The 57,671-nt window shown below is 44.8% G+C and carries 34 protein-coding genes (2 of these 34 only partly in view); 18 read left to right on the top strand and 16 right to left on the bottom strand.

Features of this window, described 5'->3' with window-relative positions:
* On the bottom strand, window positions 1–124 hold the 5' portion of the coding sequence (locus COR50_RS15380; RefSeq protein ID WP_098194806.1) for a YeiH family protein. Its footprint begins 1,130 nt before the window's first position; the window shows 124 of its 1,254 coding nt (coding positions 1–124); the start codon lies at window positions 122–124; its stop codon lies off the left edge, out of view.
* A gap of 54 nt (window positions 125–178) precedes the next feature.
* Window positions 179–1,417 (bottom strand): nucleoside recognition domain-containing protein, encoded by a 1,239-nt coding sequence (locus COR50_RS22690; protein WP_098194805.1) that lies wholly within the window; start codon window positions 1,415–1,417, stop codon window positions 179–181.
* A 594-nt stretch (window positions 1,418–2,011) separates the two neighbouring features.
* Here COR50_RS22690 and ychF point away from each other — a divergent pair.
* Window positions 2,012–3,115, top strand: coding sequence for a redox-regulated ATPase YchF (ychF, locus tag COR50_RS15365; RefSeq protein WP_098194803.1), 1,104 nt, complete (start codon window positions 2,012–2,014; stop codon window positions 3,113–3,115).
* A 111-nt stretch (window positions 3,116–3,226) separates the two neighbouring features.
* Here ychF and COR50_RS15360 read toward each other — a convergent pair whose 3' ends face one another.
* Entirely contained in the window at window positions 3,227–6,088 is a 2,862-nt protein-coding gene (locus tag COR50_RS15360; RefSeq protein WP_198405667.1) for a TonB-dependent receptor, read from the bottom strand.
* Between the two features lie 595 nt (window positions 6,089–6,683).
* On the bottom strand, window positions 6,684–7,712 hold the full coding sequence (metX, locus tag COR50_RS15355; RefSeq protein ID WP_098194801.1) for a homoserine O-acetyltransferase MetX: 1,029 nt from the start codon (window positions 7,710–7,712) through the stop codon (window positions 6,684–6,686).
* On the opposite strand from metX, the gene COR50_RS15350 reads away from it, so the two are divergent.
* The 5 genes from COR50_RS15350 to COR50_RS15330 all read left to right on the top strand — a co-directional run bounded on the left by COR50_RS15350 (window position 7,712) and on the right by COR50_RS15330 (window position 12,933).
* On the top strand, window positions 7,712–7,906 hold the full coding sequence (locus tag COR50_RS15350; protein ID WP_098194800.1) for a hypothetical protein: 195 nt from the start codon (window positions 7,712–7,714) through the stop codon (window positions 7,904–7,906). The two genes, metX and COR50_RS15350, sit on opposite strands and share 1 nt — an antisense overlap.
* 151 nt (window positions 7,907–8,057) lie before the next feature.
* Complete coding sequence (locus tag COR50_RS15345; protein ID WP_098194799.1) at window positions 8,058–8,486, top strand: OsmC family protein; 429 nt, start codon at window positions 8,058–8,060, stop codon at window positions 8,484–8,486.
* Between the two features lie 16 nt (window positions 8,487–8,502).
* Window positions 8,503–9,684, top strand: a complete 1,182-nt coding sequence (locus COR50_RS15340; RefSeq protein ID WP_098194798.1) for an O-succinylhomoserine sulfhydrylase — start codon at window positions 8,503–8,505, stop codon at window positions 9,682–9,684.
* 220 nt (window positions 9,685–9,904) lie between these two features.
* Window positions 9,905–10,279 carry a hypothetical protein gene (locus tag COR50_RS15335; RefSeq protein WP_098194797.1) on the top strand — a complete coding sequence of 125 codons (375 nt, stop codon included), beginning with the start codon at window positions 9,905–9,907 and terminating at the stop codon, window positions 10,277–10,279.
* A 134-nt stretch (window positions 10,280–10,413) separates the two neighbouring features.
* On the top strand, window positions 10,414–12,933 hold the full coding sequence (locus tag COR50_RS15330) for a DUF5686 and carboxypeptidase regulatory-like domain-containing protein (RefSeq protein ID WP_098194796.1): 2,520 nt from the start codon (window positions 10,414–10,416) through the stop codon (window positions 12,931–12,933).
* A gap of 120 nt (window positions 12,934–13,053) precedes the next feature.
* Here the strand turns inward: COR50_RS15330 and COR50_RS22670 are convergent, their stop codons facing one another.
* The gene (locus COR50_RS22670; protein WP_262496272.1) at window positions 13,054–13,176 is read right to left on the bottom strand and encodes a hypothetical protein; all 123 of its coding nucleotides are present in this window, start codon (window positions 13,174–13,176) and stop codon (window positions 13,054–13,056) included.
* A gap of 264 nt (window positions 13,177–13,440) precedes the next feature.
* On the opposite strand from COR50_RS22670, the gene trhO reads away from it, so the two are divergent.
* Window positions 13,441–14,490 (top strand): oxygen-dependent tRNA uridine(34) hydroxylase TrhO, encoded by a 1,050-nt coding sequence (gene trhO / locus COR50_RS15325; RefSeq protein ID WP_098194795.1) that lies wholly within the window; start codon window positions 13,441–13,443, stop codon window positions 14,488–14,490.
* 284 nt (window positions 14,491–14,774) lie between these two features.
* On the opposite strand, the gene COR50_RS15320 is transcribed toward trhO, so the two are convergent.
* The 4 genes from COR50_RS15320 to abc-f all read right to left on the bottom strand — a co-directional run bounded on the left by COR50_RS15320 (window position 14,775) and on the right by abc-f (window position 19,722).
* Complete coding sequence (locus COR50_RS15320; RefSeq protein WP_098194794.1) at window positions 14,775–15,239, bottom strand: hypothetical protein; 465 nt, start codon at window positions 15,237–15,239, stop codon at window positions 14,775–14,777.
* A 180-nt stretch (window positions 15,240–15,419) separates the two neighbouring features.
* A complete protein-coding gene (locus COR50_RS15315; protein WP_157760902.1) occupies window positions 15,420–16,829 on the bottom strand; it encodes a sensor histidine kinase in 1,410 nt (469 codons plus the stop codon).
* Window positions 16,830–16,837: 8 nt separating this feature from the next.
* Window positions 16,838–17,527 (bottom strand): response regulator transcription factor, encoded by a 690-nt coding sequence (locus COR50_RS15310; protein ID WP_098194792.1) that lies wholly within the window; start codon window positions 17,525–17,527, stop codon window positions 16,838–16,840.
* A gap of 203 nt (window positions 17,528–17,730) precedes the next feature.
* A complete protein-coding gene (abc-f, locus tag COR50_RS15305; protein ID WP_098194791.1) occupies window positions 17,731–19,722 on the bottom strand; it encodes a ribosomal protection-like ABC-F family protein in 1,992 nt (663 codons plus the stop codon).
* 157 nt (window positions 19,723–19,879) lie between these two features.
* Between abc-f and COR50_RS15300 the strand changes: the two genes are divergently transcribed.
* The 6 genes from COR50_RS15300 to COR50_RS15275 all read left to right on the top strand — a co-directional run bounded on the left by COR50_RS15300 (window position 19,880) and on the right by COR50_RS15275 (window position 25,927).
* Window positions 19,880–20,464 carry a DUF3347 domain-containing protein gene (locus COR50_RS15300; protein WP_098194790.1) on the top strand — a complete coding sequence of 195 codons (585 nt, stop codon included), beginning with the start codon at window positions 19,880–19,882 and terminating at the stop codon, window positions 20,462–20,464.
* Window positions 20,465–20,679: 215 nt separating this feature from the next.
* Window positions 20,680–22,620, top strand: a complete 1,941-nt coding sequence (gene thrS, locus COR50_RS15295) for a threonine--tRNA ligase (protein ID WP_098194789.1) — start codon at window positions 20,680–20,682, stop codon at window positions 22,618–22,620.
* 102 nt (window positions 22,621–22,722) lie between these two features.
* Window positions 22,723–23,379: a translation initiation factor IF-3 gene (gene infC / locus COR50_RS15290; protein ID WP_098194788.1), complete on the top strand. Its 657-nt coding sequence runs from the start codon at window positions 22,723–22,725 to the stop codon at window positions 23,377–23,379.
* 29 nt (window positions 23,380–23,408) lie between these two features.
* Window positions 23,409–23,693, top strand: a complete 285-nt coding sequence (locus COR50_RS15285) for a DUF2905 domain-containing protein (RefSeq protein ID WP_198405666.1) — start codon at window positions 23,409–23,411, stop codon at window positions 23,691–23,693.
* 155 nt (window positions 23,694–23,848) lie between these two features.
* Window positions 23,849–24,844, top strand: coding sequence for a cation diffusion facilitator family transporter (locus tag COR50_RS15280; RefSeq protein WP_098194787.1), 996 nt, complete (start codon window positions 23,849–23,851; stop codon window positions 24,842–24,844).
* A 537-nt stretch (window positions 24,845–25,381) separates the two neighbouring features.
* Complete coding sequence (locus COR50_RS15275) at window positions 25,382–25,927, top strand: YciE/YciF ferroxidase family protein (RefSeq protein ID WP_098194786.1); 546 nt, start codon at window positions 25,382–25,384, stop codon at window positions 25,925–25,927.
* Between the two features lie 107 nt (window positions 25,928–26,034).
* Here COR50_RS15275 and COR50_RS15270 read toward each other — a convergent pair whose 3' ends face one another.
* On the bottom strand, window positions 26,035–27,243 hold the full coding sequence (locus COR50_RS15270; RefSeq protein ID WP_232516181.1) for a serine hydrolase domain-containing protein: 1,209 nt from the start codon (window positions 27,241–27,243) through the stop codon (window positions 26,035–26,037).
* A 307-nt stretch (window positions 27,244–27,550) separates the two neighbouring features.
* Between COR50_RS15270 and serA the strand changes: the two genes are divergently transcribed.
* A complete protein-coding gene (gene serA, locus COR50_RS15265; RefSeq protein ID WP_098194785.1) occupies window positions 27,551–28,789 on the top strand; it encodes a phosphoglycerate dehydrogenase in 1,239 nt (412 codons plus the stop codon).
* 338 nt (window positions 28,790–29,127) lie between these two features.
* Here serA and COR50_RS15260 read toward each other — a convergent pair whose 3' ends face one another.
* Window positions 29,128–49,791, bottom strand: a complete 20,664-nt coding sequence (locus COR50_RS15260) for a gliding motility-associated C-terminal domain-containing protein (protein WP_098194784.1) — start codon at window positions 49,789–49,791, stop codon at window positions 29,128–29,130.
* Window positions 49,792–50,223: 432 nt separating this feature from the next.
* Between COR50_RS15260 and rpmI the strand changes: the two genes are divergently transcribed.
* Window positions 50,224–50,421 (top strand): 50S ribosomal protein L35, encoded by a 198-nt coding sequence (gene rpmI, locus COR50_RS15255; protein ID WP_098194783.1) that lies wholly within the window; start codon window positions 50,224–50,226, stop codon window positions 50,419–50,421.
* A 32-nt stretch (window positions 50,422–50,453) separates the two neighbouring features.
* Window positions 50,454–50,798 (top strand): 50S ribosomal protein L20, encoded by a 345-nt coding sequence (rplT, locus tag COR50_RS15250; protein ID WP_098194782.1) that lies wholly within the window; start codon window positions 50,454–50,456, stop codon window positions 50,796–50,798.
* Window positions 50,799–50,809: 11 nt separating this feature from the next.
* Here rplT and ispE read toward each other — a convergent pair whose 3' ends face one another.
* From ispE to COR50_RS15230, 4 genes are all read right to left on the bottom strand, one after another.
* Window positions 50,810–51,622, bottom strand: a complete 813-nt coding sequence (gene ispE, locus COR50_RS15245; RefSeq protein WP_098194781.1) for a 4-(cytidine 5'-diphospho)-2-C-methyl-D-erythritol kinase — start codon at window positions 51,620–51,622, stop codon at window positions 50,810–50,812.
* 99 nt (window positions 51,623–51,721) lie between these two features.
* Window positions 51,722–52,330: a bifunctional nuclease family protein gene (locus COR50_RS15240; RefSeq protein ID WP_098194780.1), complete on the bottom strand. Its 609-nt coding sequence runs from the start codon at window positions 52,328–52,330 to the stop codon at window positions 51,722–51,724.
* Window positions 52,331–52,501: 171 nt separating this feature from the next.
* The gene (locus COR50_RS15235; RefSeq protein ID WP_098194779.1) at window positions 52,502–53,476 is read right to left on the bottom strand and encodes an electron transfer flavoprotein subunit alpha/FixB family protein; all 975 of its coding nucleotides are present in this window, start codon (window positions 53,474–53,476) and stop codon (window positions 52,502–52,504) included.
* Between the two features lie 59 nt (window positions 53,477–53,535).
* Window positions 53,536–54,393 carry an electron transfer flavoprotein subunit beta/FixA family protein gene (locus COR50_RS15230; protein ID WP_232516180.1) on the bottom strand — a complete coding sequence of 286 codons (858 nt, stop codon included), beginning with the start codon at window positions 54,391–54,393 and terminating at the stop codon, window positions 53,536–53,538.
* 19 nt (window positions 54,394–54,412) lie between these two features.
* On the opposite strand from COR50_RS15230, the gene COR50_RS15225 reads away from it, so the two are divergent.
* Together COR50_RS15225 and tilS are read left to right on the top strand one after the other, a co-directional pair.
* Window positions 54,413–54,724, top strand: a complete 312-nt coding sequence (locus COR50_RS15225; protein WP_098196262.1) for a tetratricopeptide repeat protein — start codon at window positions 54,413–54,415, stop codon at window positions 54,722–54,724.
* A 64-nt stretch (window positions 54,725–54,788) separates the two neighbouring features.
* Window positions 54,789–56,114 (top strand): tRNA lysidine(34) synthetase TilS, encoded by a 1,326-nt coding sequence (tilS, locus tag COR50_RS15220; RefSeq protein WP_232516179.1) that lies wholly within the window; start codon window positions 54,789–54,791, stop codon window positions 56,112–56,114.
* Window positions 56,115–57,619: 1,505 nt separating this feature from the next.
* On the opposite strand, the gene COR50_RS15205 is transcribed toward tilS, so the two are convergent.
* On the bottom strand, window positions 57,620–57,671 hold the final stretch of the coding sequence (locus COR50_RS15205) for a rhomboid family intramembrane serine protease (RefSeq protein WP_098194776.1). 542 nt of this gene lie beyond the right edge of the window; only the last 52 of its 594 coding nucleotides appear in the window; its start codon lies beyond the right edge, outside the window; it ends in the stop codon at window positions 57,620–57,622.

Genomic DNA, 57,671 nt, shown 5'->3' with positions numbered 1-57,671 from the left:
TTTGGGTGTCGTACCATGAATACCTCGGCATCTGTGGACCATAAAACGTAATGATAATAAACATACTGAGGAATGCGACAATAACCGCAATCCAATCTTCATGCAAAGCTTTCTTTACTAGCATAGGACAGAATATAGATAACGCGTGAATAGATAGATAGTTCGTATAGATATTTAACTAATGATAAAACGCATACGCGATCAGGATGGCCGCGATAATACCGATAAAATCGGCAATCAAACCACAGGCCAGGGCGTGCCTGGTTTTCTTGATCCCAACGGAACCGAAATATACGGCCAATACGTAGAAAGTTGTTTCGGTAGAACCCTGCATGATACTCGCTAATCGTCCCACGAAAGAATCCGGGCCATACAAGGGGTTATTGAAGATGTCTACCATTAAACCCCGCGCACCACTACCGCTTACAATTTTCATCAACCCAACCGGCAACGCGGGCACAAAATCGGTATTGAAGCCCATAGCAGCAAATAAACTGCCGATACTGTTGTTGATAAAGTCCATGCAACCCGTAGTGCGGAATGCGCTGATACCGACAAGGATCGCCACCAGGTAAGGTATAATCATAACGGATACTTGGAAGCCTTCTTTTGCACCCTCGATAAAAACTTCGTAAACGGAAATTTTCTTTATAAATCCTTGTACCAGGAACATCACGATAATAGCGAAAATGATTCCACCACCGATCAGCCCTGTATAGGTAGCCATCTGTTGCGGCGGCATATCTTTCATCCAGTAAAACAAGCCTGAAGTTAAACCGCCGAAGCCCAATAGGAAAACAAGGATTGCAGGTTTGAAAAGGTTAATTTTTTGATACATGGCAACAGCAATCATCCCGGAAACGAAAGAGATAAAGGTACCCAAAAGGGTAGGTACGAATATTTCCGCCGGTTGGCTCGAACCGCTTGCCAAACGTAACGCGATAACAGAAGTAGGTATAATAGACAAACCCGCGGTATTCAACACCAAGAACATGATCTGTGCATTGGATGCCGTATCGCTCGATGGATTGAGATCTTGCAATTCTTTCATAGCCTTTAAGCCCAAGGGAGTCGCGGCATTATCCAAACCCAAGGCATTAGCACTAAAGTTCATAAAAACGGAACCTAGCGCCGGGTGATTTTTAGGAACACCGGGAAATAATTTTGAGAAAAACGGGTTGACTAACCTCGAAAATAAGGAAATCGCACCGGCCTTTTCACCCACCTTCATAATACCCAACCAAAAAGTCATGATGCCAACTAAACCGATGGATATCTCCGCCCCGGCCTTCGCACTTTCAAACATCCCGTTGGTAACCTGGCTAAATACTTCCAAGTCATTTAAGAAGATCAGTTTATATAGTCCAACTATAAAAGCAATGACGAAAAACGCTAGCCAAACAATATTTAATGCCATACAAGTTGATTGTTCTAATAAGTGTTAAGGTTTGCTTGGCCGACAAAATAAGAAAATATCCAGTATGATGTAAAGAATTGATCTAAATGGAAATATGAATGGATAAAAGAATTACGGCGCAATAAAAAACTCCTGGTGCGGATGCATGTCTTTGAACCTTCATTTTCCGGGAATACCTTGGGCTGGCGCGAGCTTCCTAGCCCGTGCCTTTCGCACCGTTCTACTGCATGGGAATCAAACGGGAATTGGAGAATACCCAAGCCGAATACCTGCCCTTTGAACCTTCGTTTACCAACAAATCGCAAGTTCATTGTTGATACGAACATGGAAGCTCACGCCAGCGGAGGTTAAGACGAATGCTCTAAGGTTATTGCATGCAAGTATTATAAAACATATAATTTAATAATATAATAACCCGTAATTGTAAGTTTACCAAATGCGCGGAAGTGGGGATTCTGAATGTTCAGAAAACAGTTTCTATTCTTGGTTGAAACACTTGTTCAATTAAAATAGCTTATATATAACATTTGAATTTAACAAGATAAACTGGTCATTTTGGATTAAAAGGCTATCTTTGCGCAAATTTTTGAAAACATGGCGTTACAAGCAGGTATCGTTGGTTTGCCGAATGTAGGTAAATCAACTTTATTCAATGCAGTAAGTAATAGTGCGAAAGCGCAAGCAAGCAACTACCGCTTCTGTACGATAGAACCAAATGTAGGATTAGTAGACGTTCCCGATGAACGATTAGATAAATTGGCCGAATTGGTGCAACCTAATAGGGTAGTACCGACTACCATAGAGTTTGTGGATATAGCAGGCTTAGTAAAGGGTGCAAGCAAGGGAGAAGGCCTCGGTAATAAGTTTTTGGCTAATATCCGCGAAGTAGATGCCATCGTGCATGTAATCCGTTGCTTCGAAGATGAAAATATCCTCCGTGAAGAAGGGGAGATTAATCCCGTTGGAGATAAAGAAATTATCGATACTGAATTGCAGTTGAAGGATTTGGAAAGCGTGGAAAAGAAATTAGCCCGTATTGAGAAGATGGCGCGCACCGGTGGCGATCCTAAAGCTAAAAGGGAGCTGGAAGTTTTATTAGAATGTAAAGATCACCTCGAAAAGGGTTTGAATATCCGTGCACTCGATATTGCCAAGGAAGATCGTGGCGCGATAGCCGATTTATTCCTGCTTACCGAGAAGCCTGTTTTGTATGTAGCCAATGTTGATGAGGCTTCAATCTTAACTGGCAACAAATACTCTGAAATACTAAAGGCTGCCGTTCAATCCGAAGGCGCAGAAGTAATTGTAATGAACAATTCCATCGAAGCGCAGATCTCAGAAATGGAAGATCCCGATGATAAGGAGCTGTTCCTTTCTGAATACAGTTTGACTGAACCGGGTTTGAACAGGTTGATCCGCTCTACTTACAAATTGTTACAACTCATCACTTACTTCACCGCTGGCGTACAGGAAGTTCGGGCTTGGACGATCCAAAACGGATGGAAAGCGCCGCAAGCTGCCAGTGTGATTCATACCGACTTTGAAAAAGGATTCATTAAGGCCGAAGTAATTTCTTACGATGATTACGTGAAATTCGGTTCTGAAACCGCCGCCCGCGAAAACGGTCGCTTCAGGATAGAAGGAAAGGAATACGTGGTGAGCGATGGCGACGTGATGCACTTCCGTTTCAACGTATAATCTATCATTTAGATAAAAGATACTTCACTAGTTGAAGGTTACAACAAATCGAAGGCCCGGGTGTAAAGCCGGGCCTTCACTATATATGGCAAGATCTGTTTTGGATGATTATTATTTTGCCAACAAGCCTTCAAACGTAATCGATGCATAGTAAACCGCACCAATAGAAGGATTACCGAATGAAGTAATATACTGGTGATTCAACACATTCGATCCGCCGATCTTAACCATCGCTTTCGCGGATGGAATTTTGTAGTTGACCTGTGCATCCAATGTACTGAATGCCGGCACATCTCCAACAGCGAAAGTGGAAGTCCAGCGGTAAGTGTCCTGCCAACGGAAATTAATGTTGAAGCCGATGTTTTTATAAACGTTCCGGTTACCTACGCCGAGATTAAAACGCCATTTGGGGGTGTTGAAATCGTTATACAACTCCGTGGATTTATCTACGATCGTATTAAAGGAGGTATTGGTAGAGAAAGTCCAGGTATTGACAACATAATCCAAACCGATAGCGCCACCATGTGTTTTCACTTCGTTCGTGCTATTAACTACGGTTGAGAAGATCTTGGCATCGGAACTCGCTAAGCCCATCGGGGTTCCATCGGGAGATTGAATGATGTTTAGTGTAGAAACAAAATTTTTGTACCTGTTATAATAGTAATAAGCATCGATTAAAAGTCTCTTGTTAATCAAGCCGCGGTAACCGATCTCGTAAGCGCTAACACTTTCGGGCTTGAACTTGGCAAAGGTATGTTGCTTCAGCACGCTAGGATCCCCTGTAAGTTGGAACTGTTGAACACTTGCTTGTGTATAGCCCTTGTTATTATAAAGGTCATATTTCTCCAACATACTTTGTAAACCGCCGATTAAACGGGTATTGGCCCGAACGAGTAAATCGATATATTGATTTTGCGTGGTTGGATTGCGGAAACCTGTTTGATAAGATAAGCGGATATTATTTTCAGGCGCTACCGTAAATACTGCTGCTAAACGCGGGGTAAAACGCCCTGTAAAATTTTCATTTTTATCATAGCGAACAGAGCCGGTTAAACTGATCTTATCTTGTGCCAATTTCTTATGTACTTGCAAGAACCCGCCGTATTCATCAATTTTAATATCCTGGTTGGCATCATCGAAGATCGTACCATCGGAATTTAAATCGTACCTCCTGTAAGAAGCGCCTACTTGTAAATCGAATATCTTGATAGCATCGCTGAAATTATACATCCCCTCATAATGGTACATATTTGTTTTATCGTTGAATTTTGCCCCTCCACGGCCAGCACCAACACCGATATAGCGATTCGTTAGGTCTTTCTTCGCCGCTTCAAATTCAGGAGTTCCCGGTAAATAGCGGTTTGCATCCGCTTGGCTCCTAGCGTATAATAATGCCGTGCTTAAATCTTGACCTTGCGCCCTTGCACCCACCAGGTTACCGATAAATGTGGGGTACCATTCAGAAGCGCTGGGCGACCAAGTTTCGTTCATCAAGCTGGAGAGGGCAGTAGCATTATAAGAATCGCCGGAACGTTCCTGCGTCGTGTAACCGCGAACATAGAAGTTTTTACCGCGCAGTTCGACTTTATATTGACCCATATTGAAATCACTGAGAGAATAACGATCGGCGCCTGTGTAAACACTGGTACCGCGCCCCCAGTTTCCTTGTAGAATTAATTCCAAAGTATTCGTAAACCTGTAATGCAAAGCAAGGTTAGCTCTTAAAATCCGGGTATCATAATCTACCACATCAGATTCATTGTAACCGGTACGGGATACAACGGTATCAGGAATCAGCCCATTTTGCAAACCCAGTAAAAAAGGTTGCGCCTGCGGTAATGTTTGTAAAGCGGCATCTACATATCCCGGTGGGGGATTAGCGCCGCCGTTGGCTTGTTGGTATTGAGCTATAATCTGCTGACGCATGGCGTTCAAGATCCCGTTAGCGGCATCTTGCAAATTCGCATTGATCTCATCGCCATACACGTTGATACCGTCATAATTAGGATCGTCTTTATGGGAATAGCCGGGAATATTTTTCAGGAATAAGCGGTTGATATTAGAAGAATCTTGAGCCCTCCAATCATTGGCTTGCATATAAGAAACGCCTACTTTGAACGCGAATTTCCCGAATGCCTTGGCATACCGGGCGCTCAGATCGGGAATGAAACTGGTGCCGACCCCTTGTTTCTTACCGACATGGTTGATCCCGCCTTTTAATTGAAGGCTTAATCCCTGGTAATCGTAAGGATTTTTACTCGTCATAATCAAGGTACCATTTGTACCACCTGCGCCATATAAAGCGGAAGAGGCGCCGGGTAACAATTCAACGCTTTCAACATCCAGGTCGCTCATGCCCAGGATATTACCCACGGAGAAGTTCAGGCCGGGCGCCTGGTTATCCATTCCATCAACAAACTGGTTGAAACGGGTATTACCATTTGAATTAAAACCGCGGGTAGTTACCGAGTTAAACGTTAAACTCTGTGTACTAAACTCCACGCCTTTAATATTTTGTAAAGAGTTATAAAAGCTCATCGCGGGGGTTTCACGGATCGCTTGCGTATTGATTTTCTCTATGGATACAGGCGATTCCATGATGCTTTGGGAAACGCGGCTAGCCGAAACCACGACTTCCTGCCCGAGTATTTGCGTGGAAACAAGCGCCACTTCTATTGTTTGCCCCGCATTGGTAACGACCAGGTCCTGCGTTTTAAAGCCTACATAACTAAAGGTTAATGTGATAGGGAAAGGTTGGCTTACCGTTAATTTAAATTGTCCTTCACCATCTGTAACTGTTCCCGTATTAGTTCCTTTCACGGCAACAGAAACACCTACCAGTTTTTCACCTGTAGTTTTGTTGGTAACCGTTCCTTGCAGGGTTGAATTTTGTTGCGCCGAGGCATACTGAAGCATTACCGTGGTACACAGCATTGTTAGTAGCAGGCAGAATTTGTGTAAACTGCTCTTCATAAATGATGGAATTTAGGGTGTCTCTGAAATATTACTCTATAATTATTGTTCTATAAGTCTCCGAAAGGAGCTGTGGATTAAAAAAGTATCATCTTTTATCAGCATATGCTTTTCAATTGGATTGAATCAGCCTAGCTAGGGAATCATTGTTGCGACCCTGGAATTTTTGGTTAAAGGTTAATAAATCTACAGGCACTACATTTCAACAACAGCTTTTCCTACCTGGATTAAAGCACGGTCAGTTACTAAGGTTACTAAGAAATATGTTTAATTAATCTAAATATAAGAAATTTAGGAATACAAAATCACTGGCCGAATGCTAAATTTTGCATTGCTTTTTTCAGAATGCTTTCGGCAAATAATTAAATACTCAAAATTCTTTGCAGGTTCGAGCTTCCAAGCTCAGACTTCCGCGTGGTATAATGTTCTACTGATAGGATATCGTGCACCTGTTTTAGGAATTCTAAATTGAATGTTTATGTGCGGGGAGGGCGCGCTTTTTCGTTTCCGATAAAATTGTCAATGTTCCAAATTGTTCGTCGGTCCGAGCTTGGAAGCTCGAACCAGCAAGGCTTTCCGAACGTTTGAAACGCTACTAAATCTCTTTTTTATCCAAGAAGTCCAATAATATTGCGCCGATCGTTTCAAATTCAATCAGGAAACCATCATGACCATACGGGGAATCGATTTCATGGTAAATCGTGTGCGGCATATTTTCCGCGATTAAACGCTGTTCTTCCGGAGGACATAATATATCGCTGGTAATGCCGATGAGTAAGGTTGGTTGAAGAATTTTTTTCAGCATGTCATCCGTATCGCCATCTCTGCCGCGTGCAATGTTATGGCTATCCATTGCCTTGGTCAAGATCCAATAACTTTGGGCATTGAAGCGCTTAACCAACTTGTCGCCTTGATAATTGATATATGAAGATGCCCTGAAATGATCTACTTTTTCTTTATCGGGATCAGATTGTGTGCGTACAAAAGTTTGATAGTTCCGGTACGAGATCATACCGATGCCACGGGCAGCTTTTAAACCATTTCTACCTGCATCCGGCTGAGGCAAATTCCATGTAGGATCCGCTTCGATAGCCAGGCGTTGCGAGGTGTGAACGGCAATTCCCCAGGCACTTTCCGCAGCGCCTGTACACAAGATGAACAACCGGTCGATGACAGCGGGTTCTAAAATCGACCATTCTAATACTTGGTAACCGCCCATTGAACCGCCAACGAGAAGATGAATTTTGCGGATGTCCAAGTGTTTTCTCAACAACTGGTGTGCCTTCACGATATCGCGGATCGTGATTTGTGGGAAAGATGCGAAATAAGGCTCTCCCGTAGCCGGGTTTATGCTATGCGGCCCGGTGGTGCCGTAGCAAGAACCCAGGATGTTGGCACAGATAACAAAATACTTCGACGTATCAATCGGCTTACCATCACCTACCAGTCCCGACCACCAATCGGCCACCTGCGAGTTAGCCGTCAGGGCGTGACAAATCCAGATCACGTTATCGCCGCCGGCATTGAGTGTACCGTAGGTGCTGTACGCGATATCCAAAGCAGGAAGCGCTTCGCCGGATTCCAATTCAAATGTTTGATCGATATGATAAATTGCCTGTGCCAATGATTCAATTTTGCGCAAAATTAATCGAACAGCGGCATTGTAACAAGGAATTAACCGAATTTATACGCCCCGGGGCTTTACTTAGCAGCATCATGTTACGGGCATTGACATCCCGGGAGCGCCGGATACTACAGGGAAAAAAGCTTGGCAGGATTCATACGGATGCAGTGAGTGACACAACCGGCGCCGGGTAGAGAACTGGTGCTGACTAACAAATCTAACTTGCAACTTACCGGCCGCATCCCGGGGAAGGGTATTATCAACAAACTGCCAGGATCGGCAGCAAGGGGGTAGCTATGCTGGTTGATATTGATTATCTTTGAAGCCAAATAAGCATGTAATACGATGAAAATAGCTTTGAAAAGAATCGATGACAGCTTCAATATGGAAGCTGTAGATGAATTGGGTCATTCTGTTTTGATGGATTCATCCGTCGAAAACGGGGGTAAGAACAACGGTATCCGTCCCATGCAAATGTTGATCATGGGTTTGGGAGGCTGTTCCGCGATAGATGTAGTGATGATCCTGAAGAAGCAACGTCAGCATATTACAGGTTTTGAAATTTCGATCGATGCAGAACGGGAGAAGGGTAAGGAACCATCGCTTTGGGAATCGGCACACCTGGTATTCCGTATTGATGGCGATGTGGACCCGGACAAAGCGCGTAGGGCCGTAGAATTATCGATGGATAAATATTGTTCCGTAGCCGAAACACTGCGCCAGGGTAATACGAACCTGACCTGGGAAGTGAAAGTAAACGAATCTGCCAATTAGTACAAAGAATTTTAGCATGAAATCATCCTACCATCCGGAAACAGACGCGGTACGTTTACAAACGCACCGTACCGAACAAATGGAACATTCGACGCCAATGTTCCTCACTTCCAGCTTCTGCTTCGATAATGCCGAAGAGATGAGGGCGGCTTTTGCCGATGAAACCGACGATAATATTTACAGTCGTTTCAGCAATCCTAGCGTAGACGAGTTTACCCGTAAAATGATTGCATTGGAAGGTGCGGAAAGCGGTTTTTCAACTGCTTCGGGTATGAGCGCCATATTTGCTTGTTTCATGGCTTTCATGCAAACAGGCGACCACTTGATTTCTTCAAGATCCATCTTCGGGTCTACCCATACGATCATTACGAAGTTTTTCCCGAAATGGGGATTTTCTCATGATTATTTCGATATCAACGATCCCGCTTCGGTGGAAGCCCTGGTAAAACCAACGACACGGATGATCTACGTGGAAACGCCATCGAACCCCGGTTTGGAAATCGTTGATATGTCTATACTCTCCGCGATTGCGAAGAAGCATAACATTTTACTCTGCGTGGATAATTGTTTTGCTACACCCGTGATTCAACGCCCGGTTGAATTTGGGGCTGATCTCGTGGTGCATTCCGCCACGAAATGGATCGATGGACAAGGTCGCGTATTGGGCGGTGTGGTTGTGGGCCGGAAAGATTTAGTGAAAGATGTTTACACTTTTTGCAGGAGTACCGGGCCGTCGATGTCGCCATTCAATGCATGGGTGTTGAGCAAAAGCTTGGAAACTTTACATGTGAGGATGGATAAGCACAGCGCCAGCGCCCTGGAGATAGCGCAACGCTTGGAGCGCAACCCGCACCTGGAATGGGTAAAATATCCTTTCTTACCCAGCCACCCACAATACGAAATCGCGAAGAAACAAATGAGTAAAGGTGGCGGCGTAGTTTGCTTCGAGATTAAGGGCGGCTTAGATAAGGGCAGGCGGTTCTTAAATAACCTCAAGTTATTGTCGCTGACAGCTAATCTAGGTGATAGCAGAAGCATTGCTTCGCATCCTTCTTCCACTACGCATGCGAAACTGTCGGAAACGGAACGTTTGCAAGTAGGTATCACCCCGGGCTTGATCAGGGTATCTATCGGTTTGGAACACGTGGACGATATCATGAATGATATCGAGCAGGCATTGGAGAAAAGCATGGCTTAGATAACTTCATTGAGCGCTTTCAGGGATTTTTTTGAGGGGCTTGATGGTTTTGATATTTTTCTTCTAAGGAGAATTTGTAAAAATGTATTAAATTCAGTGTTGTGTGATGGTGTTTGGTTTCTATTGAGTTGGTATGAGTAAATGTGGTATTTGAGTGAACCGGTTACGATTAAATAGAAGTTCCTTTGAAAATGCCTTTCAAAATTTATAACCTGCATATATGCGTTTTATTGTTGCTCTAATTTTAACGGCGGCGGCAGCCTATGGATTGGGATTGTTTTTGGATTGGTGGGCGATTGCTATTGCTGCATTCTTGATCGGGTTACTTATTCCTCAGAAGGCCGGTACGGCGTTTATTTGTGGATTTTTATCCATCGCATTGCTTTGGTTTAGCCTGGCCTTTATTATTGATCTTTATAACGATCATATTATGGCTAATCGAATCAGTCAACTATTATTGCAACGTTATGCGCCGAAAACGATCGTTGTAATTACTGCTTTACTAGGTGGGATTGTAGGCGGCTTCTCTATGATGACCGCTGCTTTCGTGCGGAATAAGCGATTTCCGAAAAAAGTACGTTCCGTTTATAGTTGAACCCGATTTAGCAATCATAATCTTATCTTGATGGCAACCTAGAACTGTTAAGAGAAAGCCAATACCCGGTTAAAAATTCTCTAAAATAGAGCGGGAGGCTCACGATAAATGATCTATGCGATTATTTTTGACCCATGCGAATTATATCCGTTATTACCCTATTCCTGCTAATTGGAAACGTTTCCCAAGCTAGTACTATCCATGGTAAAATTACCGATGAGCAAAACAATCCCCTTGCTTTTGCAACCGTTTACCTCAAGGGTACTACGAACGGGACGACGACTAATATGAGCGGGGAATACGTTCTCGATGTATCCCCGGGAAGTTATACGATTGTTTGTCAATATATGGGCTACCAAAAGCAAGAGAAAGCCATAACGGTTGTCAATAACGACCTTGAACTGAACATTGTATTGAAACCGCTCAGTATGCAGATCAAGGAGGTGGTGATCAAATCAGGCGGGGAGGACCCGGCTTATGAAATCATCCGGCAAGCCATTAAGAAAAGGGAGTTCTATTTGAACCAGGTGAATGCTTATACCTGTGAATCTTATATAAAAAATCAACTGAAGCTGAAAGGCGTTCCAAGGAAAGTTTTCGGGCAAAAAATAGACAAGGGTGACCTGGGGGTAGATTCTTCCGGCAAAGGCATCGTTTTCCTGTCGGAGTCCGTAACGCAGGTTGCCTACCAGGAACCTAACAAGCTCAAATTGGAAGTGATTTCAGATCGGGTGAGTGGCGGCGATGGCTACGGCATTAGCTTCCCAATGTTTATCAATTTTTACGAAGCGAATGTACAACCATTATCTTCACAATTGAATCCGCGGGGATTCATTTCACCGATAGCCAATAACGCTTTATTCTATTATAAATACCGCCTCGAAGGAACCTTTATCGAAGATGGCAAAACGGTCAACAAGATATTAGTGATCCCGAGGCGAAAGTTCGAGCCCTTGTTTTCAGGCTATATTTTTATTACGGATGATGACTGGAGGATACATAGTACCGACTTGATGTTGACCAAGGATTACCAGTTGGAGTTAATCGATAGCTTGGAAATCAAGCAAACGCATATTCCGGTAGAAGCCGGCACCTGGCGTATTAAAGACCAGGTACTAACATTTACTTTGCACCAATTCGGGTTTAACCTGGGCGGCACCTTCGTGAATGTATATTCCAAATACAACCTGCACCCTACATTCAAGAAAGGTTATTTTAATCAAACATTGATGAAATATGACAGTGCCTCTCAAAAACGGAGCATGGCATATTGGGACACCATCAGGCCTGTACCTTTGGAAAAAGAAGAAGTAGAAGATTTCAGGAAAAAAGATAGTATTTCAAGGGCGATGAAGGACAGCGCCAACCTCAGGAAAAATATTGATAGTTTAAAAGCAAAGCAAGGACACGTTAAGTTTACAGATATTATTTGGGGCGGGGTAACCCGCAGGCATTATTTCATGGATGATACCGTGGTCGCACAGCATACTTTTAATATAAAGGGGCTGGCAAAATCATTACAATACAATACAGTCGAAGGTATAGTGCCTAGGATAGTTAGCAATATGTCGTTTAACTTGGGGAAAGGAAGATCCCTTGTATCGCAGACAGAGTTAAGGTACGGCATCAGTAACCAACATTTTAATGGTAATGCCTATTTCGCATATTCCGGTTTAAAGCCCGGCCGCAATACGAATGCACGCAATACATGGTCATTCGGCGGCGGTAAAAGGGTCAGCCAATTTAATAAAGCGAACCCGATCGATCCTTTAACCAACGAGTTTTATACGTTGCTATTCAAAGACAACTACATGAAACTATATGAAAACTGGTTTGGCTTTTTGGGTTTCCAAAGAGCATGGACCAGTTCATTGAGGTTAAGCAGCACCTTGTTATATGAAGATCGTTTACCATTGCAGAACACGACTGATTTTGTAATCTTCAAAAACGATAAGAAGTCCTTTACACCGAACCATCCCGAGGATTTAGCAGATATACCATTCGAACGTTCGCAAGCTGTCATTTTCAACGTAAATGCGAGTTATCAGCCCGGTCAACGGTTTATTGAATTTCCGACGGGGAAGGTACCTTTAGGATCGAAATACCCCACATTTAGTGTTTCCTACAGCAAGGGCATCAAAGATGTATTAGGCAGCGATGTGGATTATGACAAATGGAACTTTTCCGTTACGGATAACTTGAATTTTAAACTGTTCGGCATGTTCAAATACCGTGTTACTACCGGCGGGTTCTTCAATGACAATGCTTATACCATACCCGACATGCAGCATTTTAACGGCAACCAAACTTTTTATAACATCAATTATTTAAACAGCTTCCAGCTAGCTCCTTATTATAAATATAGTAATACAGCATCCCTATACGGGATGTTGAACGTTGAACATCATTTCAATGGTTTACTGACCAATAAGATACCGTTATTCAACCGTTTGAAATGGAACCTGGTAGCAGGCTCAAACATTTTCTATGTTAATAAGGACAACCAGTATTACGAGGTCTTTGCCGGCTTGGAAAATATATTGAAAATATTCAGGGTAGACGTGGTGGCAGGATACCAGAGTGACTCACCAACGAGGGTAGGCGTGCGCGTAGGGCTAGGCGGCTTACTTGGCGGGAACATCCAGGTGCGTTAATTGTTAGCAGGCATTTCCTTGGAAAAATAAAAATAGCCCGGAAGAATCTATGGTTCCCCGGGCTTTGTTTTTGCTTGCCATCTTTAAATATTTTTTCAGTTTTAGGGATTAAAAAGGATATCACCTTTCCCTTCGCATCGTGGCCTTGGAATCCTTGGGATCTTTACCGTAGAAATAAACCAATAGCCTGTAAACCCATAATGCGAGGATTGTTAAAAAAAAGTATAATACGTAAGGATGCATAAACAATCATTTTTAGGGTTAAGAAATATTTTGGTTGATAGCTAAAATTCAAAAATGATGCCACGCCTACATAGCAATGTCTTTCAATAATTAATAAATAAATACTTTTAGCAATACTTTACTTTATACTAGATCTTGGTTATAATATACTTTAGGGTAACGCTGAATAAGTAATTTCTTTTATACCTTTGCGTACTTAATTTACAATAACAATAGTGTTTGAAATTTTGTTCAACCGACGTTTGTCCTTAAAATTTCTAAAAAATGGTATTACACAACAGGGTTTCTGCCGAGGAACTCAAAAAGCAATTAGCGGCAGAAACATTCAAGCGGAAAACCGTATCGTTTTATCAATACGCCGACATTAAAGATCCACAAGCATTCCGCGATCAATTATATCTCCAGCTGTACGACTTAAAGGTTTTCGGTAGAATTTACGTGGCCCGCGAAGGCATCAATGCTCAAATCAGCATCCCGGAACACAACTACGATGCTTTCGTAGCGGTGATTTACGGTTATGACTTCATGAATGGCATCAGGTTGAATGTGGCGGTAGATGATAATGGTAAATCCTTTTGGGTGCTAAAGGTTAAAACCAGGGAAAAAATAGTAGCCGACGGCATAAACGATCCTAATTTCAATATTCTGAAACGTGGTAAGTACTTAAATGCCAAAGCCTTCAATGCCCTGGCAGAAGATCCGGATACCGTGATCATCGATATGAGGAACCATTACGAGTACGAAGTAGGCCATTTTGAAAATGCCATAGAAATACCTTCTGATACTTTCAGAGAACAACTGCCGATGGCTGTTGAGATGATGAAAGAACATAAGGATAAGAATATCATCATGTATTGCACCGGCGGCATCCGCTGCGAGAAAGCCTCTGCTTATATGCTGCATAATGGATTCGATAACGTGTTCCACCTCGAAGGTGGCATTATTGAATACAGCAATAAGGCGAAGGAATGGAACTTACAAAATAAGTTCCGCGGTAAAAATTTCGTGTTCGATGACCGCCTGGGAGAGCGTATCGGGGATGAAATAATTTCGCAATGTCATCAATGTGGCGCCCCCTGCGATACACATACTAACTGTAAAAACGAAGGCTGCCATCTATTGTTTATTCAATGTGAGGCCTGCGCCGAAAAATACAGGGGCTGTTGTAGCGAAGCTTGCCATGAAGTGGTTCTATTACCTGAAGAAGAGCAGGCTAAACTCAGGAAAGGAATCGATAAAGGCCAGATGATCTTCAACAAATCGAAACAAAGGTTGCGGCCCAGGTTGCAAGAAGGAAATAATCCCCGCACGTAAATAAATTTAACCGGGTTATACATAATTAAAACCGATCCATATTTGCCATGGCAATGGATCGGTTTGTTCTATCTACCCTGTATGATTTTTCTAGAGAAAATCCGCCCTGCGTTGTATCCTCTAAGGCAAGGCGGAAAGATTGTGCATGAACAGTTTAATTCAGGACTGTTGTTTACTATCTATCTATATGCGAACTAAAACCAATGCCTAATTTTTGTACTGGAATATCAACAATTATATACGATGATTTTATGCTACCGAGCTAACGATTTTACCATGTTTAATTAATCACTGGATTCGTTCAAAGCTTGGAATATCAATTGTTGATGGGATGAAACCAGTAACTCCCCAGGTTTTAAGCCACCTACTAGGTATAAATCCTTCCCCGGCGCCTGGTCGATATGAATTTCCCTGCTGGAAATATTATATCGATCTTTAAAAACCAGCACATAATAATGATGCTCGTTTTCTACTACCACGTTTCTCGGGATGATCACTTCCATCCGCTGCATCGCCCTATCGAGAATACTTGCAATATAATTTGTATCAAGGGCGCCCGCCTGTTGTAAAACATCACTTTGCGAAGGAAGTACCACGTTGTTTTGCTTAACCGTATCAAAAGTCAAAGCATCCAACATTACATCACTCAATACAAAGGTCCGCTTGATGGGGGTTTGCATATCGTGACGATGGCAGGCTGTAAATGATAACAGCGAAACAATGGCTATCAATGTAATGCATATTTTCATGTATCTATCAGCTTTGCCTATCAACTCCTCACCACTCCGTATCGTGAATTGTTTTTGATATTACAAAGGTCAAGAATAGGTATTAAAGCGAGCTTTAACCTAACTTAAAATGATATTAAAAAAGTAGGCCGGGTTATTGTCCAAATAAGACTTTAGCTAAAAAAAGGGGAGTAGCGTACATCACGATTTCCGTAACTTGACATGAAATGTTGTTCCATGGCCAACTTTAGACTCAACCGTAATTTGTCCACGGTGGAGTTGTACAATTTTCTTGCATATAGATAGACCTAATCCATGCCCACGTACATTGACCGTGTTTTCACCGCGGTAAAACGGTTCAAAAATGTTTTGCAAATCCGCCGGGGGAATGCCGATACCATCATCCTGCACCTTCACGGTGATATAGGAATCATCGAAGTCTATACTTACCAATGCCTTGTGTTGGGGACTGAATTTACAAGCGTTGTCGACCAGGTTCAGGAATAGGATTTTCAGCAGGCTTTCATTGCCTGGGCAGGTTATTTCATCATCCTGTTCGGGCATCCTTTCGAAACTGATTTCGATCTTACGTTTTTTATGATCCTGGACATTCACCAGGTTGGGAACATCCAATAACAATTCATCAATCCTGACAGCTTGGAACTTAAAATGCTGCTCACCGAGTTCGGATTGTGCTAATTGTAATAATCCGTTCGTAAGCTCGGACAGGTTCTCCGCATCCTCCAAAACCGATTGCAATATTTGTTTATAATCTTCGGCAGTACGATCCTTCCCGATAGCCACTTGCAATTGGCTTATAATAGCAGCCAACGGGGTTCTCAACTCGTGCGAAGCATTGCTCACGAAACTTTTCTGCAAATTAAAGGACTCTCCCAAGCGGTGCAACATCGTATTGAAATTAACGGCGAGTTGCGCAATTTCGTTCTTCCCCCTGATATTTACCTTGGCATTTTGCAAGTTGTTGACATTGATTTTATCCACTTGCCGCACCAAGCGGATAATAGGTTGTACCATTTGCTTGGCGAAGAAAAAGCCGATTGCTACCAGCAAAGCTACGCAGACAGCTAATTCTATTAATAGAATCCGCTTGAGGTTGGTCAGGTTTTGATGGCCAAATTTATCATAAGCCGAAACGAGCACCAGCAACGGTATTTTATTTGACGTATCATAAATGCCAACCAGCTCAAACTCATGGGCTTGCTCTGCATTTTCTTCCGTTACAAGCACCTGCTTATGCATATATTTTTCCCGTTTCAACAGCTCTAATTGGCGTATGTCGACCTGCACCACCTTATCTTGGATATTGGTATATACCAGGTCAAAATCAACCGGGTCATACACCATAATTTCTTCCAAGAACAAATCCTGGAAAGCCGTTTGATCAAGTTTATCGAGCAATAAAACATCCGATTTGATCTGGGCTCCATCGCCTAATACCTTGGCAATAGATTCGGCCCGGTATGTGAGTCGCCCCGTATATTCCTGTGTCCTCATCTTGGCAGAGAAGTAATAGGAGAAACTGGCAAAGGTCACCAGTAAAAGTACTGCTGACAATGAATAGTAAAGTGCTATTTTATACTTAATACTCAAGTGGAGTTTTAATCTTCATCGGCAGAGAGGTAATATCCCATCCCCGTTTTGGTGTGAAGTAATTTCTTATCAAAATCCTTATCAATTTTCTTACGGAGAAAGTTAACATATACTTCGATCACGTTCGTGCCGGTATCGAAATCGATATCCCAAACTTTTTCAGCGATGCTCAGTTTGGAAATTACTTTCCCGTTGTTTAGCGCGAGGAATTCGAGCAGTTGGTATTCTTTCGCGGTAAGGTTTATTTTTTTGCCTGCGCGTATAACTTCTTTCTTTTCACGATCAATTTCCAGATCACCGATAGCAATTTTATGTTGATAATTAGAAATATCCGTACCGACCCTTTTGAGGAACACCCTGATCCTGGCGAGTAGTTCCCTGAAGTCGAACGGTTTCACGAGGTAATCATCGGCCCCGAGATCGAAGGCTTGCATTTTATCTTCCATATCACCGAGGGCGGTCAGCATAATCACCGGGACGGCATTACTTTTTTCCCTTATCACGCGGCAAATATCGTAGCCGTTATAATGTGGGAGATTTAAATCGAGGATGACCAGGTCGTAAACATTATTGGTGGCCATACTCCGGCCTATTTTTCCATCGAAGGCCAGGTCTACTTCGAAACCATTTTCTTCCAAGCCTTTCTTAACGGCATTGGCCACTTTCACTTCATCTTCTACTACCAGAATTTTTTGCACGGGCTAATTTTTATTTAAAAGTATCACTATTGTCCAACTAAATATTAACCGGGGAGCAATTTGATCCCTCAATAGTTCGATTCAATGTCCACCTGCTCGTTTCTTACCTTTAAAGCATTTTTAGTCGGACTAAAATATAAAAGTATCGAAAAAAGCGATTCCTAAAAATAAGAAACCCGGCACAAAGTACCGGGCATTATCGTTTAATTTACAAGGCTGCTTTCCAAACTTACAATCTTTTCAAACACCTCTTCGTAAGCGTTATTCAGTTGATCAATTTCGGAGAGCAGTTGTTTATATTGTTTTTCACATTCCGTAAACTTCTTACCATCGCTATAAATATCAGGCGAGGCGAGATCGGCTTCAATCTTCACTTTCAGTTCATTTTTCTTTGCCAGGTCCTGTTCTATTTGTTGGAAAAGACGCTGCTGTTTCTGCAATTCCCGCTTGGCGTCCTTATCGATGGCGCCGTTAGGTTTTGCTGGTGGCGGGGGTGGCGGCGCACTAGCCACTTTAACTTCTACAGGTTTTTCCTTCCCGCGCTCTTTCTCCCTTTGTTTTTCCTGCTTTACCTTATTATTGGCAGCTTCCTGTGCGGCCATCCGTTTTTTAAACTCTTCCCATTCAGCGTAAGTACCTTTAAATTCCTTGATCTCACCATCTACGATTTCCCATATCTTGTTAGCGGTTTGGCTAACGAAATAACGGTCGTGAGATACAAGCACCAGGCTACCTTGGTATTTATTCAAGGCATCGATCAACATATCTACGGAGTTTATGTCCAGGTGGTTGGTCGGCTCATCGAGCAGTAAAAAATTAGCTTGGCCGATAATTGTTTTAGCCAAAGCTACGCGGGCTTTCTCCCCACCGGAAAGAATCCTGATTTTTTTATATACATCGTCACCTTGAAATAAGAAACAACCTAAAAGAGATCTCAGTTCTTGCTCGGTTTTTCCACTACCGGCAGTTTTCAGTTCTTCCAGGATTTCGTTATCGAGATGTAAACTTTCGAGTTGGTGTTGCGCATAAAAACTCTGCACCACGTTATGCCCGGGAGTGCGTTCCCCGTCGACAGGCTCCGTGCCCGCGATAATGCGCAATAATGTAGATTTCCCTTTACCGTTGGCACCGATCAGGCCGATTTTGTCGCCCCGGTTAATTTCGGCGCTGGCTTTTTTCAATATCTGGATATCACCGAAACTTTTCGATACATCCCTCAAGGTGCTTAATATCTTGCCCGGGACTTTGTCTACGCTGAAATTGATCCGGATCTTGGAAGGTCCGCTATCAACCTGTTCAACTAAATCCAGTTTATCGAGACGTTTCATGATACTTTGAGCTTGGGCCGCTTTACTGGCTTTGGCTTTAAATCGTTCGATGAAGCGCTCTTGCTGGCGGATATATTCCTGTTGATTTTCGTAAGCGCGCTGTTGCATATCCCGGCGAAGTTCCTTTTCAACTTCGTAATCGGAATAATTACCGGCATAATGATGGAGCTCCTGCTGGTATAATTCTACCACCTTATTGACCATGCGGTCTAAGAAATAGCGATCATGCGACACGATGATCACCGCCCCGTCATAGCTGGAAAGATAACGCTCTAACCATTCAATAGAAGGCAGATCCAAGTGGTTCGTCGGCTCATCGAGCATCAGCACATCCGGGTGTTGCAAGATTAAGCGGGCCAGCAGCACACGCATTCTCCAACCACCTGAAAATTCGCTGTAGGGGCGTTCCAAGTCAGCCGTGCTGAAGCCTAACCCTTCGAGTACCTGTGCCGTTTTATGGCGCATATTATAACCGTCGAGTGTTTCAAACTCATGCAAGCGATCGGCAAACTCGTTTAAAAGGGCATCGGACTGGTTTGTTTCCAGTTCCTTGGTAAGCCTATCAATCTCTTTCTCCACTTCCAATGCTTTTTGGAATGCCATCATTCCAACGCTCAGGATTGACTCGTCAGATTCAAAACTTAACAAGTCCTGGTTAAAGAAACCAAGGCTTAAATTTTTCACCTTGTTCACGCTCCCCGAAGCAATCGAATATTCACCGTTAATGATCCGAAGCAGGGTAGACTTACCCGTACCGTTCAAGCCGATCAAACCAACGCGATCACCCGGCACGATATGCCAGGAAGCATTTTTAACAATAGTCCTTGCACCAAATTCGAACGTGACGTCCTGCAACGCTAAAAGCATAAAAATTCCTATTAAACCGTCTTAAAATCTTATGATAAAGTTCAAAACATACAAAGTTAGTATTTTTTACGTGTAAATTCTGTTAAAACAAGGAGTTACCCCTAGTCATCTAACAAGAAATTAGCACTATCTTTACGTTGAACATCGTACGAATAGCATGAAAATAACTAGCATAGGGATACTTTTTTGTTGCCTCGCTTTTGCTGCTTGCAATAACCCGGACAAACATGCCCTGGCGAAAGAAACCGAACGCGATACAACAGCGGTATTGAAGGCATCTTACCCGCAAGAATTTTACGACAGTTTGAGCGCAGCCCTCGAAGCTTATTATGACTTGAGCGAAGCGCTGGTAAAGGCCGACACGGGTTTAGCCGATGGCCATGCCAAGCAGATGAAGCAACACATGGACAGCTTACCGTTCCATGTAATAGCCAACGACAGCATACGCGTGGAACAATTAAAAGCGGCCAGCGGGGATATCAGTGCAGAGTTGCTTGGCTTGAGCTTAGAAAACACGGGGATCGAAGCGCGCAGGGCAGACTATCAAGTTGTTTCGGATATGCTGTATGAATTTATCCGCGCAACCGGTATTAAAGGCCAAACAGTTTACCGCCAATATTGCCCGATGGCATTCGATGATCGCGGCGCTTATTGGTTAAGTAAAACTCCCGGCATTCATAACCCCTATTTCGGTGATGCCATGCCGGATTGCGGCTCAACAACCGACACGTTGAAGTATTAATGTGAATTTTTGACAGGATTCATTTAAATCCTTCAAAATCAAAAAGTTTGGCATAATAGTAGCGGTAGTTAAACATGAACCCATGTTAATTTTTATGAATTAGAAAAATTTAGGAGATATAAATCAACTCACTGCAAATAAATCTCCACTCAATTTCTTAACTTCGCAAGCATTTTAAAATAGTATTTGAATCGCACATAAGCGTAGAAAAATTTATGATCAACATTACATTCCCGGATGGCAACGTAAGACAGTACGAAGATGGCGTTACTGCGTTGGACATTGCCAAATCCATTAGTGAAGGATTGGCAAGAAAAGTATTGGCAGCAAAGGTAAACGACCAGGTGATGGACGCGACGCGCCCCATCACGAAAGACGCTACCCTGCAATTACTGACGTGGGTGGATACGGATGGGAAAGCCACCATGTGGCACTCTTCTGCGCACTTGATGGCCGAAGCGCTGGAAGCATTATACCCGGGGGTGAAGTTCGGTATCGGGCCGGCCATCGAGAACGGGTTCTATTATGACATCGATCTTGGCGACAGGGCTATTAGCGATGAAGACCTGGAGAAAATCGAGAATAAGATGAAGGAGCTTGCCAAGCAGAACAACAGTTACGATAGGAAAGAAGTATCTAAAGCAGATGCTTTGCAATACTTTAATGATAAAGAAGATCAATACAAGCTGGAATTGATCCGCGACTTGGAAGACGGTAAAATTACGTTTTACTCCCAAGGTAACTTCACGGATCTTTGCCGCGGCCCGCACATTCCCTCCACCGGGTTTATCAAGGCCATTAAATTAACCAGTATTGCCGGGGCATATTGGCGCGGGAATGAAAAGAACAAGATGCTGACCCGCATTTACGGTATCACTTTCCCGAATCAAAAAGAGCTGGATGAATATTTAGCGCTGATCGAGGAAGCCAAGAAAAGGGATCACCGGAAACTCGGTAAGGAGTTGGAACTTTTCACTTTCTCTGAAAATGTAGGGCTGGGCTTGCCTTTATGGTTGCCTAAAGGCGCCATGCTGCGCGACCGCCTGGTACAGTTTTTGCAAAAAGCACAAATCGACAGCGGGTATTTGCCCGTGGTGACGCCGCATATCGGTAATAAAAAATTATATGTGACTTCCGGTCACTACGAAAAATATGGAAAGGATAGTTTCCAACCGATCGAAACACCGGAAGAAGGCGAGGAGTTCATGTTAAAACCGATGAACTGCCCGCATCACTGTGAAATTTACAAGGCTTCTCCTAAATCGTACAAAGATTTACCCGTACGTTTCGCAGAGTTTGGCACCGTGTACCGCTACGAGCAGCATGGTGAGTTACATGGTTTGACCAGGGTACGTGGCTTTACTCAAGATGATGCCCATTTATTCTGCCGTCCGGACCAGGTAAAAGAAGAGTTCATCAAGGTAATAGACTTGGTACTGCATGTTTTCAAAAGCCTGAGCTTCACCGAATACGTGGCACAGATTTCGCTGAGAGATCAAGAAGATCGTTCCAAGTATATCGGTTCGGAAGAAAACTGGAACCTGGCGGAGCAAGCGATTATCGAATCCGCAGCAGAGAAAGGTTTGAACACCGTGATCGAATACGGCGAAGCGGCCTTTTACGGTCCGAAGCTGGACTTCATGGTAAAAGATGCATTGGGCAGGAAATGGCAGCTAGGAACGATCCAGGTGGATTATAATTTACCGGAAAGGTTCGAGTTGGAATATATTGGAGCCGATAACCAGAAACATCGCCCGGTGATGATCCATAGGGCGCCGTTCGGTTCGCTAGAGCGGTTTATAGCCGTGTTAATCGAGCACTGCGCCGGAAAATTCCCATTATGGTTGACGCCGACCCAGGTAAAAATTTTGCCAATTAGTGATAAAAGTTTAGATTATGCTAGAAAAGTAGGTGAATTGCTTAAAAAAGCCGAAATTCGCGCAGAAATAGACGAGCGAGGAGAAAAAATAGGCAAGAAGATCCGCGAGGCAGAGTTAGCGAAAATTCCGTATATGTTAGTAATCGGTGAAAAAGAAGCCGCCGATGAAAAGGTAGCAGTTCGCAGGCAAGCCAAAGGCGATTTGGGAACCATGGATATTCCTTCTTTTATTGAAATGATCCAAGAAGAAGTAGACCAACGTAAACCATTTGAATAATTCGATTGTATATATTTCCGTTCTTTTGTAGTATTTTACATTTTTTGATAGGTATCCTACAAAAGACGCAACATTTGTAATTAGTAATTCTCATTTTTTTAAATGCAAAAAGGACCAAGACCAAATTTTAACCGGGGTAGAAATCCCAATTTCAGAAGAGAACAACAACAAGAACACCGTACCAACAGGATGATCCGTGTGCCGGAAGTAAGGCTGGTTGGTGAAAATGTCGAGGTTGGTGTATATAAAACAGAAGATGCGTTGCGCATGGCTGAAGAACAAGGTTTAGACCTTGTTGAAATTTCCCCAAATGCAGCTCCACCGGTTTGCCGTATCATTGACTATAACAAGTTCCTTTACGAAAAGAAGAAGAAGGAAAAGGAAATGAAGGCTAAAGCCCACAAGAGTGAAGTGAAGGAAATTCGTTTTACCCCGAATACCGACGATCATGACTTCGATTTTAAAGCGAAACACGCCGAGAAGTTTTTGAAAGATGGTAACAAGGTAAAAACATATGTTCAGTTTAAAGGTCGCGCCATCATGTTTAAAGAGCGCGGTGAACTTATTTTGCTTAAATTTGCAGAACGCTTAGCTGAAGTAGGCGCACTTGAAGGCATGCCTACGATGGAAGGTAAGAGGATGATTGCCATCTTTGCCCCCAAAGCCGCCAAAAAGAAAACCGGCGAAGGCAAGGAAGGTAAAGAAAACAAGGAGCCCAAAGCGCCCCGCGAACCTAAACCTACCAGCGAAAGCAAATAAATTAGGCTTAAGTGTTAATGAAATAGTTTTTGGAAAATGCCCGGGAAGATGGACCCGGGCTTTTCTTTTTAACACAAAGGAATATCCAGATGAAAGAAACCGGAAAAATAATCGTCCTCGTTGGTATCATCATCGTCTTCATAGGAATCATCACCTGGCTTTGGGGAGATAAGTTCAAATGGCTTGGAAAACTTCCGGGGGATATCCGTATTGAAAGAGACAACTTTAGCTTCTATGCACCCATCACCACCATGGTAATCATCAGTATCGTCCTCAGCGGCCTCCTTTACCTTATCGGGAAATTTTTGAAGTAGCCTTGAAACAAAATTTAGTCCAGCCTAAAAAATAGAAATCCTGATAAAAATAAATTTATTGATTTTCAATTAATTATAGATTATCCAGAAAATAACAATTCCTTAATTTTTTAGATTGGTCTAAACGGTATATTTTCGCAAAAAAGTATATCCTATTGATCAAAAAAGAGCTAAAAATCATCATCATCTCCTTGGTTGTGAGTTGTTTATTAACTTTCGCCAAATTTGGAGCTTACTTCGTTACCCATTCCGTGGCCATCCTTTCGGACGCATTAGAATCCATCATTAACGTTGTAGCCGGCGCTTTTGCATGCTATAGTATTTATCTCTCGGGCAAGCCCAAGGATGAAGACCATCCATATGGGCACGGGAAGGTTGAATTTTTCTCAATTGGCTTCGAGGGAGCCATGATTTTCATTGCCGGTTGCTTGATCTGGGTCAAAGCAATTACTTTCTTCTTTTCCCCCCATGAGCTGCACAAGGTCGACAGCGGCTTGTACGTCATCATGGGAACGTCTGTAGCCAATTTTGTCCTGGGTAAGTTCTTGGTTAGCCAAGGCAAAAAAGCCCCCTCCATTACGTTACAGGGAAACGGAAAACATATCCTGTCTGATGCTTATAGTTCCATTGGACTGATCGCCGCCCTAGGCTTGATAAAGCTTACCGGGTGGACTTATATCGATCCCATCGCCTCGTTAATTTTCGGCGGGATCATATTATACCAAGGTTACCGCCTGATGCGTCAATCAATTTCCGGGTTGATGGATGAAACGGATAAACAGGTGATAGACCAAATCGTGCAGTTGTTTACCAAGAACAGGACCCCGGCCATGATCGACGTGCATAACATGCGGGTACAGCAATACGGTAGTAATTACCATATCGATTGCCATATCACGATGCCGTATTATTATTCATTAAAAGCCGTACATGACGAGATCGACCGGTTGGAAAACCAGGTAAACAAACAGATTTTTTCAGGCGATGCCGAGTTTTTCATCCACATGGATCCATGTACCAGTCAAAGTTGCCCGTTATGCCTGGTGGAAAACTGCCCCGCTAGAAAACACCGGTTTGAAGGCAAGGTAGAATGGAGTAGGGATAACGTACTTCCCAACAGGAAACATGATATAGAAGCTATTGATAAATAAAAATCATTGTTGTCCGACTAAATTTTAACCGGGGAGTACTTTTGATCCCTCAATAGTTCGATTCAATGTTCATCTACTCCTTTCTTGTACTTTTTTGCTTGCCCAAAAAAGGGCACAAATTGGCCATTACAGCCACCAATTTGATCGCTCGATCTGGCCTTTCTATTACTATAGCCAAGCTACCCTTCGCTATCAACGGTGCGAAGTTCCACGGTTCTCTTGGGAGTACCCCGGATTTTGAATGTATCACCCTTCGCTTATATCCTTGAACAGGTAAGGAATTCAAGTACCTTTAAAGCATTTTTAGTCCGACAACAATGAATAAAAATGATGTAAAATCCCGAGTACCGCAGGCAATTGTTCCCTGCTAAACTCCCACGAACCGGTGCAATATTTCCAGTGATTGTAGAAATCTCCCCACGGGATAAAATCCCCGAACCAAAATAAATAATTGGTTATCAATAACTTAAAAACGAACAATTCAAGGCATCGTGTTTGAATCATTGGATGGTATAAGTAAACCAAAAAATTGAAACCATGAATACCACTCACACGAATCCCCAGCCGATGGCAAGGGAAAAACAAATGAAAAATTCGGATTTTCACAAGTTTTTCATCGATGAACTGAAAGATATTTATTGGGCTGAAAAACACTTGGTGAAAGCATTGCCCAAGATGCAAAAGGCTGCTACCAGCAAACAACTAATAGCTGCATTTGAAAAGCATACAGCAGAAACAGATACCCACGTTCAAACGCTTGAAAAAGTGTTCGATTTATTGGGAGAAAAAGCCACTGCAAAAAAATGCGAGGCCATGGAAGGCTTATTAGATGAGGCTAACACCATTATTGACGATACCGACAAAGGCAGCATGGTAAGGGATGCCGCATTGATTTTAGCCGCCCAAAAAGTGGAGCATTATGAAATCGGGACCTACGGAACATTAAGAACTTTTGCTCAAAATATGGGACATACAGAAGTGGTTAAGCTACTTCAGAAAACGCTCGATAATGAAAAAGCAACCGATGTAGCACTTACTAAAATCGCTGAAAAAGACATTAACGCTGAAGCTTCGGAAGAATAATCACCGGTAAACCCGGGTATACATTGATGTGAATGCGTTTGATGCATAAAGAAACCCTCGCCGTATAAGACCCGGCGAGGGTTTCTAAAATATTTTATGCTGGCTGCTTAGTCCTCACCAGCTTCATCATCGATCCCTTCCCCGAGAATTTCCCGAACAGGTTTCACCGCGAAATAAATATTTTTATTTTGTTTATTTCCCAGGATCACCAAGGTAGTTGAATCCTTGATAAAGCGGTAAAAAACCGTGTTATTTCCATGCCACCAGCCATTATGGTAAATGATTTTTGCTTGGTCGGGATAAACGAGCATCCTGAAACCCAGGCCATAATTTTTTACGCCCGGCTTTTCATGGCTATAAGGGGTAAAAGCTTCCTTAAGTGTTTCTTCTTGTAAAAACCTGCCACTATAAAGCGCTTGATCCCATTTCAACATATCGTTGGCAGTACTGTAAATGCCTTTGTCACCCATCACGCCGTCAAAACAATCATCGGCCACTAATTTGCCGTTATAATAATGGCTCTTCGTTTGATGCGGGCGGGCGGCTTGATCCGGCGTGTACACGTAAGTATGTTTTAAACCGAGGGGCTTAAAAATATGAGAAGCCATATAATCGGCAAAAGGTTGTTGGCTAACCTTTTCAATGATAGCAGCCAATAATACGTAATTGGTATTGCAGTATTGGAAATGCGTATCAGGCAAGTGTTCAATACGTGGCTTATGCAAAGTCATCACGTTGATCACATCCAGGTTGGTCATCAACTTTTGTTTGTCCTTCCAAAGCGAGTCGCTGAAATAAAGGTAATTGGGTAATCCGCTGCGGTGGTTCAACAAGGTTCGCACGGTAACGCCTTTATACGGGAAGGTTGGGAAAAATCGTTGGATCGAATCTTCCAGTGAAATTTTCTGTTGCTCTACAAGCTGTAAAACACCCATCCCGGTAAATGTTTTTGAAATAGAAGCCAATTGAAAAGAGGAAGAATCTTCCATCGGAATCCTGTTAGGATAATCTTCATAACCGTGATGCCCTTGGAAAAGCACGACACCTTTCCTGGCAACCAGCATTGTACCGCTAAAACCGCTACGAACGAGTTTATGGTTGAAAAAATCCTTCAATTCTGATTGGATACGCTTCGTTTCGGAACTAGCCAATAAAGACTTGACATCACTTTCCGAAAGATTAATAGTATAAGTAGTATCCACTTCAACACGGGCCATCAATGCGGTTTTCTGCTTAGCATTAGATGGTCCGCAAGCTTGTAAACCGGCCACAGATATGGAAATGGCCATTAGTATTGCTGCATGCAAACGATTCATCACGTAAATAATAGTAAGATATCCCCAATAATTATCATGCTTCAAAGGTAGGAAGCAATTGTAAATCAAGCGTAAAAATCATGCCACAATGTTAATTTTAAGAAAAATTTAAGAGCTTTCCCTGCATTTTGATTAAACAAGTCGCAATGAAAGAACGAATTATTTGACAATATCGAATTTCATGGGCGGGTTATTTGAATACTCTAAAAATCGAACTAATTTCGTGCCTTCAAATTAACAACCATTTGCCAGGGAATTATCATAGGAAGATTTTATGGCATAGCGGAATCAAACTTACCTTAATAATATGAGCGAGCGTAAATTAACCAGTTACCCGAAAGAGAAGATCAACATTTTACTGTTGGAAAATATTAGCGACGTAGCAGTTTCAGAATTTACATCGGCGGGGTATACCAACGTTCGTAAATTGAATGGGGCACTAAGTGAAGCGGATTTAATAGAGGCAGTAAAGGATGTTCACTTATTGGGAATCCGTTCTAAAACCCATGTTACACGTCCCGTTTTGGAAGCGGCCAAAAAATTACAGGCCATCGGCTGTTTTTGTATCGGTACCAACCAAGTTGACTTAGCTAGCGCTACGGAAATGGGGGTTGCCGTATTTAATGCGCCTTATTCCAACACCCGTTCGGTTGCCGAATTAGTCATAGGATTGTCAATCATGTTAATCCGTAGGATCCCGGATAAAAATAACGCTGCCCATAACGGGGTTTGGATGAAAGAAGCCAAAGGGAGTTATGAATTGAGAGGTAAGACGCTCGGTATCGTTGGGTATGGTAATATCGGGAGCCAGGTGAGCGTGCTTGCCGAAGCGATGGGCATGAACGTGATGTATTATGATACCGAGATCAAATTGCCGCTGGGTAACGCGGTAGCGCAACGTTCCCTAGAGGAATTATTCGGGCAAGCAGATATTATATCTTTACATGTACCTTCTACGAAGACTACGAAAAATATGATTACTGCCGATATATTGAAACATGTGAAGCCCGGCGCCATCTTTATCAACTATGCCCGCGGGGAAGTAGTTGATCTCGAAGCCTTGAAAGAATGCTTGGTTAGTGGTCAAATCTCCGGCGCGGCAATCGACGTATTCCCGGTTGAGCCGGAAAAAAATGGAGAAGCCTTCAGCTCACCGTTACAGAAACTACCTAATGTTATCTTGACCCCTCATATCGGGGGAAGTACGGAAGAAGCCCAGTTGAATATTGGTTTTGACGTGAGCAGCAAATTATTGAGCTACCTGGAAAAAGGGGCGAGCTTCGGATCGCATACTATTCCTTCAATTAGTGTTCCCGAGGTTGAAAACACGCATAGAATATTACATATTCATAAAAACGTTCCGGGTGTGCTTTCCGCTATCAACACGGCATTGTCTGATAATAAAATAAACATATTAGGTCAATATTTGAAGACCAACGAAAAGATTGGTTATGTTGTGCTGGATGTGGATTCCCAATTATCGCATGAAGCTTTAGCCCTGCTGAAAGAAGTACCACATACCATTAAGACAAGGTTGTTGTATTGATAATTGATATCGGGCAGCTAACAAGTTCAAACGTGTATTGTTTTTATTAATTTAAATCATTAATTGACAAAACAAATAAAAATTTAAAATTAATATTTATCGATACGATTGCTTAACTACTGTAAATAAAAATAGCCGCGAATCCGCGGCTATTTTTTGATTGTCGAATACCTATTGATTTTTTATTTACGGTATGAATGTATACATTTTTATGCTGAATGCCTAATAAAAATTACTGTTTTTCAAATGTTTAACTAAATTATTTTCATTACTCTTTTTCAATGTAGGGTCGCCCAATTGCTTGGGCGGCCCTTTTATTTTAAGTGAAAGATAGAAGCCTATCTTATTACGGTTACATCTCCCTTGATAACGTAAATCTGTCCGCCGGAAGTCTTACTGTAACTCAACCACCAAACATAAGTACCTATTTCAACCGGTTGACCATTATATGTTCCATCCCAACCTTGTTCCTGGTCATGCGAGATGAAGATCATTTGACCCCAGCGGTTATAGATTCTTAATTCATAGTTGTACATCGTTTCCCCGGTTCCCGGTTTGAATATATCATTCTTACCATCTCCGTTCGGTGAGAATACGTTCGGTATTTCCGGGGCAGATTCGCAAACTACGCCCGTGATCGTGATCTGATCCTGGGAGAAACCGCAGTCATTGCTCACCTGTACAGTATAAGTACCCGGTTGCGTAACGGTCAAGGTGCTCCCGGTAGAACCATCACTCCAAAGGTAATTGCTCACGAATGCCGTTTTTGGTTTCAGAACGATACTTGTTCCTGCACAAATCACGGTATCATTGCCTAAGCTCACATTCGGCGTAGCGCCTTCGAAGACATTCAAGGTGTCAGCAATTACCCGGTCGCAGTATTTATCCAGGATCGTAAGGATATAGGTACCCGGTTGCGTGAACACTTTGATCGGGTTGGTATTACCGTCATTCCACAAGTAAGAGCTGGCATCATCTGTGCGGGCATCCACGTTGATCCTGCCGCCAGGACAGAGGTACCTGTCAGGACCGAGGTTCAAGGTAACCGTTGGTCTTTGCTGTACATAGATCGTGGAAGATACTACGCAAGCACCGTTACTAACGTATACCGTGTAAGAACCTGGTTTGTTGACAACGATCGATGGAGTACTTTCCCCGCTTGACCACTGTATAGTATTTGCATTTGTGATGGCTGTAATCACGATCGAAGAATTCGGGCAAATAGTAGTATCAGGAGGCAATACTAAGCTCGGTGGCGGCACAACGGTTACGTTGATGGTATCAACCACGATACAGCTTCCTTTCATGATACGTACCCAGTACTTGCCGGCTGTATTTACATTAATGTTAGAAGCGGTAGAACCTGTACTCCAAACATAGCTTGCATTTTCGGTAAAGGCATCCAAGTTCTTAGTATAACCGGTACAAATGACTGCATCTGGAATGTCTTCATGTTGCAGATTACCAAGATCGATTTGGATCGTATCGCTGGCTACGCAATCACCGTTGCTTACTTCAACCCAATATTTACCGGCAGTCGTTACCTGGATCTTCTGGCTGGTTTCGCCAGTTGACCACTTAATTTGGTATGTACTGTTTTGATTTCCGGCATCAAGTGTTACCGTTTCAGCGCTACAGATCGTGATATCATTACCCAAGTAAACAGATGGCGCTTGTTTGAACTGTAAAGTATAAGTTACAGGGGCGCTTTCACATCCGTCTTGGCCATCTTTCACGGTAAAGGTAGCCGTTGTTACACCCGGTAAGTTAAATACGTTGTCCGTTTGTGATACCGGCGTAGTAACTGCTCCGGCAGGTGTTACAGATACCAACGTATATATCGGGTTCTGTAGATTTCCTTTGGCCGTAACCGTGAATACAGGGTTGCTTGCACAAGCAGCTGGCATAGTAGTATCGAGTTCCGGTTGACCACAACCTTGAACCACGATTCTTTGTACCTGCTCAACCGCAACATTACCACATTTATCTACTGCATTCCATCTCCTGACGATTGTATAACCATTGCAATTATCAACCGTGTACGGATCTTCGGTCATTGCTGCCATTCTCGGGAAGTTATTTGAGCAATTATCCGTAGCTACCAATTGGGCGGCAGCAGGGATCGCATCACCACAACCAATCGTGATATCAGCAGGTGCAGCTGCAATTACAGGCGCCGTAGTATCCTGGATAATCACTAGTTGCTCCATTGTTGCAACGTTACCGCAAGGATCGGTGGCCGTCCAAGTGCGTTTTATTTGATAATGACAAGCGCCGTTGATAGAGTCTACTTGTTCGCTATATCCGTACTGGATCGAGTCAGCCGGGCTGCAATTATCCGTCGCTGTTACTGCTGCAACAGCAGGGATCGTGCAATCGGCATACAAGGTATCCTGTAAATTAGTATTGAATACCGGCGCCGCAAGATCGGTTACCGTAACTGTTTGTGTTGCGGTAATCATATTTCCGCAAGCATCAGCGGCAACCCACCTGCGGGTGATAATAAAGCCGCAGGCCGTACTTACTTTGTTAGTAGTATACACCACATCGATATCACCTGAACATGCATCCGTCGCTGTAACAACCGGTACTACTAATGTATCGCTACAGTTAACAGTGGTATCCGAAGCAGGCGGTGCTATAACCCAAACAGGGGCGGTGTTATCAACTACATTGATTGTTTGAACGAATGGCACGGACCTGTTGCCGCATTCATCTACCGCGGTATAAGTCCTGATGATCTGCATACCGTTGGCACAGTTGGCGCCGTTCTGCTTGTTTTCAATTGTTATTTCAACTTGAATATCCTGGGCGGCCGCGCAATTATCCGTTGCCGGGATCGTATCCGGTGCAGGGATGTTGTTACAATCTGTATTGATGATAGCGGCAATATTGCTTACATCTAATACAGGCGCTTCGGTATCTTCAACGATAATGCTTTGAACAATTTCTGTCCTGTTTCCGCAATCATCGGTTGCAACCCAAGTACGTAGGATCGTGTAACTATTTTTACAATTACCCGGTACGATATTATCTGATGGCGTAACATCGTAAGAGTTACCGCTGCAAGCATCAGTTGCCGTTAAGTTTACAGGTGCAGGAATATTATCGCATGAAGCGTGTATTTCTTCCTGTGGACGGTTGATGAATACCGGCCCGGTTGTATCGATAACGGTGATGATTTGTCTTACAGTCGCAACATTGTTACAGATATCTGATGCGGTCCATGTCCTGATAACCTGGTACAGGCTCGGACAAGCGCCCGGCAAGTCAACCCTGGTCTCATTCATAGTTACGGGAACGCTTTGTCCGCTACATGCATCCGTTGCTGTGAATGTTTGCGCAGCAGGCACTTCGTTACAGTTCACTTGTATGTCTGTAGGTGCAGGTTGATCAAACACCGGCATCGTGTTATCTACCAAGTGAATCACCTGGATAGCGGTATCGCTATTACCGCATTTATCTGTCGCTATATACCACCTGGTAATCGTCATGTTGCCGCAAGTTCCGTCAGAAGCGAAGTTGTCTATCACTTCTACCGAGATACTGTCAGTAGGTGTACAGTTATCGGTCGCTTGGATCGCCAAGGTATCAGGCACTTGTGAGCATTCGACAGTGATATCATTGATGGCGGTTAAGATTACAGGGCGGGTAGTATCTGAAACGATAATGACCTGTTTCCTTTCCGTTTTATTCTGGCAAGCATCTATCGCGATCCAAGTACGGGTATATTTAAATCCGCAACCATCAGCTAATGGCTCCTTGGTTTGACTACGTGTAACGTAGATCTTGTTCGGTTGGGAACAATTATCAATCGCGTGTAATTCAGCAAATGGCGGTAAATCACCGCATTGAATCAAGGTATCTGCCGGTACAGGATCGATAAATTCCGGACCTGTCGTGTCTTTCACGGTGATAACCTGGATATGCTCAGCCATCCTGTCGCAAGCATCGTAAGCTCTCCAGATGCGGTATATGGTGTAGTTTTCACCGCAAGCATCCGGCGCTTTGTAAGTGCTATCTTTCATTTCCCACCTTATTTCAGCTGTAGGTGTACAGTTATCTGTAACCGATACTGCTGCAACCGGAGGTATGCTATGGCAATCAACGGTCGTATCACTTGGTAAAGGAAGGTTGAACACAGGGCTGGTTGTATCCTGAACCATGATCTGTTGAATTGCTACGGCTTCATTACCGCAAGCATCGGTTGCGATGAATTTACGGAAGATGATGTACTTGGTCGGGCAAGCGTTCGGAGTTTGTACAACAGAATCCCTTGAAATAACAGGCACATCGCTAATGCTGCCACAATCATCAACAGCTGTAAGGGTAGGAGCCGTAGGAATCGCATCGCAAGATACTGTAGTATCAGCCGGAATTTCCATCGTGAACCTCGGTTTAACATCATCAATAACCGTGATCACCTGCGATACACTATCAATGTTATTACATTGATCCGTAGCCACCCAAGTATATACCAATTGGTAACCATCAGCACAATTTCCGGTAGTATTCGGTATTTCACGTACATGTTTATCAATGATGATACCTGCTGTTGGCGTACAGTTATCTGTAGCTGTTAGATCTACTTGTGCAGGGATCGCATCGCATGAAACGGTAATATCGGCAGGCGGAGTTTGTAATACAGGCCTTGTTGTATCCTGTATGGTGATAACCTGTACATATTCCCTTGAATTACCGCAGCTATCGTAAGCGATCCACCTACGGGTGATGATCGAACTTTGCGGGCAGCTACCGTCCTGGCGGGATTCGGATTTTTCAACCCAAGCAGCCAAAGAGCAATTGTCAGCGGCGGTAAGATCTTCCTGCGGCGGTAATGTTTCATCACAGTTGATAGTCATATCAACCGGAAGCGTACCTATAAACTGCGGCCTTGTTGTATCCTGAACTGTGATTGTTTGAACTTTTACACTAGTCATACCACACTCGTCCGTTGCAATCCAGGTACGGATTAATTTATAGTTGTTTTTACAAGCACCCGGGATTTCAACCCTTTCTTCATGCCTGTCTACATGGATCTTGTTCGGTTGAGAACAGTTATCGATCACGTTCAAGGCTTCCATCGGCGGCACTTTATCACAATCAACGGTTGTATCGCTCGGGATATCGATTGTAAATACAGGGCCTGTCGTGTCTACGACTGTCACAACTTGTTGAACAGAATCAATATTACCACAGAGGTCAGCGGCGATCCAAGTATAAATTATGCGGTAGTTCTGTCCGCAAGCGCCCGGATCTTTTTCTTGCCTTGCTTTTTTAGTGATCGTTATGCTGTCGGATGGTGTACAATTATCAGTTACCGAAACATTAACCTGTGGAATGATCGCGTGGCAATCTACCGTGGTATCTTTCGGTAAAGGCATCGTGAACACCGGTTTAGTCGTGTCCTGGACAGTCACTACCTGCGTAATGGTGGTGTCGTTACCACAAGCATCTGTAGCAGTCCAAGTATACACCAGGCGGTAGTTGCCGGAACAAGCGCCCGGAATATCTTCACGTCTTTGATCTTTCTGAATATTAATTGCAGTTGCCGGCGAGCAATTATCTGTTGCCGTGATATCCACCTGTGCAGGGATATTATCGCATTGAACGGTAACATCGGCAGGAACAGGGATATCGAACACGGGTCTCGTTGTGTCTACAACGGTCACCACTTGGTTGATTACCGCGCTGTTACCACAAGCATCTGTCAATGTCCAAGTGCGGTGCAATTCATAATTGCTTGCACAAGCACCGGGGATATCAACCCTAGTTTGAGATTTGGTAACAGTGATATCTGTCAAAGGACTACAATTATCAACTACTTCATAATCCGGTTGATCCAGGATCGTATCACAACTCAAGGTGATATTCGCCGGAACATTGATTACGAAAGCAGGCGCTGTTCTATCTTCTACGGTAATGATTTGTTTCACGGAATCAACATTACCACAAGAATCGGATGCGATCCAGGTACGGATTAACTGGTAAGTATTATTACATGCACCGGGGATGTCAACACGTTCTTCCTTAGCTTCTACCTTGATGTTTAGACCTGTAGGATTACAGTTATCGCTAACGGGCAGGGTAGTAGGCATAGCAGGCACTGCATCACATTCAACGGTAATGTTTGCCGGTGCGCCGAGTGTAAATGTCGGGGCGGAATTATCCTGTACGGTAATTTCCTGGGTTACACTGAACGCGTTACCACATTCATCCGTTGCTGTCCAAGTGCGCTTGATGACATAATTACCGGCGCAAGCACCCGGGATCGTTTCAATAACATCTTTCACTTCAACAATAATATCCGGTGTTGCGGAGCAATTATCGATAGCCACCATATTAGCCGGCGCCGGGATATTTTCGCAATCTACCGTGATATTAGCAGGTGTCGCGGATAAGAACCTAGGCGCTTCCGTATCCTGAACACGGATCACTTGTTTCACGGAATCCATATTACCGCAAGAATCTGTGGCAATCCAAGTGCGTGTCAATTCATAAGTATGTTTACAAGATTTGCTGGTAGTATCTACGCGGCTTGTCATCGTAACATTGGTACAAAGATCTACTGCTATTGGCGCCACCATCGGTGGAATGTTATCGCAACTTACCGTCTGATCAGCAGGAATATTGCTGAAAGTAGGGGCTTGATTGTCGATTACCCTGATAATTTGGCTAGCAGTAGTTGAATTACCACATTCGTCGGTGGCTGTCCAAGTCCTTGTATATACCCTCAATACAGGGCATGACTCGTAAGACACCACCTCGTTGTAAGTAACGGTAGCGGTTCCACAAGCATCGGTTGCAGTAACGCTGGCCGGAACCGGAACTTGGTCACAATTCACATCTATATCGGCCGGCACACCCTGTAAAACAGGAGCCGTGTTATCGGTTACTTCAATTTCTTGTGTCGCTGTGCTGGTATTTCCGCATTCATCTATGGCTGTCCATGTACGTCTTACCACGAAACTGTTTGTACAAGTGCGTGAAATGATAGTATCCTTACTTGTCATAGTGACGTTGCCGCAATTATCAACCGCTTCTGCTGTACTGCTGTACGGCCATTCCTCGCAACTAATTGCAACCCTGGCTGGCACCACTGTAAATTGCGGCGCTTGTGTATCTACCACGTTTACTTCCTGAACCATGGTAACATCGTTTCCGCAATCATCTGTTGCAGTATAGATGTACACCCTCGTGTAATTAGTTGGGCAAGTACCCGCCCTATAAGTAGAATCGATCGTGATCGTTACTGTTCCGCAATTATCCGTGGCAGTTACATGCTCAGGCGCCGGTGTTTCAGAACAATCGATCGTTTTGTTGGAAAGTACTTGATCGAATACCGGTGCAACATTATCTACGAATGTTATAACCTGGTCATCTTTAGAAGTATTACCGCAGGCATCCGTAGCTGTCCAGGTACGGGTTACCGTGTATTGACCAGCGCAAGCGCCCGGGGTTCTTGCTTCTGTCATGGAAACTTCGGCTGTACCACAATTGTCCGTAGCGGTAACATTGGCAACCGGGATAACATCACCGCAATTCAATGTAATATCAGCAGGAACATCGTGTAAAACAGGGTTGGTAAGATCGGTAACCCTGATTCTTTGTTTCACAGAATCAATATTACCACATTCATCTTCAGCAATCCAGGTACGAACCAATGTATAATTGTTTGCGCAACTTCCTTTAATTGTATCCACGCGCATGGAAAGTTCTATTCCGGCGAGCGGGCTACAGTTATCAGCCACGGTTGGATCTGTAGGCGCAGGAATATTATCACAGCTAGCATCCCTGTCAACAGGAACATTGCTGAATAATGGCGGTGTTACGTCTGCGACTGTTAACCTTTGTACGTGTTGAGATACATTACCACAACTATCGGTTGCAGTCCAAGTACGAACTACCGTGTAATTGTTTGCACAAGATCCATTTTCAATCCTTGTATCGAATACGATACCCATCACTCCGCTACAAGCATCGATGATGGTAGGTTGTGCGGGATCGCCTAATCTATCGCAACTGATGGTACTATCGGCAGGGGCGTTATAGAATGCAGGGCCTTCTGTGTCAGTATATGTTAATACCTGTTTCACTGAATCTACATTATCACAGGCATCCGTGGCAGTCCAAGTGCGAATCACTTGGTAGTTGCCAGGGCAAGCGCCTTTCAAGGTGTCTTGTTTAAAGCTGATAGCAACAGTACCACATTGATCGGCAGCAGTCGGGTTGATCAACGGAGCTATTGCACCGCAACTCAAATCCATATCGGCAGGCACACCGCTAAATACCGGTGGTAGATCATCGTATACTTCGATTCTTTGTTTCGCACTGTCGATGTTACCACATTCATCTTCAGCGATCCAAGTGCGGATCAAAACATACTCATTCGGGCAGCTACCGGCAATTTTATCCTCCCTATGATCTTTCAGTGTAGCCGTTCCACAATTATCAGAAATAACCACCGTTGCAAAACTTGGTATTTCGTTACACCTTACCCTGGTATCAGCAGGAACACCCGAGATTACCGGTGCTGTATTATCTACTACGTGAACGATTTGGGTAAAGTATGATTTATTACCACATGAATCCGTAGCGGTCCATTCGTGTGTTAACGTATAATGACCGTTACAAGCTTCATCATCGCTCTTAGTGGTTTTACGTTCTAATTTTACTTCGGAGCAATTATCCGTTGCAACCGGAAGATCGATCGTATTCGCTGCATCACAGTCTACCGTTTTTTCATTTACAGGAGTGGAAGTAAAGATCGGGGCTTCCGTATCGCGGATGGTGATCGTTTGTTGAATAGGATCGGACTCGTTACCACATTCATCCACGGCCACCCAGGTGTAAACGACCCTGTAATTACCAGGACAGTTACCTTTTACTTCGACCCTCGTTTCCTGGATACGCACATCACTACAATTATCCACCGCGGTTGGCACATCCGGAACAACCGGATCCGTACAAGCAATTGTTTTGTTAGCCGGAGCACTGGTAAATACCGGGGCCACAACATCTCTTACCTTGATGATCTGCGTTCTAGTGCTCGTATTACCACACTCGTCAGTAGCTGTCCATACACGCCTGATTTCATAACTACATGAAGAACCAACGATCGTTGAATCATAAGTTAGCGTATATGGGGAGCAATTATCGGTTGCAACTAGGACAGGTACCGCTGGAATCTGGTCGCAGTTTACTGTTTTATTGACAGCTAGACCTGAAATTACCGGCGCTTTTGTATCACGTACCCTAATTGTTTGACTTCTGCTGGTTGAATTTCCACAATCATCTTGTGTTGTCCAAGTACGGATCAGGTCATAAGAACCCGTGCAAGTTTGATTCTCGGTACGTTCGGTCATAGTAGGAGCGGAGGCGGTTCCGCAATTATCCACGGCAGTTAATACCGGGGCAACCGGGATGGCATCACAACTCACTTCTACATCCGCAGGGAAGTTTACAAATTGAGGAGCAACATCGTCCCTAACAAATATCTCCTGGACATGTGTAGCTACATTTCCGCAAGAATCTACAGCTTGGTACGTTCTTTCTATCGTGTAAGTGCCTAAGCACAATTCATCTTTCTTCACATCCGTGAATGTCACCGTAGTGGCAAGGCTGCAATTATCTGTTGCCGTAACGCCGGAACCATCCGGGATACTTTCGCAGGTAACATTTACATCAGCCGGCGCATTATCGAATACCGGCGCTACCACATCGGTAACATGTACCCTTTGAATAGCCGTATCCTTATTGTTACAATCATCGGTAGCAATCCAGGTGCGGATCAAATCATATGTTCCGCTACAGCTTCCGTTCACCCTAACTTGCGTGAATTGAATTTCCACATCCGTATCACAATTATCTGTAACCGTAGGCGTTGGCGGTACCGGGATGTTATCACAAGAAGTGTTCACATCGGCAGTTACACCAACGATTACCGGGCGGGAAGTATCCTGCACGAACAAGGTGTAAGATTTAGTTGCCACGTTACCGCAATCATCGGTAGCAGTCCAAGTACGGATCAGTTTATAACCGCAGTCATCACCTTCTCGACGTTCATCATAACTGTCAGTATAACCGCTACATTCATCCACGATATAAACGGTTGGTTTAGCCGGGATAGCATCGCAATTCACGATGGCATCCGCAGGTACTCCTGTGATTACCGGCGGTTTATTATCGATGAAACGGATCGTTTGCGTAGCGGTAGATTCATTATCACAAGCATCCTTGGCAGTCCAAGTACGAATGATTTTATATGAACCACCGCAACTATCAACTCTTTGATCTTCGTAAGATAAGCTTACGATAGAGCATTTATCAGTAGCCACCGCATCTACGAATGGCGGCATGGCATCACCACAATTCAATGTAATATTAGTTGGCACGAAAATAAATTCGGGAGCCTCGGTATCGGAGATATGTACGTATTGCGTGAATACAGTTTGAAGGTTACATTCATCCGTGGCCGTCCACTCCCTCACGATAACGTAAGTACCAGGACAGGTTCTAGGATTCTGAATGTATTCAAATAAATCTATGCTCACCGCGGCAGAACAATTATCTGTCGCTACCGGTGTTACAGGAGCAGGGATGTTATCGCAAGTTCCATATAAATCAACCGGCGTGGCAGGATCAAATACAGGAGCTTCGGTGTCTTCTACTTCGATGGTTTGTGTTGCAGTAGCAGAATTACCGCATTCATCCGTAGCAGTCCAAGTACGAACGATCGTATACGTGTTCGGGCAGCTTCCGTCGATTCTATTTTCATTGAACACCGGAACGATATTAACCGAGCAATTATCCGTCACTGTTGGAGTTTGTACAGCAGGGATATTATCGCAAGATACAGTGACGTTTGCCGGAACGTTTGAGAATACCGGGGCAATATTGTCTACCACGGTTATGCGGCGGGTTTCTTCTACCACGTTACCACATGGGTCTTCCGCTCTCCAGGTTCTAACAAGCGTGTAGCCATTGGCACATGTTTGGTTCTCCCTATGTTCAGAGAAATCAACATCCAGTACCCCGGCACAGGCATCATTCGCTGTAACAACAGGCACAGCAGGGATATTGTCACAAGATACCGTTTGATCTATAGGCAAGCCGGACAATACCGGGGCCGTATGATCTTCCACGGTGATTCTTTGTGTATGGATAATCTCGTTGCCACAATCATCGACAGCGCTCCATTTGCGTTCTACAACATAGTTATAATCACAAGTCCTGGAAATTTCAGTTTCACCGAGATAAGTTACAGTTGGTGGGTCACAACGGTCACTAGCTGTAACAACAGGTACCGCTGGTAACGGGCCGCACTCGATCGTAATATCAGCAGGAGCATTATCAAATGTCGGGATAGAATTATCTACCACGTGAATTACCTGCTCAATCGTTGCCCCATTATCACATTCATCAACTGCTTCCCAACGACGGGTAATCGTGTAATTATGCTCACAAGTTTTATTGGTGATTTCCTCACCGAGGAAGTTTACACTTGGAATAGCACCGCAATTATCTGTTGCAACCGGGTTAACCCTAGCAGGAATTTCGTCGCATTCAACCGTTAATTCTGGGAATGGAGTAGGGAAGCTAGGAGCGGTATTATCAACAACAGTAATTACTTGCTCAACGGCATCGTTGTTACCGCATTTGTCCGTGGCTTGCCACCTGCGGGTAATGATTATTTGGCAACCACTTGTAACAAACGAAGTATCATAAGTTACAACAGGGTTGGCATCACAATTATCGGTGATTACCGGGTCAATCCTAGCAGGAATTTGATCGCATTCTACTGTTACATCCGCCGGAACATTTGTAAATACCGGTGCGGTTTGATCTCTCACCGTGATCGTTTGCGTGAAGTCTTGCGTATTACCGCAGGCGTCCGTTACCGTCCAGGTACGGAAGATCCTGTAAGCACAAGATTCTGTTTCGCGTACTTCATTTACGGGCGAGATGGTCGGTGCGGGATCGCAAATATCCGTAGCCGTCAAGGTCGGTACGGCGGGGATATTATCGCATTCTACCGTGATATCGGCTGGAAAATTCGGGATTGTCGGGGCCGTGTGGTCTTCCACCGTGATTACCTGGGTATGCGTATTCGTATTACCGCAAGCATCCGTGGCCGTCCAGGTGCGCGTGATGATTCTCACCACCGGGCAGGTGCCCGCCGTTTCGGTCTCGTCAAAATCAAGCACAGGGGCAGGGTCGCAGTTATCGGTGATCGTTACCGCCGGTACCGCCGGGATGTTATCGCAATCTACCGTCACGTTAGCAGGTTCGTTGCTGAACTCGGGCGCCGTGTTATCCTGCACCTCGATGCGCTGCACGTGCGTGGCCTCGTTACCGCAGGCATCGCGCGCCGTCCAGGTACGTACCAGCGTGTAGGTATAATCGCAGCTTCCGTCAATGCGTTGCTCGTCAACTGGGGCTACCGTGGCAGCGCCGCAGTTGTCTGTTGCCGTTACTACGGGGGCTACCGGGATGTTATCACAATCCACCGTGATATCGGCTGGGGCATTATCGAAGGCCGGGGCAGTATCATCGCTCACATGGATCACCTGCACGAACTGCTGCACGTTGCCGCACTCGTCTTCCGCTTCCCAGGTACGGGTGATCGTGTACTTGCCGGGGCAGGTAGGGTCCTGGTTGCTGATTACCTCGCCAACGTAGCGGATCGTTACCGGCGCGGTGCCGCAATTATCCGTGGCCTCCAGTACCACCGAGCTTGCACTTGGAACGGCATCGCACTGCACGTCCAGGGTGGCCGGTGGGGTGACCGTGAACACGGGCGCTTTCGTATCTATTATGTTAATTACCTGGCTACGGCTGCCGGAGTTGCCGCAGGCATCCGTTACCGTCCAGGTACGCGTGATCGTGTAGCTGTTTGCGCAACCGTCGTTGGTCGCGGTGATCGCCGTATCGTACACCATTACGGGCGCCGCGTCGCAATTATCCGTGAATAAGGGATCCACGCGCGCGGGGATCTCGTCGCAGTTCACCGTTACACCGGCGGGTACGTTGGTGATTACCGGCGCGGTATGGTCTTCCACCGTGATCGTTTGCGTGAAGTCCTGCGTGTTACCGCAGGCGTCCGTTACCGTCCAGGTACGCGTGATCTTGTAAGAGCAAGATACCGGTTCGCTCACCTCGTTTACGGGCGAGATGGTCGGTGCGGGATCGCAAATATCCGTAGCCGTCAAGGTCGGTACGGCGGGGATGTTATCGCATTCTACCGTGATATCGGCAGGGAAATTCGGGATTGTTGGGGCCGTGTGGTCTTCCACCGTGATTACCTGCGTATGCGTATTCGTATTACCGCAAGCATCCGTGGCCGTCCAGGTGCGCGTGATGATTCTCACCACCGGGCAGGTGCCCGCCGTTTCGGTCTCGTCAAAATCAAGCACAGGGGCAGGGTCGCAGTTATCGGTGATCATTACCACCGGTACCGCCGGGATGTTATCGCAATCTACCGTCACGTTAGCAGGTTCGTTGCTGAACACGGGCGCCGTGTTATCCTGCACCTCGATGCGCTGCACGTGCGTGGCCTCGTTACCGCAGGCATCGCGCGCCGTCCAGGTACGTACCAGCGTGTAGGTATAATCGCAGCTTCCGTCAATGCGTTGCTCGTCAACTGGAGCTACCGTGGCAGCGCCGCAGTTGTCCGTTGCCGTTACTACGGGAGCTACCGGGATGTTATCACAATCCACCGTGATATCGGCTGGGGCATTATCGAAGGCCGGGGCAGTATCATCGCTCACATGGATCACCTGCACGAACTGCTGCACGTTGCCGCACTCGTCTTCCGCTTCCCAGGTACGCGTGATCGTGTACTTGCCGGGGCAGGTAGGGTCCTGGTTGCTGATCACCTCGCCAACGTAGCGGATCGTTACCGGCGCGGTGCCGCAATTATCCGTGGCCTCCAGTACCGCCGAGCTTGCACTTGGAACGGCATCGCACTGCACGTCCAGGGTGGCCGGTGGGGTGACCGTGAACACGGGCGCTTTCGTATCTATTATGTTAATTACCTGGCTACGGCTGCCGGAGTTGCCGCAGGCATCCGTTACCGTCCAGGTACGCGTGATCGTGTAGCTGTTTGCGCAACCGTCGTTGGTCGCGGTGATCGCCGTATCGTACACCATTACGGGCGCCGCGTCGCAATTATCCGTGAATAAGGGATCCACGCGCGCGGGGATCTCGTCGCAGTTCACCGTTACACCGGCGGGTACGTTGGTGATTACCGGCGCGGTATGGTCTTCCACCGTGATCGTTTGCGTGAAGTCCTGCGTATTGCCGCAGGCGTCCGTTACCGTCCAGGTACGCGTGATCTTGTAAGAGCAAGATACCGGTTCGCTCACCTCGTTTACGGGCGAGATGGTCGGTGCGGGATCGCAAATATCCGTAGACGTCAAGGTTGGTACGGCGGGGATGTTATCGCATTCTACCGTGATATCGGCTGGGAAATTCGGGATTGTTGGGGCCGTGTGGTCTTCCACCGTGATTACCTGCGTATGCGTATTCGTATTACCGCAAGCATCCGTGGCCGTCCAGGTGCGCGTGATGATTCTCACCACCGGGCAGGTGCCCGCCGTTTCGGTCTCGTCAAAATCAAGCACAGGGGCAGGGTCGCAGTTATCGGTGATCGTTACCGCCGGTACCGCCGGGATGTTATCGCAATCTACCGTCACGTTAGCAGGTTCGTTGCTGAACACGGGCGCCGTGTTATCCTGCACCTCGATGCGCTGCACGTGCGTGGCCTCGTTACCGCAGGCATCGCGCGCCGTCCAGGTACGTACCAGCGTGTAGGTATAATCGCAGCTTCCGTCTACGCGTTGCTCGTCAACAGGAGCTACCGTGGCAGCGCCGCAGTTGTCTGTTGCCGTTACTACGGGGGCGGCCGGGATGTTATCGCAATCCACCGTGATATCGGCTGGGGCATTATCGAAGGCCGGGGCAGTATCATCGCTCACATGGATCACCTGCACGAACTGCTGCACGTTGCCGCACTCGTCTTCCGCTTCCCAGGTACGCGTGATCGTGTACTTGCCGGGGCAGGCAGGGTCCTGGTTGCTGATTACCTCGCCAACGTAGCGGATCGTTACCGGCGCGGTGCCGCAATTATCCGTGGCCTCCAGTACCGCCGAGCTTGCACTTGGAACGGCATCGCACTGCACGTCCAGGGTGGCCGGTGGGGTGACCGTGAACACGGGCGCTTTCGTATCTATTATGTTAATTACCTGGCTACGGCTGCCGGAGTTGCCGCAGGCATCCGTTACCGTCCAGGTACGCGTGATCGTGTAGCTGTTTGCGCAACCGTCGTTGGTCGCGGTGATCGCCGTATCGTACACCATTACCGGCGCCGCGTCGCAATTATCCGTGAATAAGGGATCCACGCGCGCGGGGATCTCGTCGCAGTTCACCGTTACACCGGCGGGTACGTTGGTGATTACCGGCGCGGTATGGTCTTCCACCGTGATCGTTTGCGTAAAGTCCTGCGTATTGCCGCAGGCGTCCGTTACCGTCCAGGTACGCGTGATCTTGTAAGAGCAAGATACCGGTTCGCTCACCTCGTTTACGGGCGAGATGGTCGGTGCGGGATCGCAAATATCCGTAGCCGTCAAGGTCGGTACGGCGGGGATGTTATCGCATTCTACCGTGATATCGGCAGGGAAATTCGGGATTGTTGGCGCCGTATGATCTTCAATAGTAATTTTTTGATCGTAAATGGCTTCGTTGCCGCATTCATCAACAGCCCTGAATCTGCGTATTACATTCCTGGAACCCACGCAAGTAGCAGGGTTAGCAGGATCATCAAAATCACCGACATGTGAAACTGTAGCGCCCGTACAAGCATCCTGAACCGTTGGTAATTCTACAGGAACTACTTCATCGCATTCTACCGTTACATCGTCAGGCACAGTAACGAATACCGGGGGAGTGTTATCATTAACGGTAATAATTTGCGAGAAAGTGATCGAGTTACCGCAATCATCAGTAGCGGTCCAAGTGCGGGTAATATTATAATTACCGGGACAAGAACCCGGTGTAATCAGATCATCTGCTAAAGTCACCTCTACATCTGTATCACAATTATCCGTAGCATCTAATAATACTCTCGCAGGAATATTATCACATTCCACCGTTAACATCGCAGTAGGTGTCGTTACAAATACCGGGGCTGTATGATCTTCAACAGTAATAACTTGCGTATGTTCATCAAAATTGCCACAATCATCAGTAGCTCTCCAAACCCTTGTGATAGTATAACTACAACCGCTGCCGGATGTGGTTTCACTTACTAATTGTACCGGCACATCCGCATCACAGTTATCAGTAGCAGTCAAGGTTGGTACAGCAGGGATTGCGCTACACTCCACCGTGATGTCGGCAGGTTTAGCCTGGATCACAGGAGCAACATTGTCTTCTACCGTTATCGTTTGCGTATGTGTCGCTGTATTTCCGCATTGGTCTTCAGCTTCCCATGTTCGAACTATTTGGTAGGAACCGGGGCAAGCACCGGGAATCGTATTGTTTGAAATCAAGGAAACAACTGCCGTTCCACAGTTATCAGATGCGGTAACGGTATTATTTGGAATAACATCATCGCAATTATAAGTTGCATCGGCAGGGGCGTTATCAAACACCGGGGCCACATCATCAACAAAGGTGATCACCTGGATAGCTTCCCTTTCATTATTACAATCATCAACCACGATCCATTTACGGTGTATCTCGTATGAATTCGGGCAAGACCCATCTACGCGGGTATCCCCGTCAAATGAAATATGCGCCGTTCCGCAGGCATCCACCGCCGTGGGGTTACCAACCGGCACAACCGTGCCACAAGGAACGGTGACATCGGCAGGAACGAATGTAAATTCCGGCGCCGTTTCATCCTTCACCACGATTGTTTGAACAAATAATTCGGCATTACCGCAAGCATCTGTTGCTTTCCAAGTGCGGGTAATAGTTGTATTGCATGCATCGCCCGTGGTAGATTGTCCCATATATTGAACATCGGGGGTACCACAGTTATCCGTAGCTGTTAAAGTAGGAACAGCCGGAACGGCATCGCACTCTACCTCGATGTAGGCGGCAGGAGGGTTTACAAATACGGGCAACTTATTGTCCGTGATCGTTATCACCTGGCGAACAGAATCCGTATTATTACATGCATCTGTTGCAGTCCATACCCTAACTAAAGTATAATCATTAGCACAACCTTCCGTTCCATCAATTATATAAGAAGTAAATACAGGAATGATACCAGTAGTACATTCATCCGTTACCGTAGGCGTTTCTATAGCTGGAATGGTTTCCTCGCAAGAAATCGTTACATCTGCGGGAACATTACTAAATGTAGGTTTACGTGTATCCCTAACAGTGATTGTTTGGGAAATGGTTCCGGTTTTACCGCAATCATCCGTAGCAGTCCAGGTGCGGGTAATTTGTATGCCACAACCGAAAGGTACCGTTACGTCCTGGTGGTCAACTGTAAACGGCACACCATCAGGATGGGTAAATACCGGGTTTCCGAAGAGGGTAGTGTAATCAGTTCCCGGATCACATTCTGCATCTTGCGGCCACAGAACAGTGGCTGTTTCAGGGCTGCCGGTATAAATCGTGATGGCAACCACGTTGCTGGTACTGGTACACTCCCCGGAAGTAACCGTCCTGCGGAACCAGGTATTTTGGGTGATCGTACCCGGATCATAATTTTGACCATTTGCACTTGCGATCGGGGTAAATGGCCCGGAAGCGCCCGTGGTACTCATTTCCCAAGTGTAGGTATATGTACCGTCACCACCGGAAGGCACGGTGCCGGTTATTTCGGCAACAGCATCACCTTCGCAAATATTTTGATTCGAACCGATGGAATTACCTGTTAATGATTCCCGGTTGATCAAGGTAACATTACTAATGTTGGAAGCACAAGTACCATTGGTAACCTGCCAACTTAAAACTACCGTATTACCGGCTGCAACTGTCACTTCGGTTGCAGGATCATTGATATCAGCAATAGTCGCCGTACCGGAGACGATTGTCCAGGTACCTGTACCCGCGCTGGCCGGGGTTGCGTTCATCGTGAATGTTGCATCATCACAATTTTCTTGATCAGCGCCTGCTGAAACGGTTGCCGGCATTTCATCCACATTCACCGTTACACTGGTACAAATATCATTGGCACAAGCGCCTGTACTCTCAGAACGTACATAGTAAGTTGTAGTTGCAGATGGTGTAACAGTTATCGAACTACCGGAACCGATAGCGGTTCCTACACCGCAACCACCTTCATACCACACCCATTGAGCGCTTGTTCCCAGCGTACCGCTAACATTTAAAGTCACGGAGTTGCCTTCACAAATAGAAGCAGGGGGAGCAGCAATGATCGGTGTTGAAGATCTTTCCGATACCGTTACCGTGAAATTAGCTGAGCCGGAACATCCCGGGTTTGCATTTTTAACGGTCATAGTAAAGGTGTAAGTTCCCGCGGGGGTACCTGCCGGTATAGCCATGCTAAGCGGGCTGGCAACCATCGGTTGATCTGCCAAGTCGGTGAAACCAGGCATCGGGTTAGCACCCGTAGCTTGTAGATCATATAATGTTGGGCTACCTGTTGCAACGAAAGGAATTAATGCCGTAGTACCGCCAGAACCGATACATACCGCGCTAACACTTCCTACAACTAGGGTTGGAGCCGTTTGAATGCTAAGAGATACGTTATCTGAAACAGATCCGCAGGAGTTATTATTATTTCTTACCGTCCAAGTAAGCGTGGCTGCATTTACCCCGGGTGCTAATGTAACCGTGGTATTCGGATCATTAATACTGGCGATGGTAACGCCAGAAGTTCCCGTTGTCCATGTACCGATGTCGTTTACATCTATCGGGTCCGCATTCATCGTAAAGGTTCGGGAGCCACACTGAATTTGCGCCGTGCCCGCCTCAGCAGGGCCCGGAGGCGCATTATACAGTACGGTGATATCTTTAAAAGCAGAACAATCCGGGTAATTTGGATTTGTAACCGACCAACGGACTACCACCGGTTGATCCGGGGGTAAGTTGCTTATGTTTTGTTGGTTAGGCAATGATGCTGGAGATAAAACGGCACCGTAATCATTACCTACGATTGACCAAGTTCCAACATTCGGCGCCGCCACGGCAACCGCTCTTAACAAAGCGTAATTAACGCAGAGGGTCCCGGTAGGCAATGCATTAGCAGTAGGGGCGGGGCTTACATTTACCGCGACTTGATCAGCAGTAGAACAAGTTCCATTTGTAACCAAAACATTCACGTTATAACTACCCGGGGCAAATGTGCGGGTAAAGGTTTCTCCCCCGCTTACAGATCCGGAGCTAGTTCCGCTCCAGGTCCAGTTAATACCATAACCGCTCTGATCGCCCGCATCCAGGGTAATCGGGGTACCGGAACAGACATCCAAATCTGGCCCTAGGTCTACCACGGGCTTTTTATCCACCTGGATATTTGCTGATACCGTCTCAGAACAACTTTTGCCATTACCATAGTTGGCAACGGCAGTCACACTGTACGAAGAAGAAACCGGGGGTTTGACACTTACCTGGTAATCTACGCCGGGGATGTAGGTTATGTCGGGGCCCGTGAAAGAATAACTATCGTAATTCGTCGGGTTCACCGTTAGAATCGTCGAGTTGCCTTCACAAATGACGGGCTCCGTAACCGTGATTTGCGGTTTCGCTAAAATGGTAAGCGTCACCATATTGGACGGGGTGTAGCAGGCATTACTATTACCATCTTCATTTACCATCAAGCGGAAATAGTAAGTGCCTACGCTGTTGAGTACCCCGGCCGAAATGTCTAATGTAGGTGTATTCGTGCCTGTATAGCCTGCGCCGCTAACGGGTGTCCAAGTGGTACCGTTAGTAGACGTTTCCCAGTAGTATACAGGGTCTAAGAAATAGTTGATCGGTTCAATTTCAGAAGTCAGGGTAATCGGGGCGCCTTGGCAAATCGCATCTTTATCGTAGCTCAAGCCATCGATATAAGAATAAATCTTGGGGGCACAATACTCGAAAGCGATATCGTCAATCGCGATATCGTTACCACATCCACCCGGATTATTATTGACCACTTCGAGGATCAAGCTCTCTTGTCCCGGCTGAAGCCGGATACTCCCCCCGTACTGTTGCCAGTCGGGACCACTGAGATCCATCGAAACATCATAGGTATTAAACCGTTTGATCTCTGCACCGTTGGCAGCGTTGCGGATAATAAAAGTTACCCCGGCGTATTTGTAATCCTTTTCACAAGTTCCTTCAAACACTTCCAATGGGTTCAAGTTCATGAACCAGGCAGTAAAGTTATAAACCGCGCCAGGACAAAGTCCGTCAACGCGGCGGGTGTAAAACATACGCGGATCATAACTTGAGTTGGCAATCAACATACCACCGCGGGTGTCACCGGTATGGTCACCAGAGTTTACCCATTCAGGGCGACCACCTGTTCTAGTATTATAATAAATGGAGTAATCGTTATCAGCCAGGTCGCCATACTGGTTATAGTTATAGCTAATTATGGTAGGGTCTAAAGAACGACGACCTTCGCCACTGGCGAAGGTTCCAAAAGTTTCCTTGAAGTTTTTATCACTCACGAAGCTACCCAGACAGGATTCAATCGTGCAATCTTCGACGGTTATGTATTTCGTCTTGTAATAATTATTACCACTGTAGCGCAATCTCAGTTCAACCTTATATGTTCCGACTTCTGTCAGATCAACCGTTATGGATTCGCTATTCTGGTCGCCGTACCTGTAGTTCACCGTAGTGGATCCCGATGGGGCAGTGATCGTCCATCTATAGCTGGAAGGGCTTTGGTTCCCGGTAAAGAAACCGTGCATAGATGCATAACTATCCTTACATATGGTCGTAGGCGCGGAAAAACTAGGAGTTTGCGCGTATCCTTTCATTGCGAAGGACACAAGGATCAGGGATAGGAATCGTAAAAATTTTCTCATTTAGCCAATAATTTCTTTAGAAAAATTCTGAGCGGAATAGAGGGGATGGGATTAATGGGTAAAGGGATCCCCCCATGAGAAAAAGGTTTGCGATCGACAATACAGGATAGGGCATACAAAACCCTGACATTCAGTGGTGTAAATAGTCTTCATAGGTAATTGGTTTACTCGATATGGTTCAATTTTTCGACAATCTAAAATTAAAATTAATAATAATATGGCAATTAAACAAATATGTTTTTAACCTAATACTATAACTAATATTAATATGATATGGATATAGGAATATGGTAATTGAGTATCAATATATTAATTATTGATTGTGATTTTAAACTTTTTTATAGAAATTTGCGAGCATAAAGAAATATTTTAAGCAGAGTGTGGGTTATATTAAAAACATTCCCTACCTTTGCAGACCAAATTTGATGTAAGATGCCCAAAGTAAAGACTCATTCCCGTGCTAAAAAGACGTTTAAAGTGACCGGAAGCGGAAATATTAAGCGCCCGAAAGCTTTTAAAAGTCACTTGTTGACTAAAAAAGCCACTAAAAGAAAGCGCCACCTGAGAGGAAGCAGCTTGGTAAGTGATGCAAACCTGAACATGGTTAAAAGGTTGCTCCGCCTCCGTTAATTAATTTTTAACACATTTAAAAACAGCATTATATGCCTCGTTCCGTAAACGCAGTTGCGTCTAGGGCCAGAAGAAAGAAAATCTTGAAGCAAGCGAAAGGCTTCTATGGCAAAAGAAAGAATGTTTACACCGTAGCAAAGAACGTTCTTGAAAAAGGTTTAACTTACAGTTATGTAGGTCGTAAATTGAAGAAGAGAGATTACCGTCAGCTCTGGATCGCCCGTATCAACGCGGCAGTTAGAGCGGAAGGTATGAAATACTCCGAGTTCATTCACAAACTTTCTGAAAAGAATATTGATCTTAACAGGAAAGTATTAGCTGACTTGGCTATGAATGAACCAGAAACTTTCAAAAGCCTCGTTGCTTCTGTAAAGTAAGTCCTTAGCGTTTAACTAATTCTAAATACGCTGTAACCGGTTTCCGAAAAGAGGCCGGTTATTTTTTTGCCCTTCTCATAAATGCCGTACACGGCTGAACCACTTCCACTCATACTTGCATATAACGCTCCCGTTGCATACATCTGTTCCTTAATAGCCGCTATCTCCGGGTGCGCCTGGAATACCGCGGCTTCGAAATCATTGGAAACTTTGCCCTTATAATCCTGTACATCCTTAAAATTTACTTCCCTCAAAGAGTGCCCCGGCTTACCAGGTGATAATTGACCGAATGCCCAACCTGTATTTACATGTATCCCTGGATGTACCAACAAAAATTGATATGCAGATAAATCAACCGCTAATGGTTCTAATATCTCGCCGCGACCGGTTGCATAACAAGGTGTATTCTCAATAAAGAAAGCACAATCGCTCCCTAGTTGCGCGGCATATTGCAGTAAAGTTTCCTGCCGTATGCCGAGGTGGTACTTTTCGTTCAATAACTTCAACGTGAATGCTGCATCTGATGAGCCGCCTCCAAGACCGGCCCCGGTAGGAATCACCTTATGTAAATGGATATGAACGGGCGGTAAAAGGGGGAAGTCCCGTTTTAATAAGCGGTAGGCTGACAAGCAAAGATTATCATCGGCGCTGCCGGGGATGTTAATCCCGGTCATGGTGAAAGTTAGCTTATCGGCCGTAATAATTTCCAAAACATCTTTCAAAGCTAGCGGTAAAAAAACCGTTTCAAGATCGTGAAACCCATCAACACGTTTATTTAAAACGTGCAGGCCCAGGTTGATCTTACAGTTTGGGAAAGCTATCATGATACGTAATTCAAGGCAATATAAAACATATCCGGTTTACTTATAGCGAACCGGGCGTATATCCAATTAATAAATAAAAGTAAGTAAATGAAACGCGTGTTATTGGCTTTTCCGGCTGTTGATTTCGTCACGGATCGCGATAGCCCTGATATAATCTTCCTGCTCCAACACTTCCTGTAACAAGGTATTTAATTCTTCCAGGCTCATAGCATTGAGGTTATCCTCGGTTCCGGAACGGTCATGTTCGGAGATGGAAGCAGTTCCGGTAGCAGATTTAGCCACTTTTTTACCTGTTGGATCTTCCAGCAGGATGCCGGCGCTATTCAGGATATTTTCATAAGTATAAATCGGGCAACCGAATCGAACGGCTAAGGCCAAGGCATCGGAAGTGCGGGAATCGATCTCGATAGTATCGTCGTTATTGGAACAGATTAACTTGGCATAAAAGATACCTTCTTGCAGGTTACTGATTACGACTTCGTGCAACTCTATGCTGAATGCATTCATGAAATTCTTCATAAGGTCGTGGGTAAGCGGCCTGCTTGGCTGCATTTTTTCCAATGCAACTGCAATTGCCTGTGCTTCGAAGCCACCGATCACGATTGGCAAACGCCTTAAACCGTTAACTTCTCCCAACACCACTGCATAAGAATGCGTCTGTGTAATGCTATGCGACAAAGCAACTATTTCCAATTCTATTTTTCTCATACTATCAATGCGTTAGCGCTGAAGGTTTATTCTGTGTAGAAACGTGAAGTTAGAAAATTTATCGTATTCTAAAAAACGTCATGCAATCTAATTACAAAGAATAAGCCCTTGCCAAACCTGCATCTTTTAGAATACAACCCGGCAAGGGCAGAAAAGTTATGATAAATCAGTCTATTGATTCGCTTTGTATGCCTTCAAGGCTTCCGTTAGCTTAGGAACGACTTCGAATGCGTCGCCCACGATACCATAGTCTGCCGCCTTGAAGAACGGCGCTTCCGGGTCTTTATTGATCACAACGATCACTTTACTACCGTTAACGCCAGCCAAATGCTGGATCGCCCCTGAAATACCGATCGCGATATACAGGTTAGGCCTTACGGTCAAGCCCGTTTGCCCTACGTGCTCATGATGCGGCCTCCAGCCGGAATCTGCTACCGGGCGGGAACAAGCTGTTGCAGCACCCAACACATGGGCCAAATCTTCCACCAAACCCCAGTTTTCTGGTCCTTTTAAGCCTCTTCCCCCGCTTACGATGATCTCCGCTTCCGTTAATGGTATTTCGCCTTCTACCGTTTCTACCTTTACCATTTTTATCTTGAAGTCGGCATCGCTGATAGACGGGCTGAAAGTAGCCACATCCGCGGTAGCGGTACCTGGTTCCAGGTTAAAGGTATTCGGCATTACGGACACAATTTTCTTATCCGAGCTGATATTAACATTCGCGAAAGCTTTACCTGAAAATACCGATTTCTTTACTACGAAACCGCTAGCAGTATCGGGTAGTGAAATGGCCCCGGTAACCAAACCCGCTTTCAGTTTGGCGGATAAGATCGGCGCGATGGCTTTCCCGGAGAAATTGTGCGTAAAAATAACAACGCTTGCGCTTTCCTGGTTAACGGCTTCCGCTAAAATCTTAGCGCATACACCCGGTTCTATTTCATTTAGGCGGGCGTCTGCCACATGTAATACTTTCTTGGCGCCATGTTTACCCAGGCCGGTCAACTCCTCGTTAGCAACTTCTCCAACTACTACGGCGGAAACATCTGTGCCCAGTTGCGCAGCTACTTTCGCTGCATATTCCACGGCCTCTTGCGCGGCCTTTTTTATCTTTCCTTGTTGTTGATCTGCAAATACTATAACGGACATATTAAATATCTTGAAAAAGTTTAGAATTTTGTTTACCTGTTGCCTTGATACCAGCCTGGTTAAATGACCTTTGCTTCGTCATGTAACAACTTCACAAGTTCTTCCACGTTATCTGGATTGATCATTTTCACACCGGCTTTAGCAGGCGGTAATTCAAAACTTACGACTTCGGTTAGGTTCTCTACGGCAACGGGTTCTACAACTTTCAAAGGCTTTGTCCTGGCGGCCATAATCCCCCTCATATTGGGTATTCTTGCTTCTGCCATTCCTTTCTGGCAAGACACGACCACCGGCAATTGAACCGTGCAAATTTCTTCACCGCCTTCAATTTCGCGGTTTACCGTGGCTTGGTTTCCATCCAATTCAAACTTGGCCGCTATCGATACGAATGGCAAATCCAGCAAGCCGGCCACCAGGCCCCCGATGCTGGAACCGTTATAGTCAATCGTTTCTTTACCGGTAAATATGATATCGTATTGCTCATTTTTCGCATGTTCAGCAATTTGGGAAGCGATATAAAAGCTATCCTGGCTATCCCCGTTAATACGGAAAGCCTCATCGCCACCAAGAGCCAAAGCCTTCCTAATAATGGGCTCTGTATCAGCTCCTCCCACGGTAACCAGGTGCACAGTACCTCCCAGCTTTTCTTTTAATTCCAACGCGCGCACCAAAGCATACCATTCATCATAAGGATTAATAATATAGGTTACACCGGCCTCATTGAATTTCGTGTTGTTGTCGGTGAAAGCTATTTTTGCAGTAGTGTCTGGTGTTTTACTTATACAAACTAAAATCTTCATATCCTGAACGGGTTTATTTTGAAAAAAGCGGTATAAGCAAATATATTTAAATAAAGTACGCAAACCATCGGTAATGAATTGAAAGTGATAACTTTTAACATCTTGCTTGGTTTTCATGAAAGCATATAAAATTTGTATGGAAAGAATAGATAAATTAAAAGCGTTCCTCGCGGAAAGTCCGAAAGACAGTTTTCTCAAACATGCATTGGCATTAGAATATATTAAACTGGATGATGATGGCGCCGCCCATGTTTTGTTTGATGAGATACTGGCGGAAGATCCAACGTATGTGGGTTCTTATTATCACCTCGGGAAATTACTTGAGAGGCAGGGGAAAAATGAAGATGCCATCAGTATTTATGAAAAGGGAATGCAAATCGCAAAAGAACAAAAGGAGATGCATACCTATAATGAGTTGTTGGCAGCTTACGAAGATCTGACCTATTAAAATTGACGGCAGCAAGCAAAATATCATTATAACTAGCAGGACAATAATATTAAACTATTCAAGATTGGTACAAGAACTTTTAACATTTATCAAGCAGGAGCATTTGTTGCAGGGTGCAAAGCCGGTATTACTCGCTGTAAGCGGCGGAATCGACTCTAGCGTGATGGCACATTTATTTCACCAAGCCGGTATCCGGTTCGAGCTGGCACACTGTAATTTCCAACTGAGGGAAGAGGAGTCTGAAAGGGACCAGGCCTTTGTACAATCTTTGGCAGCTAAGCTTAATATAAATATTTATACAACAAAATTTGACACGGTAACATACTCTCAAGAACGAAAAATTTCCATCCAAGTTGCAGCGCGTGAATTGCGTTATAAATGGTTGGAAGAGATTAGGCGGCAGGGAGATTTCCAGGCGATCGCTACGGCGCATCATTTGCAAGATAATGTTGAAACGGTCCTCATAAACCTATGTAAAGGCACCGGGATGGCTGGCCTGCACGGCATCTTACCAAAGCAAGGATATATTATTAGGCCGATATTATTTGCCAGTCGCGAGCAAATACTCGGGTATGTTACGAAAAATGAAATCGAATTTGTAGAAGACAGCTCCAATCTAACGGACAAGTATACACGGAATTTTATCCGTCACCAGGTCTTGCCCTTACTAAACGAGGTTCACCCTGGCGCCGTTCAAAACTTCGGCAATAGCATTGAAAAGTTCCGCGAAGCGGAATTGTTATACAGGGAAGCGGTAAATCAACTGACCACGAAATTGATAGAAAAAAGGGGAACGGAATATTTCATCCCGGTCTTAAAATTGAAGAAGACCGAACCCTTGCAAACCGTTGCCTATGAACTTTTCAAGCCATTCCAAATTAATTCCAACCAACTGTCACAGGTCTTAGGTTTACTGGAATCGGAAACAGGGAAATTCGTGCAAACTCAAGATTACAGGATCATTCGCGATCGTTCTTGGTTGATCGTTGCACCGAGGCTTAACCCGGCAATTAGCCATTACCTAATCGATGAAAAGCAGGGGAGTATCGAAACCAACTTTGCATCTATTCAATGGCAGCAGAAATCCAAGCCGGAACATATTGCAACGGAGAGCCAACGGGCGCAGCTTGATATTGACAAGATCAAATTCCCATTGGTCATCCGCAGGTGGCGGCAGGGCGATTATTTTTATCCCCTGGGGATGAACAAGAAGAAAAAAGTAAGCAAATTATTACATGATCTAAAACTATCGATGTTACAAAAAGAACAGGTGCATGTTTTGGTTAGCGGTTCGCATATTGTTTGGGTAATGGGTTACAGGATCGATCACCGTTTCAGAATTACAGATCAAACGGAAGATATTTTGGAAGTTCATTTTAATACTTTATAAATAGCCATGGGACTTCAATGTATTAAGGCAATAGCCGATTCGGGCATTCAAGCCAATAGAGTTTGAAACTCGTAAGGCATGAATGCCTTGACATATCCTTGACCAGGGAAGGGATTCAAGTGCATTTAAAGCATTTCTAGCCGGAAAACAATGTTTATTTTTTAGTTATTTCATTACTGAATGGGGGCGTTCGAGGCAGCAAGGTTACCTGGTTATTCATGATAAAATTACATTATTGTCCGACTAAATTTTCAATGAAAAAATTATCGTCGCCTCAAAAGTTCGATCCAATGTTCATCTGCTCGTTTCTTGTACTTTTTTGCTTGCCCAAAAAAGGTACCAAAAAAGGGCACAAATTGGCCATTACGGCCACCAATTTGATCGCTCGATCGGGCCTTTCTACTACTGTATGGCCAAGCTACTATTCGTTATCAACGGTGCAAAGTTCCACGGTTCTCTTGGCGGGGGGTGAATGCATCATTCTTCGCTTATATCCATGACCAGGGAAGGAATTCAAGTACATTTAAAGTATTTTCAGCCGGAAAACAATGTTTATTTTTAGTTATTTCATTACTGAATGGGGGGGGTCGAGACAGCAAGGTTACCCGGTTATTCATGATAAAATTACATTATTGTCCGACTAAATTTTCAACGAAAAAATTATCGTCGCCTCAAAAGTTCGATCCAATGTTCATCTGCTCGTTTCTTGTACTTTTTTGCTTGCCCAAAAAAGGTACCAAAAAAGGGCACAAATTGGCCATTACGGCCGCCAATTTGATCGCTCGATCCGGCCTTTCTACTACTGTATGGCCAAGCTTCCCTTCGCTATCAACAGTGCGAAGTTCCACGGTTCTCTTGGCGGGGGGTGAATGTATCATCCTTCGCTTAATATCCTTGTCCAGGTAAGGAATTCAAGTACCTTTATAGCATTTTTAGTCGGAAAACAATGTTTATTTTTTAGTTATTTCATTGCTGAATGGGGCGTTCGAGAAAGCAAGGTTACCTGGTTGTTCATGATAAAATTACATTATTGTCCGACTAAATTTTCAATGAAAAAATTATCGTCGCCTCAAAAGTTCGATTCAATGTCCATCTGCTCGTTTCTTGTACTTTTTTGTTTACCCAAAAAAGGTACCAAAAAAGGGCACAAATTGGCCATTACGGCCACCAATTTGATCGCTCGATCTGGCCTTTCTACTACTGTATGGCCAAGCTACCATTCGCTATCAACGGTGCGAAGTTACAGGGTTCTCTTGGCGGGGGGGTGAATGTATCATCTTTCGCTTATATCCTTGACCAGGGAAGGAATTCAAGTACATTTAAAGTATTTTCAGCCGGAAAACAATGTTTATTTTTAGTTATTTCTACTGAATGGGGGTGTTCGAGACAGCAAGGTTACCTGGTTATTCATGATAAAATTATATATCTTAAACATGAATAACCAGGTTTCGAACAATTATGACTTCCAAGTAGGAAGCAGCGGAGATAAATAAATTTAGAATAGCTTAATTAAACTTGGCCAATAGCTGCTGAATGAAGTAATTAAATATCTCCGGC

Origin of the sequence: Chitinophaga caeni (genome assembly GCF_002557795.1) — a bacterium.
Lineage (GTDB): Bacteria > Bacteroidota > Bacteroidia > Chitinophagales > Chitinophagaceae > Chitinophaga > Chitinophaga caeni.
This window is presented reverse-complemented; position numbering and strand designations above follow the sequence as displayed.

What these genes read in the sequence shown, in the direction of transcription:
- COR50_RS22670 (WP_262496272.1), bottom strand. Translation starts at nt 13,176, where the DNA reads ATGCATCCTTACGTATTATACTTTTTTTTAACAATCCTCGCATTATGG.
- trhO (WP_098194795.1), top strand. Translation starts at nt 13,441, where the DNA reads ATGGTATTACACAACAGGGTTTCTGCCGAGGAACTCAAAAAGCAATTA.
- rplT (WP_098194782.1), top strand. Translation starts at nt 50,454, where the DNA reads ATGCCTCGTTCCGTAAACGCAGTTGCGTCTAGGGCCAGAAGAAAGAAA.
- COR50_RS15240 (WP_098194780.1), bottom strand. Translation starts at nt 52,330, where the DNA reads ATGAGAAAAATAGAATTGGAAATAGTTGCTTTGTCGCATAGCATTACA.
- COR50_RS15230 (WP_232516180.1), bottom strand. Translation starts at nt 54,393, where the DNA reads ATGAAAACCAAGCAAGATGTTAAAAGTTATCACTTTCAATTCATTACC.
- infC (WP_098194788.1), top strand. Translation starts at nt 22,723, where the DNA reads ATGCAAAAAGGACCAAGACCAAATTTTAACCGGGGTAGAAATCCCAAT.
- COR50_RS15270 (WP_232516181.1), bottom strand. Translation starts at nt 27,243, where the DNA reads ATGAATCGTTTGCATGCAGCAATACTAATGGCCATTTCCATATCTGTG.
- abc-f (WP_098194791.1), bottom strand. Translation starts at nt 19,722, where the DNA reads ATGCTTTTAGCGTTGCAGGACGTCACGTTCGAATTTGGTGCAAGGACT.
- thrS (WP_098194789.1), top strand. Translation starts at nt 20,680, where the DNA reads ATGATCAACATTACATTCCCGGATGGCAACGTAAGACAGTACGAAGAT.
- COR50_RS15300 (WP_098194790.1), top strand. Translation starts at nt 19,880, where the DNA reads ATGAAAATAACTAGCATAGGGATACTTTTTTGTTGCCTCGCTTTTGCT.
- ychF (WP_098194803.1), top strand. Translation starts at nt 2,012, where the DNA reads ATGGCGTTACAAGCAGGTATCGTTGGTTTGCCGAATGTAGGTAAATCA.
- COR50_RS15350 (WP_098194800.1), top strand. Translation starts at nt 7,712, where the DNA reads ATGATTCAATTTTGCGCAAAATTAATCGAACAGCGGCATTGTAACAAG.
- serA (WP_098194785.1), top strand. Translation starts at nt 27,551, where the DNA reads ATGAGCGAGCGTAAATTAACCAGTTACCCGAAAGAGAAGATCAACATT.
- ispE (WP_098194781.1), bottom strand. Translation starts at nt 51,622, where the DNA reads ATGATAGCTTTCCCAAACTGTAAGATCAACCTGGGCCTGCACGTTTTA.
- COR50_RS15340 (WP_098194798.1), top strand. Translation starts at nt 8,503, where the DNA reads ATGAAATCATCCTACCATCCGGAAACAGACGCGGTACGTTTACAAACG.
- COR50_RS15260 (WP_098194784.1), bottom strand. Translation starts at nt 49,791, where the DNA reads ATGAGAAAATTTTTACGATTCCTATCCCTGATCCTTGTGTCCTTCGCA.
- COR50_RS15345 (WP_098194799.1), top strand. Translation starts at nt 8,058, where the DNA reads ATGAAAATAGCTTTGAAAAGAATCGATGACAGCTTCAATATGGAAGCT.
- COR50_RS15335 (WP_098194797.1), top strand. Translation starts at nt 9,905, where the DNA reads ATGCGTTTTATTGTTGCTCTAATTTTAACGGCGGCGGCAGCCTATGGA.
- rpmI (WP_098194783.1), top strand. Translation starts at nt 50,224, where the DNA reads ATGCCCAAAGTAAAGACTCATTCCCGTGCTAAAAAGACGTTTAAAGTG.
- COR50_RS15360 (WP_198405667.1), bottom strand. Translation starts at nt 6,088, where the DNA reads ATGAAGAGCAGTTTACACAAATTCTGCCTGCTACTAACAATGCTGTGT.
- COR50_RS15225 (WP_098196262.1), top strand. Translation starts at nt 54,413, where the DNA reads ATGGAAAGAATAGATAAATTAAAAGCGTTCCTCGCGGAAAGTCCGAAA.
- COR50_RS15235 (WP_098194779.1), bottom strand. Translation starts at nt 53,476, where the DNA reads ATGTCCGTTATAGTATTTGCAGATCAACAACAAGGAAAGATAAAAAAG.
- COR50_RS15330 (WP_098194796.1), top strand. Translation starts at nt 10,414, where the DNA reads ATGCGAATTATATCCGTTATTACCCTATTCCTGCTAATTGGAAACGTT.
- COR50_RS15320 (WP_098194794.1), bottom strand. Translation starts at nt 15,239, where the DNA reads ATGAAAATATGCATTACATTGATAGCCATTGTTTCGCTGTTATCATTT.
- COR50_RS22690 (WP_098194805.1), bottom strand. Translation starts at nt 1,417, where the DNA reads ATGGCATTAAATATTGTTTGGCTAGCGTTTTTCGTCATTGCTTTTATA.
- COR50_RS15275 (WP_098194786.1), top strand. Translation starts at nt 25,382, where the DNA reads ATGAATACCACTCACACGAATCCCCAGCCGATGGCAAGGGAAAAACAA.